Genomic DNA, 56,562 nt, shown 5'->3' on the forward strand with positions numbered 1-56,562 from the left:
GGGTGATCGCGCCGTCCACCACCACCGCCCGCGATGGCCTGGGCCCGCTGTTCAATACCAACGCCTGCCAGAACTGCCATATCAAGGACGGCCGTGGCCACCCGCCGCTGCCCGACGCGGCCAATGCGGTGTCGATGCTGGTGCGCCTGTCGATTCCCCTGTCTACCCAGGACCAGCCGCCCTACGCCAAGCTCATCGAGCAAGCCGGGGTGGTACCCGAGCCCGTCTACGGCGGGCAATTGCAAGACATGGCGGTGCCCGGCGTGCCGCCGGAAGGCAAGGTGCGCGTCGACTACACGCCGGTCAACGTCACCTTCAAGGACGGCACCGTCGTCGAGCTGCGCAAGCCCGACCTGCAAATCACCCAGCTCGGCTATGGCCCGATGCATCCAGATACACGCTTCTCCGCACGCATCGCCCCGCCGATGATCGGCCTGGGCCTGCTCGAAGCCATCAGCGACGCGGACATCCTGCGCAATACCGACCCGAAGACCGCCGACAAGGACGCCCTCGTCGGCCGCGCGAATCGGGTCTGGGATGACGCCGAGCAAAAAACCGTACTCGGGCGTTTTGGCTGGAAAGCCGGGCAACCCAACCTCAATCAACAAAATGTTCACGCGTTCTCTGGTGATATGGGCCTCACCACCTCCCTGAGACCCTTCGATGACTGCACCGACGCCCAAGTCGCCTGCAAACAGGCACCCAACGGCAATGGCCCCGATGGCGAGCCGGAAGTCAGCGACAACATCCTGCGCCTGGTGCTGTTCTATACGCGCAACCTGGCAGTGCCCGTGCGCCGCGACGTCGACACGCCGCAGGTGCTGGCCGGGAAAAACCTGTTCTACCAGGCCGGTTGCCAGGGTTGCCATAAACCGACGTTCACCACCGCTGCGAATGCCGCCGAACCCGAGTTGGCCAACCAGGTGATTCGCCCCTACAGCGACCTGCTGTTGCACGACATGGGGCCAGGCCTGGCCGACAACCGCACGGAATTCAAGGCCGGTGGCCGCGACTGGCGCACGCCGCCGTTGTGGGGCATCGGCCTGACGCAGACCGTCAGTGGCCATACCCAGTTCCTGCATGACGGCCGCGCCCGCAACCTGCTCGAAGCCGTGCTGTGGCACGGCGGCGAAGCACAAGCGGCGCAGCAGCATGTGTTGTCCTTCAATGCCGAGCAGCGCGCTGCGTTGCTGGCGTTCCTGAATTCTTTATAAGCTTCGCCCCAATTACAGAAGGGAGCTCGACATGTTCCGTCCCAAGTTGTTGTTCACCAGCCTGGCCGCCCTCGCCCTGGGCGCCTGCTCGCCACAAGACCCGCAAGCCGTGACCTCGGCGGCGATCGCCAAGCAGGTGATCCTGCCGACCTACAGCCGCTGGGTCGAAGCCGACCGTCAGTTGGCCGTCAGCGCCCTCGCCTACTGCCAGGGCAAGGAAAGCCTGGACACTGCCCGCGCCGACTTCCTCCACGCGCAAAAAGCCTGGGCCGAGTTGCAACCGCTGCTGATCGGCCCGCTGGCCGAGGGCAACCGCTCGTGGCAGGTGCAGTTCTGGCCGGACAAGAAGAACCTGGTGGGCCGCCAGGTCGAGCAACTGGTCGCCGCCCAGCCGCAGATCGACGGTGCCGCACTGGCCAAGTCCAGCGTGGTGGTGCAGGGCCTGTCGGCCTACGAATACATCCTCTACGACGCCAGGACCGACATCGCCGACGAGGCGCAGAAAGCCCGTTACTGCCCGCTGCTGGTGGCCATCGGTGAGCGCCAGAAAGCCCTGGCCGAAGAGATCCTGGCCAGTTGGAACAGCACCGACGGCATGCTCGCGCAGATGAGCAAGTTCCCGAACCAGCGCTACGCTGATTCCCACGAAGCCATCGCCGATCTGCTGCGCGTACAAGTGACCGCACTGGACACCCTGAAGAAAAAACTCGGCACGCCCATGGGCCGCCAGACCAAGGGCATCCCGCAGCCGTTCCAGGCCGATGCATGGCGTAGCCAGTCGTCCCTGCAAAGCCTGGAAGCCAGCCTCGCCGCCGCCCAGACCGTGTGGGTGGGCGTGGACAACAAGGGCCTGCGTGGTTTGCTGCCGGCGGATCAGAAGCCGTTGGCCGACAAGATCGACGCAGCCTATGCGGCCGCGCTGAAACTGTTCGCCAGCAACCAGCGTACCCTCAACGAACTGTTGAACGATGACGCCGGGCGCCAGCAGCTCAACGACATCTACGACAGCCTCAACGTCGTCCACCGCCTGCACGAAGGCGAGCTGGCCAAGGCGCTGGGGATTCAACTGGGCTTCAATGCCAACGACGGTGACTGATGATGCTCAGGCGACAGGCTTTGGCGATCGGCAGCGTGCTGCTCAGCGCACTCACGCTGGGTGGCTGGACGCTGTTCAAAGGGAAAGGCAAGCGCCCGCTGCTGCTGTCGGCCCGCGATGATGCAGACGGCAAGCACTATGCCGTGGGCTTTCAGCTGGACGGCAAGCAGGTGTTCGCCACCCAGGTCGGCCAGCGCTGCCACGACATCATCAACCACCCGACGCTGCCGATTGCGCTGTTTGTTGCCCGCCGCCCGGGCACCGAGAGTTACCTGATCGACCTGCGCGATGGCGCGCTGTTGCAAACCCTCACCTCGAACGCCAACCGCCACTTCTATGGCCATGCGGTCATCCACAAGAGCGGCGATTGGCTGTACGCCACCGAGAACGACACGTCCGATCCCGGCCGTGGCCTGCTCGGTGTGTACAAGTTCGAAGGCGAGCGCCTGGTGCACAGCGGCGAGATCTCCACCCATGGCATCGGCCCGCACCAGGTGTCGTGGATGCCCGACGGCGAAACCCTGGCGGTGGCCAACGGCGGCATTCGCACCGAAGCCGAAAGCCGCGTGGAGATGAACCTCAACGCGATGGAACCGAGCCTGGTGCTGATGCACCGTGACGGCACGCTGATCAGCAAGGAAACCCTCGGCCAGCAGATGAACAGCGTGCGCCATATGGGCATCGCCAGCGATGGCACCCTTCTCACCGGCCAGCAGTTCATGGGACCGTCCCAGGAGCGCTCCGAGTTGCTGGCGATCAAGCGCCCGGGCGAGCCGTTCATGGCGTTCCCGGTGGCCGATGAGCAGTTGCAGGCCATGGGGCATTACACCGCCAGCGTCGCCGTGCACAGCGAATTGCGCCTGGTGGCGTTGACCGCACCCCGTGGCAACCGCTTCTTTATCTGGGACATGGACACTGCCGAGCTGCGCCTGGATGGACCGCTGCCCGACTGCGCAGGCGTCGGTGCAGTGGCAGACGGGTTTGTCGTCACCTCGGGCCAAGGGCGTTGCCGCTACTACGATTGCCGCCAGAAACAGTTGGTCGCCAAACCGTTGGAATTGCCGGCAGGGCTCTGGGATAACCACCTGCATCTGATCTGAGCTGCGTAGATACCGCCTAGCCAACGCCGCGCCCCCGTAGCAGCCGCGTTGCGGATAAGGTTTGAAAGGCAAAAAAAAGGGCCTCGCATCGCAAGGCCCTTCTTCGGGGGTTTGAATCGTTTCAACTCTGCGGCCTCATCCCTTGGGACATCCCAAACATGAACAACAGCAACTCATGATCAGGCTTGACCGCCGCACTCGCCTTGGCGACCCGGGGCAGCAGGCATTGCCCGCCGCCTTGCACCGCACTGAGTACCTGTGTGCGAGGTTGCTCCCATGCGGCCAGGGCCAGGGCGGCAATGCCCATCGCCCCGACCAGGAACAGACCTCGTGCTATTTCTAGCTTCATCTGGTTAAACCCTTGATAGCGCTGCCAAACGCCGTTTCATAAAAGTAGCTGAGTTTTTCCCAGTCGGTGCTGTTCCACGACGAATGGCGACGCAGCTGCAACATGTCATGGGAGGCTGCCCGATAAGCGGTCAAGCGCTGGCGGCATTTCTCGAAGTCCAGCAGCGCCACTTCCACCTGGGCCGAGTCGCCCTCGCCCGTCACCCGCACGAAAATATGCTTGATGTACAGGCAACCGTGCTGCCAGCGTCCCTTGTGCATGCGGGCCAGGGTAGCGGCCAACGCCTTGAGCAAGCGCTCGTGCACCTGCTCGCCATACTGTTCGCGACCACCGGCGGCGTACCAGTTTTCAATTTCGTCGAAGCCGTCGAGGGCGGCGGTCACCAGCAGCGCCTTCCAGCGGTGCTCGGGGTCACGACGCGCCTCACAAAAGACCATTTCGGGCACGCGAACATCCAGCAGTCGCAGGCCCCTGAGGGCATCCCGCTCGCGCAGCACCGTGGGGCGTCCGAACGGGTGCAGCCAACTGCGGTAGATATGGCCCGTCTGGCGCTTGCTGTAGAGCAAACGGCCATTGGCGGTCATGACCCGCTGTACACCACTTTCACCGCCACGCCGGCGATTGGGCTCTTCGACCCATTCGCCTTGCTGACGCCAGAAATAATCGAAGCGTTCTTCGGGAGCTACGTGACTGCCTGCTACGCACTCAACTGCCATCCTGTTACCTCTTGCGCAATACATACACCCGCCACATGGCGTAGAGCGGTATGAAGTCCAGGGATTCCTGAACACGGAATCCGGCTTGCTCGAACTCTGATTCAACAGTAGCAGCCGGTAACACAAATCTGTTCTGGTAACCTTCCTGCTCACCTGTCTTGCGACGCTTTCCTTCCAGACGCTTGCGTTTCCAGGCTTTGAAATTGCCATCGACCCACAGCGAAATGATCACGCTGTCACGGGTAACCCGCTGAAACTCCCGCAGAATTGCCTGACGGTGCGCCGGATCACCGATGTGGTGGAGCAGGCGCATACAGAAAATGCTGTCGACCGAGTTATCCGGCAAATCGATATCGAAGGCAGATGTCTGCAAGGGCCGTACCCGTTTCACCACTTCTGCGGGCTGGGCGGCCATCGCGACCTTCAACATGGAGGCCGAATTGTCGGCGCCGATGATCACACGGTTGGGTTTTTCCGCCAGCAGCGGCCAGAAGCGCCCGGCGCCACACGGCAGGTCCAGCACCAGGCCTGGCTCGCCGGCCATCGCCAACGCGCCACGGGCCAGTTGCTCGTCGCGTTTGTGGGACAACCGGCGAGCCAGATTGTCCTGATGCTTGAGCAAATATTCGTGGGCGTGCTGGTCGTCGTACTTTTCGGAAAATTCGAGCTTGATCGGGGTAGGCATCAACGGATCTCCAGTTGCTGATGCCTACAACCTTAAGCAGCGTCCTGTGATCAACAGGTCAACCCCTTGTGAAAAACTTGTCCTGTCCAATCCCATACATTTCAAGACTTTACAGACACAAGCAATATCATGGGGCCATCTTCGCCGATTTACGGGGATCTCTGGCAGGATAACGGCAGGGGGAACGCTCAGGCGTTGACCTGACTCAACTGGACGTGAAAGCGACAGCCATTGGGCTCCATGGTGCTGAGGGTAACGCTCCAGCCCTGGTTCTCGCAGATGCGCTGGACCAGTGACAACCCCAACCCCAGGCCCTCACCGCGCTTCTCACTGCCGCGGACGAACGGCTCGAACATCGCTTCGCGCTTGTCTTCGGGAATGCCGACGCCGCTGTCTTCCACCACAAACCCGGTCGGCTCCAGGGTCAGCCGGATGAAGCCGCTTTCGGTGTAATGCAGGGCATTGCGCAACAGGTTGCCCATCACGGCATGCAGGAAGGTCGCGTTGTAGCGCGTATCCAGCGGGTCGCCCGGCTGGTAGATCAACTCCAGGCCCTTGTGCTCGATGGGCTCGCGCCAGATGCCGAGCAGATCATCAGCGACCTGGGACAGATTGGCCTTGGGTGACATGCTGCCGTCATCATGTTGAGCCCGGGCCAGCATCAGGAAGGTTTGTACCAGTTCGCGCATTTCTTCGCAGGCCCGGGCGATTCGCTCGACCTGGTTACGCCCACGCTGATCGATAGCCGGGTTTTCCAGCAACAATTCGCAGGAGCTGGCCAGGACCATCAAAGGCGTGCGCAGTTCGTGGCTGACATCGCTGGTGAACAACTGCTCACGGGACAATGCCTGGCGCAGGCGCCCCAGCGTGGCGTCGAAGGCCACCGCCAGCTCACCCACTTCGTCGGCTGCGTAGTCCGGGGCCAGGGGCGGCGCCAGGCCCAGCAACTGGTCGCGGTGCCGCACCTGGCGGGCCAGGCGCACCACCGGCGCCATCACTTTACGGGCCAGCACCCAGCCGAGGAATACCGCCAGCGCCAGGCTGAGCACGAAGCCCACCAGCACCACGGCAAACAGCACGCGCTCGCGCTCTTCGAAATCGCTTTGATCCTGCAGCAGCACATAGCGCCGACCGTCGACCACTTCGACCATGGCGTGGTACGACAGCGCCTCGCGAAACACCTCATGAAACCCTGGTTCCAGATGCCGCAGGTCCTTGGGCAATTCAAAATCCCCCGGGCCACCGCTGAAGTAAAACAGCTGGTCGGGCTCGGGCCGGTGCCGCCAGTCCTCGACGGTGTCCATCAGCAGCAGGCGCTGCAGGTCACCGCCCAAGCCTGCCGAGATCAACTTCTCTTCCACCAGGTGCACGGTGGCGACGATGCCCATGGCGAAGGCCCCCGCCACCAACGCACTCATCAAGGCAAAGGCGATGATGATCCGCTGGGCAAGGCTTTGCTTAAACTCCATCACGGCCCTCGGCCAGGCGGTAACCCACACCATGCACGGTTTGCAGCAACGGCTTGGCGAACGGCTTATCGATCACCTGGCGCAACTGGTGCACGTGGCTGCGCAGGCTGTCGCTGTCCGGGCAGTCATCGCCCCACAGCGCCTCTTCCAGCACTTCCCGACGCAGTACGTGGGGACTTTTCTGCATCAAGACCGCGAGCAGCTTGAGGCCGACCGGGTTGAGCTTGAGCAGGCGCCCTTCGCGGGTCACTTCCAGGGTATCGAGGTCGTAATTCAGATCGGCCACTTGCAGGGCACGGCGACCGCCGCCTTGGGCCCGGCGCAGCACCGCTTCGATGCGCGCGGCCAGTTCCGACAGGGCAAACGGTTTGAGCAAGTAATCGTCGGCACCGGACTTGAAGCCCTGCAGCCGGTCATCCAACTGGTCGCGGGCGGTCAGCATGATCACTGGCGTGTCGCGGCGCGCGTCTTCACGCAGGCGTTTGCACAGGGTGTAGCCATCGATGCCAGGCAGCATGATGTCGAGCACGATCAAGTCATAATGCTCGGTGGCGGCCAGGTGCAGACCCGACAAACCGTCCTGCGCACAGTCCACGGTGTAGCCTTTTAGCCCCAGGTAGTCGGCCAGGTTGGCCAGAATATCGCGGTTGTCTTCAACCAATAGAATTCGCATGGGCAGTGTCTCCGTACGCGGTAACGGCCGTGTTGGCTCGCGCAGCTTAAGGCCAAGTGTGGCTCAGGGATAGAGCGGAAAGGCGTGCCAATAAAGGTTTTCAACCGATTCAGCCTACCAACGAGTTTTTCACTATAGCTTCACAAACTGACTACAGTGTCAGGCAGAAGATCGCCCCCCATTGATATAAGGAACATGGACATGGGGTTTCTCAAGACGGCGCCAATGCGCTATCTGCTGTTGGTAACCGGTGCCTGGCTGGTTATTTTCCTGCTCACTCGCAGCGTGCTGCTCATCACTCATTTGGATGAAGTCGGCGGCAACCTGTTGCCGGTGTTTGGCGTGGGCCTGCTGTACGACCTGGGTTTCCTGGCCTATGCGGCACTGCCGCTGGGCCTGTATTTGCTGCTGTGCCCACCCGCGCTGTGGCGCCGTCGCGGTCACCGCTGGTTCCTGCAGGCCGTGCTCACCGTCAGCCTGTTCGCCATGCTGTTTACCTCGGTGGCCGAGTGGCTGTTCTGGGATGAATTCGGCGTGCGCTTCAACTTCATTGCCGTCGATTACCTGGTGTACTCCGACGAGGTGTTGAACAACCTGCTCGAGTCCTACCCGATCGGCAAACTGCTGAGCCTGCTCGCCATGCTGGCGATTGTCTTGAGCCTGGCCTTGCGCAAGCCGTTCAATGCGGCGATGAACGCCCCACTGCCGCCGATGCGTGGTCGTCTGGTGAATGCCCTGGCCCTGTTGGTGATTGCTGGCCTCAGCCTGCAACTGATCAGCCAGGACAGCCCGCGAGCCCAGGGCGGCAACGCCTACAAGAACGAACTGGCCAGCAATGGTCCGTATCAGTTTTTCGCCGCATTCCGTAACAACGAGCTGGATTACTCACAGTTCTACAAAAGCCTGCCGACCGAGGTTATCGCCAAGCAACTGCGTGCAGAACTCAGCGAACCCAACGCACGCTTTATCGGCCGGGACCCGCTGGATATTCGCCGTGCCATCAGCAACCCGGGCACGCCGCGCAAACCCAATGTCGTGCTGGTGACCATCGAAAGTTTCAGCGCCAAGTACATGGGCAGCAACGGCGACGAGCGCAACCTCACGCCTAACCTGGATGCGCTGCGTAAACAGAGCCTGTATTTCAATAATTTCTATGCCACCGGCACCCGCACCGACCGTGGCCTGGAGGCGATCACCCTGGCGATTCCACCCACGCCCGGGCGCTCGATCGTCAAGCGCATCGGTCGTGAAAGCGGCTTCGCCAGCCTGGGGCAACAGCTCACGGCCGTCGGTTACGACAGCGTGTTTGTGTACGGCGGGCGCGGGTACTTCGATAACATGAACGCGTTTTTCAGCGGCAACGGTTATCGCGTCGTGGACCAGAGCAGCGTGCCCGAGTCAGAAATCTCGTTCAAGAACGCCTGGGGCATGGCCGACGAGGACCTGTACAACCAAACCCTGAAACTGGCCGACACCGACTACGCCAAGCAGCAGCCCTTTTTGCTGCAACTGATGACCACCTCCAACCACCGCCCCTACACCTACCCGGATGGGCGTATCGACATCAAATCCGGGAATGGCCGCGACGGCGCGGTGAAATACACCGACCACGCCATCGGCCAATTCCTGGAAGCCGCCCGCCAAAAACCCTGGTTCGATAACACGATCTTCATCTTCGTCGCCGACCACACCGCCGGCAGCGCAGGCAAGGAAGACCTGCCCATCACCAACTACCAGATTCCGCTGTTCATCTATGCGCCCAAGCTGATCGACGCACGGGAAAGCGCACAACTGGCCAGCCAGATCGACCTGGCGCCCACGCTGCTGGGCCTGCTCAACCTGAGCTACGAATCCACCTTCTTTGGTCGCAACCTGTTGCAGGACAACCCACTGCCACCTCGGGTGGTGGTCGGCAACTACCAGCACCTGGGCCTGTTCGACGGCAAGGACCTGGCCATTCTCAGCCCACGCCTGGGCCTGCGCCGCCACGACCAGGCCCTGGGTGAGAGCCAGGAGTTGCGGGTCGGCAGCGATGACCCGTTGATCCAGCGGGCGATCACCTACTACCAGGCCGCCAGCTATGGCTTCAAACAACAGTTGCTGAGCTGGAGAGCGCCCAAGGAAGAGGCCCCGGCACTGAGCACGCGCTAACCAAAACGTCCCGTACAGGTCAGTACGGGACGTTTTTCACCAGGGTCCACCATGGGCACAACCCCCGCCGTCCCCGTCTCCAAACCTCTCAACCTATGGCTCTGCCTGGGCATCCCCGGCGGCGCTGCGCTCCTATTGCTGCTGCTGGAGCTGACCTCACTGGACATGGACCTCGCCAAGCTGTTCTACAACGGTGCGGAGGGCGGTTTCATCGGGCGTTACAGTTTCTTCCTCGAAGACATCCTGCATGATCGTGCCAAACAGTTGGTCATCCTGTTCTCGGTCCTGGCGATCCTGGGATTTGCCGGCACGTTTATTCTCCGACGGCTCAAACCCTATCGTCGTGAACTGGGCTGCCTGGTGCTGTCACTCGGGCTGGCGACCGCGTTTGTCGCTCCGCTGAAAACCATCACCGGCGTCCAGTGCCCGTGGAGCGTCCAGGAATTCGGCGGTCAGGAAACCTACAGCAAATTGCTGAGCCCTCGCCCGCCCACCGATAAACCCGGGCGCTGCTGGCCAGGCGGTCATGCCGCCACCGGGTTCGCCTTGTTTGCCCTGTTTTTTGCACTGCGTGACCGGCAGCCACGGATGGCGCGCAGCGCATTCATCTTCGCCGTCGGCTTGGGCAGCGTGTTTTCCGTCAGCCGCATGATGCAAGGCGCACACTTCTTTTCCCATAACGTGTGGACGGCAATTTTCTGCTGGCTGATCTGCCTGGGGCTGTATTGCCTGTTGCTGTACCGGCCCTCCACGCGCGCAACGCCCACCTGAAGCCAAAGACAGCGCCCACAAAAAAGCCCCGCCTGCATCACTGCAGGCGGGGCTTTTTCAGTACAGGGGTAAGGCTGGCTTACATCATGCCGCCCATGCCACCCATGCCGCCCATGTCTGGCATACCGCCGCCAGCCGAGCCTTCAGCCTTCGGCTTGTCAGCGATTGCAGCTTCGGTGGTCAGGATCAGACCACCGATGGAGGCTGCGGCCTGCAGCGCGGAACGAGTCACCTTGGTAGGGTCCAGGATGCCCATTTCGATCATGTCGCCGTAGACGCCAGTCGCAGCGTTGTAACCGTAGTTACCTTTGCCGTTCTTGACTTCGTTGACCACAACACTTGGCTCGTCGCCGGAGTTGGCAGCGATCTGGCGCAGCGGTGCTTCAACCGCACGACGCAGCACAGCGATACCGACGTTCTGGTCAGCGTTGTCGCCGGTCAGGTTGGTCAGGGCTTCCAGGGCACGGATCAGCGCAACGCCACCGCCAGGTACCACGCCTTCTTCGACGGCTGCGCGGGTTGCGTGCAGGGCGTCTTCAACGCGGGCTTTCTTCTCTTTCATTTCAACTTCGGAACCCGCGCCAACCTTGATCACTGCAACGCCGCCGGACAGTTTGGCCAGGCGCTCTTGCAGTTTTTCACGGTCGTAGTCCGAGGACGTCTCGGCAACCTGGGCACGGATCTGAGTGATGCGCGATTGGATGTCGCCGTCAACGCCAGCACCGTCAACGATGATGGTGTTTTCCTTGGAGATGGTCACGCGCTTGGCGCTACCCAGGTTTTCCAGGGTGGCGCTTTCCAGGCTCAGGCCGATCTCTTCGGAGATAACGGTACCGCCGGTCAGGACGGCGATGTCCTGCAGCATGGCCTTGCGACGGTCGCCGAAGCCTGGAGCCTTGACGGCTGCGACTTTAACGATGCCACGCATGTTGTTCACAACCAGGGTCGCCAGGGCTTCGCCTTCAACGTCTTCGGAAACGATCAGCAGTGGGCGGCCGGCTTTGGCAACGGCTTCCAGCACTGGCAGCATTTCGCGGATGTTGGAGATCTTCTTGTCGACCAGCAGGATCAGCGGGCTGTCCAGCTCGGCAACCATGGTTTCCGGCTTGTTGACGAAGTACGGGGACAGGTAGCCACGGTCGAACTGCATGCCTTCGACAACCGACAGTTCGTTTTCCAGGCCAGTGCCTTCTTCAACGGTGATCACGCCTTCTTTACCGACTTTTTCCATGGCTTCGGCAATGATGTCGCCGATGGAGCTGTCGGAGTTGGCGGAGATGGTGCCTACCTGGGCGATAGCCTTGGTGTCGGCGCAAGGCTTGGACAGGTTCTTCAGCTCAGCGACGATGGCGATGGTGGCCTTGTCGATGCCGCGCTTGAGGTCCATCGGGTTCATGCCGGCAGCAACGGCCTTGTAGCCTTCGTTGACGATCGCCTGAGCCAGAACGGTGGCGGTGGTGGTGCCGTCGCCTGCGTCATCGTTGGCACGGGAGGCAACGTCTTTGACCAGCTGCGCGCCCATGTTTTCGAAACGGTCTTCCAGTTCGATTTCTTTGGCGACGGAAACGCCGTCCTTGGTGATGGTCGGAGCGCCGAAGCTCTTCTCGATGATCACGTTACGGCCTTTCGGGCCCAGGGTCGCTTTTACTGCGTCAGCCAGGATGTTGACACCGGTGAGCATTTTCTTACGGGCGGAATCGCCGAATTTAACTTCTTTAGCAGCCATGATCGATATTCCTTAAATACTTTGTAGTAACGGGAAAATGAGCGGGGAAATCAGTCTTCCAGAACGGCGAGAATCTCGTTCTCAGCCATAACCAGCAGGTCTTCGCCGTCGACTTTCACAGTGTTGCTGCCGGAGTAAGGGCCAAATACAACCTTGTCACCGACTTTAACGGCCAGCGCACGTACGTCACCGTTTTCCAGAGTCTTGCCTGGGCCTGCAGCGACGATCACACCGTGGTTGGCTTTTTCAGCAGCCGAACCTGGCAGAACGATACCGCCAGCGGTTTTCTTTTCTTCTTCGCTGCGACGGATTACGACGCGGTCGTGCAGAGGACGAAGCTTGCTCATTGTCGATCTCTCCTAATTGTGTTTTTCATCGGCCGGTATCGATACCGGCGGGTTGTATTCCGGCAGTGCCGGTCGCGGTTCGCTGGGCGAAACACGGAAGTCTGTCCGGTGTCGCCACCAGAAACCTTGCGGTGACCGTTACATAAGGGCGCATAAGCTTATTACAAGGGGCCGGCGATGATTTTTTTTGCGTCTGCCAGCCTATAAAAGCAACACGGCACCCGAAGGTGCCGTGCCAGTGAAGCGGTTATTTGCTGTCGCGGTGTTCGAACTCGCCTTCGATCACATCGCCTTCTCGCCCCAACGGTTGGCGCGGAGCCGGGCCGCCACGGGGTTGCAGGTCGTCGGCGAACGCACGTTGGCGAAGAGCGGCCTCTTCGGCGCGCTGGCGCATCTTGCCCGCCAGCAATTTGCGGGTGAACGGCAGCAGCATCACCAGGCCCACTACGTCGCTGATAAAGCCGGGCAGGATCAACAGGCCGCCCGCCAACGCCATCATCAGGCCTTCGAGCATGGTCTGGGCCGGCAGTTCGCCGCGGTTCAGGCTCTCACGGGCGCGCAGCGCCGTGGCCAGGCCGGCGACACGCAGCACCAGGACGCCGAGCATCGAGCCGAGAATGATCAGCAACAGGGCCGGGAAAAACCCGATCGCACCGCTGACTTGAACGAATACGAACAGCTCCAACACCGGGAACAGCAGAAAGAGCAATAAAAAAGGGCGCATCAAAAGGTTCCTCAACGCAAGAATGCCTTGCCAGTCCACCTTAGATGACGTCGCCGTTTCGTGAATTCAAGCTTCAGCGGCGGCTTTTTTCGGCCAGACCTCAGCGTGGGCCAATGAAACCAGGGCTTCGCGTACTTGTGTCGGCGTGTTGCAAGATGCCGCAAACGGCAGCCAGTGCAAAGCCTGGCCGATGCGCAGGTGCAGGCCTTCGCTGTCGATGCCGGCCAATTGCGCAGGTTCGAAAGCAGGCAAGCCGGCCAACTCGACGTAGTGGGCAATGGCCTTGGTGTGGTCGCTGTTCATGTGCTCGATCATGCTGCGCTCGGCCTTGCCCGCGAAGGGGTTGGCCAGGGTCAATTGGTCGATCCAGTGAATCGCGCCAAACCCGCCGATATAACGGTGGCGCACCGGCTTGAGCACCCAGAAATCGAAATCGTGGGCCTGGTGGTAGTTGGCCGAATCGGGGAAGTAGCGGTAATAGCGCTCGGCCGCTGCTTCGATGGCGGCCGGGTCCTCGAGTTTCTCGGCTTCGGCCAGGTAGGTCAGGCGCCCCACGGCCTGCACGTCATCCGCTTCGCGCTCGCCGACCAGCAGCGAGCACTTGGGATCTTTTTGCAGGTTATGGGTGTGCTGGGCAATACGGCTGATCAGGATCAGCGGGCGGCCCTGCTCGTCGAGGCAATACGGCACGACCGAGCCGAACGGAAAGCCGGGCATGGCCTTGGAGAGTGTGGAGAGAGCCCCACGGTATTCCTTGAGCAACAGCTCTCGGGCGTTCTTGGCAACCTGCGCGCTCAACGTATGACTCCTCGGGTATTCAGCCGCCCATAGCGTATGGGAATGGATCTCAACACAAGGTAATCAATCTACGCGCCGGTTGCCAGGGCTCGATTACCAGGCGACGCCGAAGCCTGCGGTATAGCGGGTTTTGCTCAGGCTGCTTTCCGAATCGCCGCTGATCACGTCGCGCTCGGCCTTGAGGTTGAGCGATGCCCACTCTGTGACTTTATAGCGCAGGCCCATTTCCGCATCCAGGGAGTACTCGGCCGGGCCGTCGATAGGCTTGCCCACCTCGCCATTGGTGAAGAACTCAACGGTCTTGCCCACCAGGTAGCGGTTGTAGTTCCACTTCATGGCCAGGGAATAGAAGTTGTCCTTGCCGCCATCGGCGTACTCGTAATCGGTGCGGTTGACCAGCGAGCCGAGGGAGAATGCCCCCAGCTCGTCGTCCCAGAACTGGTAGCCCGGGCCGGTACCGACGGTACGTTGGCGCGCCAGGTCTTCAACCTTGTCGCGCTTGTAGGTCAGGCGCCCCTGCCAGAACCAGTGCTCGGTGATGAAGCGGTCCAGGTCATACTCCAGCGCCCAGTTGTCGGTGGTGGTGACGTCGTCCTGGAACTCGCGGTTGTATTCGCCCTGCCCGGTATGGCGCCATTGGCCATGGCGCGCGGTGGTCTTGAAGTCGATGTCGTAGTCGTTGGTGTCTTTTTCGGCGCGCTTGTAGTCCAGCGCCATGTCGACATTGCCCTTCCACACCAGGTCTTCGATCACCGGCTTGGGCTTGATGATCTGCTGGATACTTGCCAGCTCGACAGTCTTGGGCGCCTCGCCATTGGCCAGCACCACCTTGCCATCGTCCGCCGCCTGCAGGGACTTGGCCTTCTCGCCGGTGTAGGCGTCCTGCTTGACCAGCAACTCCTGGTCGCTCTCCAGGGTTTTCACCTGCTTCCAGTCCACCGGAATGGCGCCGGCGTAGTCGGTCTGGATCAGCAGCTTGCCACCGTCGAAGACCTTGATCTTGCCGGTCAGGCGGTCACCGTTTTTTAACCAGACGGTATCGGCCAGCAGGGGCGTGGAGGCACTGAAGACAGCGAGGCACAGCAGGGTTCTGGACAACATAAGCGGATGGGGAGCTCAAGGTTGGCGAAAAGGGGCGATTATCGTGTTAGATAGCTAGGACTGACTCAAGGATTTGTGTTGAGTTCAATTCTCAACAGCATACTTACAGACGTTTCTTACAAAAGACCGACGATCCCAACGGATATGCCCACAGTGAATCAGCCTGCCGATGCCCCACAAACCCCCGCCGAGATGCGCCGCACCGCGCTGTACCTGACCCTGGCGCAAGTCCCCGCCGGTTGCGTGGTGAGTTACGGCGAGCTGGCGCAACTGGCCGGGCTGGGGCGCGCCGCGCGCTGGGTGGGTCGTACCTTGAGCCAACTTCCCGAGGGCACCACATTGCCCTGGCATCGTGTGCTGGGTGCCGGTGGTCGGATAAGTCTGCCGGTGGGCAGCGCCTCGGGCGACGAGCAACGGGCACGCTTGCGCGATGAGGGCGTCACGGTGCGCAACAATCGCGTGGATATTCAGCGCCATGGCTGGCGCCCGGTAGAGCACAGCGGTTAGAGTGCGCGCTTTGTTTCCGTGAATCTGAGGCAGACTCCAGCCCATGCCCCGTAAAACCTGGCGCGCCGCGCTCGCCGCCTATGCCAGCCCCTCGACGTTAGTGCTGTTGTTGCTCGGCTTTGCCGCCGGCTTGCCTTACATGTTGGTGTTCTCGACGCTTTCGGTGTGGCTGCGTGAGGCCGGTGTGGCCCGCGAGACCATCGGCTATGCGAGCCTGATCGGTTTGGCGTATGCCTTCAAATGGGTCTGGTCGCCGCTGCTCGACCAATGGCGCCTGCCACTGCTCGGTAAACTCGGACGTCGTCGCTCCTGGCTGGTGCTTGCACAGTCGCTGGTGATCCTCGGATTGATCGGCATGGGGTTCTGCGACCCGCAGAAACACCTGTCCTGGCTGATCGCCATTGCCGTCGTGGTGGCCTTTGCTTCCGCCACCCAGGACATCGCGGTCGACGCCTATCGCCTGGAAATCGCCGACGACAGCCGCCAGGCCGCCCTGGCCGCCAGCTATATGTCCGGCTACCGCATCGCCGCCCTGCTGGCCACGGCCGGTGCGCTGTTCTTTGCCGAAGGCTTCGGCTCCACCGGCTTCAACTATAAGCACTCGGCCTGGACCGGTACCTATGTGCTGTTCGGCGTGCTGATGATCCCGGCGCTGCTGACCACGCTGTTCATGCGCGAACCGAATGTACCGCTGCGCACCCAGTTGCAGGCCGGGCGCTATAGCTTCGTGCATCAACTGGTGTCGGTGTTTGTGCTGATCGTGTTGCTGGTATCCGTACCGGCGATGTTCACCCAGTTGTTCAACACCGACTTCGCCAGCGTGCTGTTTCACGGCGTCAGCCTGTGGGACTTGCTGATGGACGACCGCGCGTTCCTGCGCGCCATTCTCTATATCATTCTCACCACGCTGTGCCTGTCGGCAATGGGCCGGCGGGGCCTGGCGCCGGTGCTCACGCCGGTCAACGACTTTATCCTGCGCTACCGCTGGCAGGCATTGCTGCTGCTGGGGCTGATCGCCACCTATCGTATGTCCGACACGGTGATGGGCGTGATGGCCAACGTGTTCTACATCGACCAGGGTTTTACCAAGGACCAGATCGCCGGGGTCAGCAAGATCTTCGGCCTGATCATGACCCTGCTCGGCGCCGGCATGGGCGGCCTGCTGATCGTGCGCTTCGGCATCCTGCCGATCCTGTTTATAGGCGGCGTGGCGTCGGCGGGGACCAACCTGCTGTTCGTGATGCTCGCCGACATGGGCCCCGACCTGCAGATGCTGATCTTCACCATCTCCCTGGATAACTTCAGCTCGGGCCTGGCCACGTCGGCATTTGTGGCGTACCTGTCGAGCCTGACCAACCTCAAGTTTTCCGCCACCCAATATGCGCTGCTCAGTTCGATCATGCTGTTGCTGCCGCGCCTGATCGGCGGGTACTCGGGGGTGATGGTGGAGAAGTTCGGGTACCACAACTTCTTCCTGATCACCTGCATGCTGGGCGTACCGACACTGCTGCTGATTGCGTTGCACTGGTATCAGGAAAATCGGCGGATGCGGTTGAATCCGCCGGTAGAGGACTGATTCTGGGGGCCCTTTAAAAGCCAGACCGCGGCGCCCCATCGCGAGCAAGCTCTGCGCCTACAGACAGCCCTGCATTCTGATGCCTGTACGGCGGCAGTTTGCGCCCGTACAATCCCAAGTCATTTCAAGTTCAAGCAACCGACAACGGCCTACCATGCGTACCAGTCAATATTTGCTCGCCACACAGAAAGAAACGCCTTCCGATGCGGTCGTGATCAGCCACCAGCTGATGCTGCGCGCCGGCATGATTCGCAAACTGGCCTCGGGCCTGTACACCTGGCTGCCCATGGGCTTGAAGGTGATGCGCAAGGTCGAAGCCATCGTTCGCGAAGAAATGAACGCCGCCGGCTCTCTCGAAGTGTTGATGCCGAGCACCCAACCGGCCGAGCTGTGGCAGGAATCCGGGCGCTGGGAAGAGTACGGCCCTGAGTTGCTGCGCTTCAAGGACCGTCATGGCCGCGACTTCTGCGCCGGCCCGACCCATGAAGAAGTGATCACCGACCTGATGCGCAACGAGTTGAGCAGCTATAAACAGTTGCCTCTGAACCTGTATCAGATCCAGACCAAATTCCGCGATGAAATCCGCCCACGCTTCGGTTTGATGCGCGGCCGCGAATTCATCATGAAGGACGCCTATTCGTTCCACGCCGACCAGGCATCGCTGCAGGTCACCTATGACCGCATGCACCAGGCCTACTGCAATGTGTTCACGCGCCTGGGCCTGAAGTTCCGGGCGGTTGAAGCGGACAATGGCTCCATCGGCGGTGCCGGCTCCCACGAATTCCACGTACTGGCCGAGTCCGGCGAAGACGATATCGCGTTCAGCAACGGTTCCGACTACGCGGCGAACATCGAGAAAGCCGAAGCCGTGCCACGGGAAACCTCCCGTCCAGCCCCGGCTGAAGAACTGCGCCTGGTGGATACGCCAGAGACCAAGACCATCGCGGCCCTGGTGGAGAAATTCAATCTGCCGATTGAAAAGACCATCAAGACCCTGATCGTGCATGCCGAAGAAGAAGGCAAGCTGATCGCCCTGGTGATCCGTGGCGACCACGAACTCAACGAAATCAAGGCCGCCCAGCAACCTGGCGTGGCCAGCCCGCTGGTCATGGCCAGCGATGCCGAACTGCGCGACGCCATCGGCGCCGGTGCCGGTTCCCTCGGCCCGCTGAACCTGCCGTTGCCGATCATCATCGACCGCTCGGTCGAGCTGATGAGCGACTTCGGTATCGGCGCGAACATCGACGACAAGCACTACTTCGGCGTGAACTGGGAGCGTGACCTGCCGGTGCCGACCGTTGCCGACCTGCGCAACGTGGTGGCCGGTGACCCAAGCCCGGACGGCAAGGGCACCCTGGAAATCAAGCGCGGCATCGAAGTCGGGCACATCTTCCAGCTGGGCAACAAGTACAGCAAGGCGATGAAGTGCGAAGTGCTGGGCGAGAACGGCAAGCCGATCACCCTCGACATGGGCTGCTACGGCATTGGCGTTTCCCGCGTGGTTGCCGCTGCCATCGAGCAGAACAACGACGAGAAAGGCATTATCTGGAGTGACGCCCTGGCGCCTTTCCAGGTGGCCCTGGTACCGCTGCGTTACGAAACCGAGCAAGTACGCGAAGCCACCGACAAACTGTATGCCGAACTCACGGCTGCTGGTTTTGAAGTGCTGCTGGATGACCGCGACAAGAAAACCAGCCCGGGCATCAAGTTCGCCGACATGGAGCTGATTGGCATTCCGCACCGGATCGTGGTCAGTGACCGCGGCCTGGCCGATGGCAATCTGGAATACAAGAGCCGGACCGAAGCCGAAGCCCAACCGTTGCCGGTGGCTGACGTGCTGTCTTTCCTCCAGGCGCGTATTCGTCGCTGAAAACCAGATCAAGAGAAGTCATGTTCAAGCGAAACACCAGAGCCCTGGGGGGCGCCGCCTTGTGCGGCGCCCTGCTGGTCAGCGGCTGCGCCAATCAGATGTCGCAACGCAGTGAGCACGAGGAGCGGGTCGAGCGTAAGTTGCTCGACCACAGCCTGCAGATCGATGTAGGCGAACCCAAAGTGCTGGAACTGCCGCAACGCCGGGTTCGCATTCACGAGCAAAAGACCTTTGAGGTCACCGAATTCGAAGTTACCCGTCGTTACGATCGCTACACGCCTTACCAGCCCTGGCGCAAACTCTATGAGATGCCCCTGGGTGCAGTGGCTTTGGTCGCGGGTGCGGGCGCCAACGTGGCGAACATCTTCGCCCTCGGCAACCTGCCTACCAGCATGACCCACGACTGGCTGACCTACGGCGTGGACGGTCTCAACCCGTTCATGAACGTGCAATCCCATGGGCGCGCGCAACAGAACCTGGCGGGTATCGATGAAGTCCAGCGCGACAAACGCGTGGAGTATTCGAGCCTGCCCTGGAGCGAGCGCCCGGTCCAGGTCACCGCCGGCAAACAGACCCATGAGCTGACCACCGACCGCAACGGCGTGCTGCGCCTGAACCTGTTGGACAGCCCGTTTGCCGAGCAGGACCTGAACCGCGTCACGACCTTGAAGATCAGCGTGGAAGATGGCCAGGACGACGTGCACTCGGACTCGACCCTGGCGATCAGCAGCACCCTGCGCGGCAAGTTGCTGGAAGCCCACGGCCTGATCTACGACGACCTGGAAGACGATGAAGTCAGCCAGTGGGTGCACCGGGTCAAGCGCCTGTCGGAGCTGGGCCTGGAGGAAGAAGCCAGCGAACTGGAACAAAGCCTGATCGAACTGACCCGCAATGATCCCGAGCTGCAGCAGGAATTCCTGCAGGCGTTGACCAAGGATGCAGGGCGGTTGGTGGCGGATCCCGGAGCACGCTGAGGCTTCGAAAACGCTGCAGATCCAAATGTGGGAGGGGGCTTGCTTCCTCCCACATTTTTTCCCGGCTTCTACCAGGAGAACTCTAACTGTTCGTTCCCGCCACTCAGGTCCAGCAGCCGCACCCCAATCCCCAACAACCGCACCGGTTTCCCACCGCGATTGAACGCCTGGGTCATCAACTGTTGATAACTCTCCAGATCCCGCGCCGCGCCCGCCTGCTCCAGCGTCGTCTGGGTAAAGTCATGGAACTTCACCTTAACGAACGGCTTGCCCGCCTTGTAGCTGCTGTCGATACGCGCCATGCGCCCTGCCAGGGTCTCCATCAACTCTGGAAGTTTCGCCAGGCAGCTTGAGAGATCCGGCAAATCCACATCGTAGGTATTTTCCACACTGATGGACTGCCGCCGGCTGTCGTTCTGCACCACACGTTCATCTATCCCACGGGCCAGGCTCCACAAGCGCTCGCCAAAGCTGCCGAACTCACGCACCAACGCCAACTTGTTCCATTCGCGCAATTGCAGGCAGTCTTCGATGCCCAGGCGCGCCAGCTTGTCTGCCGTCACCTTGCCCACGCCGTGCAACTTGCTTACCCGCAGTTGGGAGACAAAGTCCTCGACCTGATCCGGGGTGATGACAAACAGGCCGTTGGGCTTTTTCCAATCACTGGCGATCTTGGCCAAAAACTTATTCGGCGCCACGCCGGCGGACACAGTGATGTGCAATTGGTTGGAGACCCGGCGCCGAATGTCCTGGGCGATGCGTGTGGCGCTGCCGCCAAAGTGCGGGCTGTCGGAGACATCCAGGTAGGCCTCGTCCAGCGACAGGGGCTCGATCAGGTCGGTGTAGTCGCGAAAGATCGTCTGGATTTCCTTCGACGCCTCCTTATAGGCATCCATGCGCGGCTTGACGATGGTCAGGTCCGGGCAGAGCTTCAGGGCATGCCGCGACGACATGGCGGAACGCACCCCATACGCCCGCGCTTCGTAGTTGCATGTAGCGATCACGCCCCTTCGATCTGCCGATCCACCTACCGCCAGGGGCTTTTGCGCCAGGCTCGGGTCATCGCGCATCTCAATGGCGGCGTAGAAGCAATCACAGTCAACGTGGATGATTTTGCGCTGCGTCATAAGTAGAAAGGCGGGTGTAATCCAACGGGTGGCCAGTATCGCATCCACCCCTGTATATAGCACCAGTAGTTTGAATCTTCCGTCTGAGCGGTAGGAATTTTCCCAGATGAATTTATTTTCTCAATCGAAATTAGCACCTCAATAGAGCTGAAACCCCTGGCCCTTCTGGCCCGAACCCCTCAAACGACTCTGCATGGAGAGCTAACCGATTGAACCGCAAGCGCTTTTTTTCGATTCACCGGTTGACACACTGGTGATCCTCTGTAGAATGCCGACACACAGACGCGGGATGGAGCAGTCTGGTAGCTCGTCGGGCTCATAACCCGAAGGTCGTCGGTTCAAATCCGGCTCCCGCAACCAAACATCAAAAAAGGCTACTCGAAAGAGTGGCCTTTTTTGTTTTAGCGAGCGGGCTTGCCCCGCGCTGGACTGGCAAGCAGCCCCACACAAGATAGTGTGCACTTCACCACGGACTGCTCCGCAGCCCGGCGCGGGGCAAGCCCGCTCACTACAAAAAGCGTTTTCAATCGCGAACTTAGGTTACATGTCAGCTATTTCACACTTATTTGACCCATCGGCTCATTAACGGTTGACACCTCGCCATCTGGCTGTAGAATGCCGCCCACAGACGCGGGATGGAGCAGTCTGGTAGCTCGTCGGGCTCATAACCCGAAGGTCGTCGGTTCAAATCCGGCTCCCGCAACCAAACATCAAAAAAGGCTACTCGAAAGAGTGGCCTTTTTTGTATCCGATGAAAAAGTTCTTCTGAAACAATGGTATGGCATCTTTCATGAAACCGTACGCGGTTTGTTGAGTCCATCTCATTGCACGCTATGCTTACGCCTCTACGACCAATGGCCGCAGTCGCCGCACCCGGTGATCCGCGTTAATATTTGTAATTATTTTGTCCATAGGGATTGGTAACTTGGCTGGATACCTCCATCCTGTCGCGCACAATCCACGAGGTGATTGATGCGCGCCAACTCGTCTGAACCACAAGACACCGTCACAGCAGAACAACCTATCGCCCCCACCCGCTTGCGCTGGCTGGATCTGTTGAGCAAATACCGGCAACCCATCGGGCTGGCCGTGACCTTGTTGCTGTTCGCAATCGCCCTGATCGCCTGTCGGCACCTGCTATTGGAGCTGGATCTCTACGCCCTCCACGACTCGATCCTGGAAGTGCCCAAACCCGCGTTGCTCGGTGCGTTCGCCGCCGCCGTCGCCGGGTTCGTCATTCTGCTGGGCTATGAGTTTTCAGGCGCACGTTATGCCGGGGTGAACCTGCCTGCCAAGACCTTGGCCCTTGGCGGCTTTACTGCCTTTGCGATCGGCAATGCCATTGGTCTGTCAATGCTCTCGGGCGGCTCGGTACGCTACCGTTTATATGCACGCCACGGCATCGGGGCTTCGGAAGTCGCCCACATGACCGTGTTCGCCAGCCTGGCACTGGGCTGCGCCCTGCCCCCGCTGGCTGCATTGGCCACGTTGAGCAACTTGCCGGCAGCGTCGACCTACCTGCATTTGCCACAAACGGTGCTCGGCGGCGTTGCCGGTGCAGTGCTGTTACTGTCGGCCATGTTGTGCATCGGCATCTATCGCCGCCGCCTGCCGGAACAACCCTACCCGGACAACCTGCTGGTAAAGGCCGGGCGTCGAACCCTGCGTCTGCCCGGTCGCCGCCTGACATTCCTGCAACTGATCATCACCGCACTGGACGTTGCCGCCGCCGCTACCGTCCTTTATATGCTGCTGCCGGAAGCACCGCCTTTCGGCCCGTTCCTGCTGGTGTATCTGCTGGCGTTGGCCGCCGGTGTACTCAGCCATGTGCCAGGGGGCGTGGGCGTATTCGAAGCCATCCTGCTCGCCGCATTCGCCGACAAGCTCGGCGCCGCGCCCTTGGCCGCCGCCCTGCTGCTGTACCGAATGATCTACGTGGTCCTGCCGCTGCTGATCGCCTGTGTGTTCCTGCTGGTCAACGAGGCCCAGCGCCTGTTCCAGACTCAGCAAAGCCTGCGGGTAGCCTCGGGTTTGGCGGCGCCGGTGCTGGCCGTACTGGTTTTTTTGTCCGGCGTGGTCCTGCTGTTTTCCGGCGCCACGCCAGAAATCGACTCACGCCTGGAAAACATCGGCTTCCTGATTCCCCACCGCCTGATTGACGCCTCGCACTTCGGTGCCAGCCTGATCGGCGTGCTGTGCCTGTTGCTGGCCCAGGGCCTGCGTCGACGCCTGTCGGCTGCGTGGATGCTGACCATGGTGCTGCTGCTGGTGGGCGCCCTGCTCTCGCTGCTCAAGGGATTCGATTGGGAAGAAGCCAGCCTGATGACCATGACGGCGATACTGCTGGCGATCTTCCGCCGCTCGTTCTATCGCGCCAGCCGCCTGACCGAGCTGCCTTTCTCACCGCTGTACCTGGTAGCCAGCGTCTGTGTGCTGGGGGCTTCTATCTGGCTGCTGCTGTTCGCGTATCAAGATGTACCGTACAGCCATCAACTGTGGTGGCAGTTCACTCTCGACGCCAACGCCCCGCGCGGCCTGCGCTCGTTGCTGGGCGCCGCCGTGCTGCTGGTCATCGTCTCGCTGACCTGGCTGCTGCGCACCGCACGCCCGGTGATCCACCTGCCGACTCCCGAGGAGCTGGAACGCGCCAGCAAGATCCTGATGGCATCGTCGCAACCCGACGGCGGCCTGGCGCTGACCGGCGACAAGGCGCTGCTGTTCCATCCGAATGACGAAGCGTTCCTGATGTATGCCCGTCGCGGCCGCAGCCTGGTGGCCTTGTATGACCCGATCGGTCCGACCCAGCCCCGTGCCGAAATGATCTGGCAGTTCCGCGACCTGTGCGACATCCATCATGCACGCCCGGTGTTCTATCAGGTACGCGCCGAGAACCTGCCCTATTACATGGACATCGGCCTCACCGCGATCAAGCTGGGCGAAGAGGCGCGCGTCGACCTGAAACGCTTTGACCTGGAAGCCAAGGGCAAAGAGATGAAGGACCTGCGCTACACCTGGAACCGTGGCACCCGGGACGGCCTGTCCCTGGAGATCTTTGAACCCGGCACGGCACCGATGGATGAATTAAAAGTCATCTCGGACGCCTGGCTTACCGGTAAGAATGTGCGGGAAAAAGGCTTTTCCCTCGGACGCTTCAGCGACGACTACCTCAAGCACTTTCGTATCGCGATCATTCGCTTCGAAGGCCGCCCGGTGGCCTTCGCCAACCTGCTCGAGACCTACAACCACGACCTGGCCAGCCTCGACCTGATGCGCGCCCACCCGGATGCGCCCAAGTTGACCATGGAATTCATGATGGTCGGCCTGATTCAACACTATAAGAGTCACGGCTACGCCCGCTTCAGCCTCGGCATGGTGCCGTTGTCGGGCCTGCAACCGCGACGCGGCGCGCCACTGACCCAGCGCCTGGGCTCGATGGTGTTCCGTCGCGGCGAGCAACTGTATAACTTCCAAGGCTTGCGCCGCTTCAAAGACAAGTTCCAGCCTGACTGGGAACCCCGTTACATGGCCGTGCCCGCAGGACTTGACCCGCTGGTGGCACTGGCCGATACCGCCGCCCTGATCGCGGGCGGCTTGACTGGATTGGTGAAACGCTGATGATTCGACGCTCCTGGCGGTATGTATTGGCCTTTGTAGTGCTGCTCGCCCTGGTCCTGGGTGGCGGCTTTTGGTTCTGGAACCGCCCTGCCCCGCAGCCGACCCTGGAGCAACTGCCCCAGGCCGACGGCTCGGTGATGACCCGCGTGACCCCGGCCGGCACCCCGAAAGCCCGCGTCGCGGTGGCGGTGATGGCTGACGAAACACTGACCGATAGCCAGTTGATTACCCTGAGCCAGGGCGGCAAGGCGCAGATCGTCCAGGTGATCCTGCCAAAGGATGACTGCAAGCTGCAGGAACAAGCGCTGCAAAGCGCCCTGGGCCAGCTCAAGGGCCCCGCGACCCTGGTCAGCGGCATCGGCCCTGGCGCCGCCCTCGCCTGGCGCTGGCTGGCCACTCAGAGCGACGACAAGGCCAACGCCATCTCCGTCGGCTTCGCGTTGGTGCAGGAAGGGTGCAAGGACCCACTGCCGAAAACCGCCGCACACGGTAATTGGTTGGTGGCCTGGAACGACAACCCTGACGATGAAAGCGCCAGTTTCGTACGTGACACCCCGCGCGCCACCACCAGTATCAGCGACTACGACATTCACTATCCGCAAGTGCTGAACAACGAACTGCGCAAGCAACTGGTGGGTTCGGACAACGGCGGCCTGGCGATTCCCGTGGTGGAAGTGCCGGCTGGCCAGGCCAAGGACACCGTGACGCTGTTCCTTTCCGGGGATGGCGGCTGGCGTGACCTCGACCGCGACGTGGCCGGCGAAATGGCCAAGATCGGCTACCCGGTGGTCGGCATCGACACCCTGCGCTACTACTGGCAGCACAAGACCCCGGAACAAAGCGCCAAGGACCTCACCGAGCTGATGCAGCACTACCGGCAGAAATGGGGCACCAAGCGCTTCGTGCTGACCGGTTACTCCTTCGGCGCGGACGTCCTGCCGGCGATCTACAACCGCCTGCCGGAAAACGAACAACAGCGTGTGGACGTCATCATCCTGCTGGCCTTCGCCCGCACCGGCAGCTTTGAAATCGAAGTGGAAGGCTGGCTGGGCAACGCCGGCAAAGAAGCCGCGACCGGCCCGGAAATGGCCAAGCTGCCGGCTGACAAGGTGGTGTGCATCTACGGTGCCGAAGAAGTCGACGAGAGTGGCTGCACCGACAAGACCGCCGTGGGCGAGGCGGTGAAACTGCCGGGCGGGCATCACTTCGATGAGAACTACCCGGCACTGGCCAAGCGTCTGGTAGACATCATCGTGAAGCATCAGGCCAAGTCCGAGTAATTCCGGGCGGTACGCCAAACAAACTGTGGGAGGGGCTTGCCCCCGATAGCGGTAGGTCAGTCACAGCATTGTTGACTGACACTCAGCTATCGGGGCAACCCCCTCCCACAGTTTTTTGCGGCGTCGGTAAGATCTAGCGCGGCTCGATGTGGGCAATCATCAGTTGCACGGTTTCATTGCCACGAAACTCGTTCACATCCAGTTTGTAGGCCAACTCCACCCAACGTACGGTCGGGTTCGGCCAGACTTCCCGGTCGACGCCGAAGGCAATGCCATCGAGCTTCACCGACCCGCATTCGCTCTTGAGCACCACTTTCAGGTGCCGTTCCCCTACTACCCGCTGCTCGACCAGCTGGAACACGCCATGGAACAACGGTTCGGGAAAGTGCTGCCCCCACGGTCCGGCGTGGCGCAGTGCGCGCGCCAGCTCCAGGTGAAACTCTTCCACCGCCAGGGTACCGTCGGACAGCAGGCGCCCGGTGAGGTCTTCTTCGCGCAGCTGCCGACGCACTTCGGCGTCAAAGGCCTCGGCAAACAGTGGGAAATTTTCCTCGGGCAAGGTCAACCCCGCCGCCATGGCGTGGCCGCCGTATTTGGCGATCAGGTTGGGATGCTGGCTCGCAACCACCGCCAGGGCATCGCGGATGTGGAAGCCTTGCACAGAGCGCCCTGAGCCCTTGAGCAGCCCATCGCCTGCATCGGCGAAGGCAATGGTGGGGCGGAAATAGCGCTCCTTCATGCGCGACGCAAGAATGCCGATCACACCTTGGTGCCAGTCCGGATCAAACAGGCACAAGCCGTAGGGCATTGAGTCCACCGGCAAGTCCTTGAGCTGAGCCAGGGCTTCGCGCTGCATGCCCTGCTCGATGGATTTGCGGTCCTGGTTCATGCCGTCCAGTTGTGCGGCCATTTCCCGTGCCGCGGCGAAATCCGTAGTGAGCAGGCATTCGATGCCCAGGCTCATATCGTCCAGGCGCCCGGCGGCGTTCAAGCGTGGCCCGAGGATAAAGCCGAGGTCGGTGGAGGTGATGCGCGCCGCATCCCGCTTGGCCACTTCGAGGATCGCCTTGATCCCCGGCCGTGCGCGACCGGCACGAATACGCTCCAGGCCCTGATGCACGAGGATGCGGTTATTGGCGTCCAGGGGCACCACGTCGGCGACGCTGCCCAGGGCGACCAGGTCGAGCAGCTCGCCAATGTTGGGTTGAGGCTTGTTTTCATACCAGCCCAAACTGCGCAAACGCGCGCGCAGGGCCATCAGTACGTAGAAGATCACGCCCACGCCGGCCAGGGCCTTGCTCGGGAACTCACAGCCCGGCTGGTTCGGGTTGACGATGGCATCCGCCGCCGGCAGCTCATCCCCGGGCAAGTGGTGGTCGGTCACCAGCACCTTCAGCCCCGCCGCTTTTGCCGCCGCCACGCCTTCGACACTGGAGATGCCATTGTCCACGGTGATCAGCAACTGCGGCTCGCGCTGCAGGGCCACCGCGACGATTTCCGGGGTCAGGCCATAGCCGTATTCGAAGCGGTTGGGCACCAGGTAATCGACATGGGCCGCACCGAGCAAACGCAGGCCCAGGGTGCCTACGGTGCTGGCGGTGGCACCATCGGCGTCGAAGTCACCGACGATGAGGATGCGCTGGCGCTGCTCCAATGCCGTCACCAGCAAGTCCACCGCCGCGTCGATACCCTTGAGCTGCTGATAGGGAATCAACCGCGCCAGGCTCTTGTCCAGCTCGGCCTCGGACCGCACGCCACGTGCGGCGTAGAGACGGGTCAACAGCGGTGGCAATTCCCCCAGGAAGGGCAGGACGGCGGGCAACGGGCGGGGATCGATACGCATGGGTGACGGGAGCTTCTCTTTAATACAACGGTTAAACGACAACTCTGAAGGGAACACAGATCAAATGTGGGAGGGGGCAAGCCCCCTCCCACATTTTCAACCGCGTTCGCCGACCAGCCATTGCAGTTGCACTTCGTGCTGGCCACGGTCGTCGGTGACGAAGATCGTGCCTTCACTGATCATCACGTCCCACTTGATCACGCGGGGCATGTCCTTGGCCAGGACCTCCAGAATCTCCTGGGGCACTGCTGCGATGTGGACATTCTTCAGGGTGTTCGCCACCGGCACCACTTTGCCTTCCCAAACGCGCAAGCTGCCGTATGCCAGCAGGCTGGTACGCTCAGTGCGACGCGAGCACCAGGTCAGGCGGTCGGCATCCGGCTGGCCGACTTCAATCCAATGCAAAACCCGATCATCCAGGCTTTTTTCCCACAGGGCTGGCTCGTCTACATCTGACAGGCCACGACCGAACGCCAACTGTTCGTTGTAAAAAAGGGCGTAGGCCAGCAGGCGCACGGTCATGCGTTCTTCAGTTTCCGAGGGGTGGCGAGCGATGGTCTGCTTGACGCTCTCGTACACCGAACGGTCGAGGTCGGTGAGGTTGAGTTCGAATTTGTAGGTCGTGGACGGCTGGGCCATGAACGGGCTTCTAGAGACAGGGAAAGGCGGCCAGTCTAACCGATGGCGAGGTCATTCAACGAATCCTGCGCTGCATCATCCTTATCCCTGGGCTGCTCGCCTATGTTAAAAGGCTTCACACCACCGTTCCGCGCAGACAAGGATCCCCATGTCGTTTAATGCCAAACCGCTTGCCGGCCTGAAAGTCATCGAACTCGGCACCCTGATCGCCGGCCCCTTCGCCTCACGCATTTGTGCTGAATTCGGTGCCGAGGTGGTCAAGGTCGAGTCCCCGGACGGCGGCGACCCGTTGCGTAAGTGGCGCAAGCTGTACGAAGGCACCTCGTTGTGGTGGTTTGTGCAGGCGCGCAACAAAAAGTCCCTGACGTTGAACCTCAAGCACCCGGACGGGCTGGCGATTCTCAAGCAACTGCTGGCAGACGCCGACATCCTGATCGAAAACTTCCGCCCCGGCGTACTGGAGAAGCTTGGCCTGAGCTGGGAAACCCTGCATGGGCTGAACCCGAAACTGGTGATGGTGCGCCTCTCGGGTTTTGGCCAGACCGGACCGATGAAAGACCAGCCCGGGTTTGGTGCCGTGGGTGAGTCCATGGGTGGGCTGCGCTATATCACCGGTTTCGAAGATCGCCCGCCGGTGCGCACCGGAATCTCCATTGGCGACTCCATCGCCGCGCTGTGGGCGGTCATCGGCGCCTTGATGGCGCTGCGTCATCGCGAGGTTAACGGCGGTGTGGGCCAGGTGGTCGATGTGGCGCTGTATGAAGCCATCTTCGCCATGATGGAAAGCATGATCCCCGAGTTCGACGTATTCGGGTTTATTCGCGAACGTACCGGCAACATCATGCCCGGCATTACGCCGTCGTCGATCCACACCAGCGCGGACGGCAAGCACGTACAGATCGGTGCCAACGGTGATGCCATCTTCAAACGTTTCATGAGCGCCATCGGCCGGGAAGACCTGGCGAACGATCCACAATTGGCCAGCAATGACGGGCGCGACAGCCGTCGCGATGAACTCTATGGCGTGATTGATCGCTGGGTGAACTCGCTGCCGCTGGAGCAGGTGGTGGAGCAACTCAACAAGGCTGAAGTGCCCGCCAGCCGTATCTACAGTGCCGAGGACATGCTGGGCGACCCGCAATTCCTCGCGCGCGAGATGTTCCTCAAGGCCCGGCTTCCCGGCGGCAAGGACTTCAAGATGCCGGGCATCGTGCCCAAGCTGTCGGACACACCGGGCAGTTGCGAATGGGTGGGGCCGCAACTGGGTGAACACAACGGCGTGGTGCTGGGCGAGCTGGGATACGACGCCGCCGCCATTGTCCGCCTGCGTGAGCAAGGTGCAATCTGATGCCCCACGGCTGCAAACACTGGCTCATTGCGCTGTACCTGGCCGCCATGCTGGCCAGCGGCTGGTCCGTACCGGCGAGTGCAGAGGGCACGTTGATCTGGTTATTGCGCGACTTGCCGCCGCTGACCATCTTCGAAGGGCCAGGCAAAGGCCAGGGTGCCCTGGACCAGTTGCTGCCGATACTGATCGGACACTTGCCGGAGTATCGCCATCAGGTAATGCACGTCAATCGCGCGCGCGGCATGCAGATGCTGCGCGAGCCCACGCTCACCTGCGATCCATCCTTGCTGTGGACGGCCGAGCGGGCCAGGTACATCGTATTTTCCAGGCAGGCGTTTGTGGTCGCCAGTAATGGCATCACGATCCGGCGCAGCCAACAGGGCGCCCTGGCGGCGTTTATCGTAGACGGCCAGTTCGACCTGCAGGCCTTCTTCGACGCCCATGAGGCAAGGGTCGGCGCGATCGCGGAACGCAGCTACGGCGCCGTTATCGATGAGCGACTGAAACAGGCCGACACACACAAACTCGCACTGCACTACGGCAACGATGCCCTTGGCAGCTTGCTGCAGATGCAGCGCCTGGGCCGGCTGGAGGCGGTGCTGGGCTATTGGCCGGAAATCCGCTACCACGCGATGCAACAGGGGATCGCAGCCGACGACCTCAGCTTCTACCCCATCAAGGGCACAGCGCCTTACCAGCGCACGCATATCGGCTGCTCGGATACACCTGAGGGGCGCGAGGCCATGGAACGGATCAACCAGGTCCTGCTCAGCCTCCCGCTGGAACACGTACAGCAGTCCTACGCTGCCTGGCTGGACCCTGCCATGCGTGAACACTACCTGCGAGACAACCCGAGCTTTTTCCAGGACTCGCCAGCGCCGTGACAAATCCCAGGCAAAAAGAAACCCCGAAGAGTGGGGAGACACTTCGGGGTTAAACGTGGCCTACAAAGACCAGTACAACAAGGCACAAACACCGGAGCACAATGTTTGCTCTTGCTGTTACGAAATCTGACCGGCCATGACGTGGGAAGTTTCCATCTATAAACAATTCTTCATGCAACGGCAGCGCTGCGGGTCTGGGCGGCATTGCGCAAGGCCGCGATGACCGAGGGTTCCAGGCGTCCTTCAGCGATCTTGAGGTCACGCAGCAGGCAATCCACCACATCCACCAATAGGCGCTTATCGAGCAATTGCGCCCGGTCGACTTCACGCTCGACCATGATCGCACCGGCGGGGTTCTTTACGGTTACCAGGCACTCGTCCTGCACACCTGCGGTGGTCAATGTCACCTGATAAGGGCTCAGTGCTTCTTCGAGCAATAGGCTGATACTTTCCATCTCGATCACCACTCAATAGTTCGCAAACATTCTTGTAAACGGGAGCTGCATCTATCCTAAGTGACTGGTTGTGACGTAGGAAAGTTCGCTTTTTCGTTTATGCGGGGTTGTCGGGGGATGACGTTTCCAGCATGCGCTTGCAACATGACAGGCAAAAAACGGCGGCACATAAATGCTTACGCAATGGGCTGCTGTTTTGGGCTCCCCCTGCCGCGCAGGCCATGGGTGAATCCTATACTCGATGAGCGCTGATCACGGTGCCACGTGGGTAAAGCGTATGCCAAAGGCCCTTATTGCGAAGGAGGAATGCGATGGTGGAAAACGATGAGCGACTGGCGACGATGGAGAAAATGCATGCCGATGTAAGGCGCATCTACGCAGAAATATCACGCATGCAGGCTGAGCAAGACAAGCTCAGATCGGAATCCCTGAAAATAAACTGTGAAACTTTCTGGTACCCCATGGGCGTAGCAATGGCCGTGGTCGCAACGATTGCTTCGATTACTGGAGTAGCGATTAAGTTGCTCTTGTAACCGGCACGCCGTCGGGCCTGCCAGAAACAAAAAACGCCGCTGACCCAAGGAAGGGAAAGCGGCGTTTTTGTCTGGGTGACCTGCCTTACAAAGGCTTGCCACGATTGCCATGCTGGCTGACAAACGCCTGCATCGCCTTCAAGTCATTCGGCAGCACCGTGCAGCGCTCTTCACGCTCGAACAGGTCGGTCAGATGCACCGGCAGTTCCAGCGCCTTGCCGACACCCGCCTTCTCCACCGCTTCCGGGAATTTCACTGGATGGGCGGTGCCGAGGATCACCATCGGGATATCCAGGCTGCGACGGCATTCGCGGGCGGCCTTGACCCCAATGGCGGTGTGCGGGTCGAGCAACTCGCCGGTCTGGGCGTAGACCTCGGCGATGGTTTCACAGGTCTGCGCGTCATCCACGGCCAGGGAGTCGAACAGCTTGCGGGTTTCGGTCCAGCGCTCTTCATCAACGCTGAAACCGCCGCCGCTCTTGAAGGTGTCCATCAAACCGGCGATGGCTGCGCCGTTGCGACCGTGCATGTCGAACAGCAGGCGTTCGAAGTTCGACGACACCATGATGTCCATGGACGGCGACAGGGTGGCGTGCAGGGTTTCCTTGACGTACTGGTTGCCGCTCATGAAGCGGTGCAGGATGTCGTTGCGGTTGGTGGCGACGATCAACTGGTTGATCGGCAGCCCCATGTTACGGGCCAGGTAGCCGGCGAAGATGTCGCCGAAATTGCCGGTCGGCACCGAGAACGATACCGAGCGCGCCGGGCCGCCCAACTGCAGCGAGGCGTGGAAGTAGTAGACGATCTGGGCCATGATCCGCGCCCAGTTGATCGAGTTCACCGCCACCAGGCGTGTGCCTTTGAGGAAGCCCTGGTCGGCGAAGCTGTTCTTGACCATTTCCTGGCAGTCATCGAAGTTGCCTTCGATGGCGATGTTATGGATGTTCTCACCGAAGATGGTGGTCATCTGGCGGCGCTGTACTTCCGACACACGCTTGTGCGGGTGCAGGATGAAGATGTCGACGTTTTCGCAGTGCTTGCAGCCTTCGATGGCGGCCGAACCGGTATCACCGGAGGTGGCGCCGATGATCACCACGCGCTCGCCGCGCTTCTCCAGCACGTAGTCCAGCAGACGACCCAGCAGTTGCAGGGCGAAGTCCTTGAACGCCAGGGTCGGGCCATGGAACAGCTCGAGCACCCATTCGTTGCCGTTGAGCTGGCGCAGAGGCGCGATGGCGCTGTGGGAAAACACGCCGTAGGTCTCTTCCAGAATCTTTTTGAAATCAGCATCGGGGATGCTGCCGGTGACGAATGGGCGCATCACCCGGAACGCCAGCTCGTGGTACGGCAGGCCGGCCCACGAAGCGATTTCTTCCTGGGTAAAGCGTGGCAGGTTTTCCGGCACGTACAGGCCGCCGTCGGTGGCAAGGCCTGCCAGCAAGACGTCTTCGAAATTCAGGGCCGGTGCCTGGCCGCGGGTGCTGATGTAACGCATGACTGGCTCCTCTAAAACATTCTCGAACAGAGGCCGCCGCACACACGGGGCCTCTGGAACAGATCGGTTAGTTCAGGTGTTCGACGCGAATCCGCACCACCGGGCCCACGACGCCTTGCAAGGCTTCCAGCGCGGTGATGGCATCGTTGATGTGCTGCTCGAGCACCCGGTGGGTCAGCAGGATCATCGGCACCTGGCCGTTCTGCTCCTCGACTTCCTTCTGCATGATCGACTCGATGTTGATACCGCGCTCCGACAGGATACTGGCCACCTGGGCCAACACGCCCGGGTGATCCTTGGCCTGGATGCGCAGGTAGTAGGCGCTTTCGCAGGCCTCGATCGGCAGGATCGGGTGGGCCGACAGCGAATCCGGCTGGAAGGCCAGGTGCGGCACGCGGTTTTCCGGGTCGCTGGTCATGGCGCGAACCACGTCCACCAGGTCGGCGATCACCGACGAAGCGGTCGGCTCCATGCCGGCACCGGCGCCGTAGAACAGGGTGGACCCGGCAGCGTCACCGTTGACCATCACGGCGTTCATCACGCCATTGACGTTGGCGATCAGGCGGTCGGCCGGGATCAGCGTCGGGTGCACACGCAACTCGATACCCGCCGGGGTGCTGCGCGCGACACCGAGGTGCTTGATGCGGTAGCCCAGGGCTTCGGCGTAGTTCACGTCGGCAGTGGTCAGCTTGGTGATGCCTTCGGTGTAGGCCTTGTCGAACTGCAGCGGGATACCAAAGGCGATGGACGCCAGGATGGTCAGCTTGTGCGCCGCGTCGATGCCTTCCACGTCGAATGTCGGGTCGGCTTCGGCGTACCCCAGGGCCTGGGCTTCGGCCAGTACGTCTTCGAAGGTACGGCCCTTCTCGCGCATTTCGGTGAGGATGAAGTTACCGGTGCCGTTGATGATGCCAGCCACCCAGTTGATGCGGTTGGCGGACAGGCCTTCACGGATCGCCTTGATCACCGGGATACCGCCGGCAACCGCGGCCTCGAACGCCACGATCACGCCCTTCTCGCGGGCCTTGGCGAAGATCTCGTTGCCGTGTACAGCGATCAGCGCCTTGTTGGCGGTGACCACGTGCTTGCCGTTTTCGATCGCCTTGAGCACCAGCTCACGAGCCACGGTGTAACCGCCCACCAGCTCGATGACGATATCGATTTCAGGGTTGGTGGCCACGGCGAAGACATCGTTGGTAATCGCAATACCGGTCGTTTGGAACTGAGGCTTTGGCGAACGCGTGGCAATTTGCGCCACTTCAATCCCGCGCCCTGCACGGCGGGAAATTTCTTCAGCATTACGCTGAAGTACGTTGAAGGTGCCGCCACCGACGGTCCCTAACCCACAGATGCCTACTTTGACCGGTTTCACTGAAGAACTCCCCATGAAACGGCCGACGCTAGGTCGGCCGTGGAAAACAGCCGCACAACTGCGGCTTTCAATTAATGGCCCGTCGACTTATCCACAGGCCATGATCGTCAAAGGTTCGACGATGCTGGTTTATTTGGCACCCAGCGCCAGTTTGGCAACTTGTGGTGCCGGCTGGTAGCCCGGAATCACCTGGCCGTCAGCCAAAACGATGGCCGGTGTACCGTTGACGCCGATGGACTGGCCCAGGGCAAATTGCTTCGACACCGGGTTGGCGCACTTGGCGGCCTTGATTTCCTTGCCATCGACCATCTTGTCCATGGCCGCTTTCTTATCGGCCGAGCACCATACGGCCTGCAACTGCTCGTCGCCCGGCGAACCCAGGCCCTGGCGCGGGAACGCTACGTAGCGGACTTCCACACCCAGCTTGTTCAGCGCAGGCACTTCGGCATGCAACTTATGGCAGTACGGGCACGTGGTGTCGGTAAACACGGTGATATGGGTCTTGGTCTCGCCGATGGCCGGGTAAACCACGGTTTCAGCCACCGGGATGCCGTTGATCAGCTTGGACACGCCCAGGCGCTCGGCTTTCTCGGTCAGGTTGACCGGCTTGCCGTCCTTGAGCTGGAACAGGTAGCCCTGGACGATGTACTGACCGTCTGCACTGGCGTACAGCACGCGGCTGCCCTTGAGCTTGACTTCATACAGGCCGGCCATCGGGCTGGCACTGATGCTTTCGATTGGGGTATCGAGCTGCAGGTTGGCCAGGCTCTTGCGGATGGTCTGCTCGGCAGCGTCATCGGCGACGGCAAAGGTGGAAACCAACGCAATGGCTGCGGCGGCAATAATCTGGGTCAAGCGCATGGAAACTCCTGAAGGCAGATGCAGGGACGGGTGCAGGCGCGCCAATACGGAAACACGAGTGCGGGCGGTCCCCTTTGCTAACCGGCAAAGCCTACCACAGTTGGGCCGCAGGGCAGCCCGTGGCGGCATAAATTGGCGCTTTTCAGCCTCGCGGGTGGTGCTTGGCATGCATATCCTGCAAGCGCGCACGCGCCACATGGGTGTAGATCTGGGTGGTGGATAAGTCGCTGTGCCCGAGCAGCATTTGCACCACGCGCAAATCCGCACCGTGGTTAAGCAAATGGGTGGCGAATGCATGGCGCAAGGTGTGGGGCGACAGGCTCTTGCCGATCCCCGCGACCTTGGCCTGGTGTTTGATGCGATGCCAGAACGTCTGGCGGGTCATCTGTTCGCCACGCTGGCTGGGAAACAGCACATCGCTGGGCCGCCCGCCCAGCAGCTCGCTGCGAGCATCGCGCATATAGCGCTCGACCCACACAATCGCCTCCTCCCCCATCGGCACCAGCCGTTCCTTGCTGCCCTTGCCCATTACCCGCAGCACCCCCTGGCGCAGATTGACTTGCTCCAGGGTCAGGCTGATCAGCTCCGTGACCCGCAGGCCACAGGCATACAACACTTCCAGCATGGCGCGGTCACGCTGGCCGATGGCTTCGCTGAGGTCGGGCGCAGCGAGCAAGGCATCGACGTCGGCTTCCGACAGGGATTTGGGCAAGGGCCTGCCCAGTTGCGGCATATCGATTTGCAGGGTCGGATCGAGGGCGATCAGTTTTTCCCTCAGCAAATAACGATAAAACCCACGCACACCGGAGAGAAATCGTGCAGTGGAACGGGGCTTGTAATTCTGTTCCAGGCGCCAGGCCAGATGATCGAGGATCAGCTCGCGACCGGCATTGATCAGTTCCAGGTTTTTTTCCTGCAGCCAGCCGTTGAACAGCGCCAGGTCGCTGCGGTAGGCCTGGCGGGTGTTATCTGACAGGCCTTTCTCCAGCCATAGGGCATCGAGGAAACGGTCGATCAGGGGGTGGTCGATGGCAGGCATAGGGACTCGAACAGAAAAGTGGCGGAATCAGGTAGATCCTATCCCGGACCTCAAATCGCGGGCACAAAAAAGCAGCCCGTAGGCTGCTTTTTTCTGCATCGGGAAGCTGGACTTAAGCCAGTTTTTCCTTGATGCGAGCTGCTTTACCGGACAGGTCACGCAGGTAGTACAGCTTGGCTTTACGTACGTCACCGCGACGCTTGACGGCCATGCTGTCGATTTGCGGGCTGTAGGTCTGGAAAGTACGCTCTACGCCAACACCGTTGGAGATTTTACGAACAGTGAAAGCACTGTTCACACCACGGTTACGCTTGGCGATTACCACGCCTTCGAACGCTTGCAGACGCGAACGGTCGCCTTCCTTCACTTTCACCTGAACGACAATGGTGTCGCCCGGGGCAAAGGTAGGGATCTCTTTGGTCATCTGCTCTGCTTCGAGTGCAAGGATGATTTTGTTAGTCATGCTGTGCTCCTAAGGTAAGTCAATGGACCTACCATCGATACGTTGTTAACTATCGTCCCGCGCGAGGATGTATTCCTCGAGCAGCTTCTTCTCTTCTCCAGAAAGCGAGCGGCTTTCCAGAAGATCGGCGCGTCGTTCATAGGTCCGACCAAGGGACTGCTGTAAACGCCAACGCCGGATGTGTGCGTGATTGCCACTTAGCAATACGTCGGGAACACGCTGATCCGCATACACCTCCGGTCGGGTGTAGTGCGGGCAATCCAGCAAACCGTCCGTGAAGGAATCTTCCTCCGCGGAGTCCGCATGCCCTAAAGCTCCAGGCAGCAGTCGTGTAACCGCATCTATCAGGACCATCGCCGGCAGCTCGCCGCCAGACAGGACATAGTCCCCAATCGACCACTCTTCATCGACATGAGCTTCAATAAACCGCTCGTCAATGCCTTCATAGCGACCGGCAATCAGGATCAGTGCTTCCTCATTCGCCAGTTCGCGGACCCCAGCCTGCTTCAGCTGACGGCCTTGAGGGGACAGGTAAATTACCTTCGCCTTCTCCCCGGCGGCTGCCTTGGCCTGAACCAACGCATCTTCCAGGGGCTTGATCTTCATCACCATGCCCGGGCCACCGCCAAATGGGCGATCGTCCACAGTGTGATGTCGATCCGTCGTGTAGTCTCGCGGGTTCCAACAGGTGAGCTGCAACAGCCCCTGCTTCACCGCCCGACTGGTGATGCCGTACTCGCTGATGGCGGAGAACATCTCGGGAAACAAACTGATCACTTCAATGCGCAAATTAGCCACGCTTAGAAGTCCGCGTCCCATTCCACCTTCATCTCGCCCGCCGCCAGGTCAACAGCCAACACGCATTGCTCGGTATAGGGCAACAGGCGTTCGCGATCATCCAGGCTGCCAGCGCAAGGCTTGACCACCATTACATCATTGGCGCCGGTTTCCAGAAGATGATCGATTTTCCCGAACAATTGCCCGAGTTGATCAATAACCTTCAGACCTTCCAGCTGGTACCAGTAGTACTCGCCGTCGGTCAATTCAGGGAACAGGTTGCGCGGCACGCAGATCTCATAACCGGCCAGAAGACGAGCTTCTTCACGATCATCAAGACCCTTGAGCTTCGCGACCAGGAACTTATCGCTCCCGCGTCCACTGACCAGCTCGACCTGTTTCACACTACCTTCGCGCTTGAGCGTCCAGGTCTTGTACTGCAACAGGTTTTCAGTCGGATCAGTAAAGGAATACACCTTCACTTCGCCGCGAACGCCATGAACAGAATAAATCTTGCCGATAACGATCAAATCATCAGCAACAGTTGGCGTCGCGTTCATATTGCTCAGGCTGCGGCCTTAGCCGAGTCCTTCAACAACTTGGCAACACGCTCAGACGGTTGTGCACCAACGCTCAGCCAGTAGGCTACGCGCTCTTGGTTCACGGACAGGCGGACTTCTTGACCACGAGCGATCGGGTTGAAGAAACCTACTTGTTCCTTGTGAGAGCCGTCACGTGGGTTGCGGCTGTCAGTTACGGTCAAGTGGTAAAACGGGCGCTTTTTGGAGCCGCCAAGGGCAAGACGGATTGTTAGCATGTGAACATCGTTCCTGTAGTCGGTGCTGCAAATCTAAATGCACAGCGGGCATAGGTGCCCGAAAGGCCGCATATTCTAAGGAATATCCGGACTTTTGCAAATGTCTTTTTCTGGCGCCTATCAGCGTGCCATTCAGATCTGCTAGAGAGCCGTCGGTTAAAACGGCAGGTCAGCCCCCGCCAACGGCGGGTTTGCTGGAGATCCCACATCCCTGTGGGTCGGAGCAGGAGTGAACTCCCGCTCGAATACTTTACATTTTCGGCATGCCGCCGCCGGGCAACATACCGCCCATGCCGCGCATCATCTTGGCCATTCCGCCCTTGGCGGAGAATTTCTTCATCATCTTCTGCATCTGCTTGTGCTGCTTGATCAAGCGCCCGATGTCCTGCACCTGGGTGCCGGAACCCATGGCGATCCGACGCTTGCGCGAACCGCTGATCAGCTCAGGGTCGCGGCGCTCGGCCGGGGTCATGGAGTTGATGATGGCTTCCATCTGCTTGAACTGCTTCTCTGCCGCGCCCTGGGCATTGCCCATTTGCGCCAGGTTCACGCCGCCGATGTTCGGCAGCTTGTCCATCAGGCCGCCGAGGCCGCCCATGTTCTTCATTTGTTGCAGCTGGTCGCGGAAGTCTTCGAGGTCGAAGCCTTTGCCCTTCTTCAACTTTTTCGCAAGCTTATCGGCTTTGTCCTTGTCGAGCGTCGCTTCGGCCTGCTCGATCAGGCTGAGCACGTCACCCATGCCGAGGATACGCGAGGCGATACGCTCAGGGTGGAACGGCTCGAGCGCTTCGCTCTTCTCGCCCATACCGATGAACTTGATCGGCTTGCCGGTGATGGCACGCACCGACAGCGCGGCACCGCCACGGGCGTCGCCGTCGACCTTGGTGAGGATCACGCCGGTCAGCGGCAGCGCGTCGCCGAAGGCCTTGGCGGTGTTGGCCGCATCCTGGCCGGTCATGGCATCGACCACGAACAGCGTCTCGACCGGGTTGATCGCGGCATGCAGCGCCTTGATCTCGCCCATCATCTCTTCATCGATGTGCAGGCGACCGGCGGTATCGACGATGACCACGTCGATGAACTTGAGCCTTGCTTCTTTAATAGCAGCGTTGGCGATGTCGACCGGCTTCTGGCTCAGGTCGGACGGGAAGAAGGTCACGCCCACTTCGCCCGCGAGCATTTCCAGCTGCTTGATGGCCGCCGGACGGTACACGTCGGCCGACACCACCATCACGGACTTCTTCTTGCGCTCTTTAAGGAAGCGCGCCAGCTTGCCGGCGGTGGTGGTCTTGCCCGCACCTTGCAGACCGGCCATCAGCACGACGGCCGGTGGCACGGCACTGAGGTTCAAATCTTCGTTGGCCGCGCCCATCAGGCTTTCGAGTTCGGCCTGGACGATCTTCACAAAGGCCTGGCCCGGGGTCAGGCTGCGGGACACTTCAGTGCCGACCGCGCGCTCCTTGACCGAGTTGACGAAGTCCTTGACCACAGGCAAGGCGACGTCGGCTTCCAGCAACGCCATGCGCACTTCGCGCAGGGTGTCTTTAATATTGTCCTCGGTCAGCTTGGCCTTGCCGGTTACATGGCGCAGCGTCTGCGAGAGACGGTCAGTCAGGTTTTCAAACATGCGCGATCCTTTCAGGCCCTATTCATCGAAATGCATTGGTAGACCGAGGTAATGGCGGCCCAGGCTGTGGTAAATCGCTATTAAACACAGCGTTCGGCGAGCCTGCGGCGTGGGCTGGTCGCGGATTATAGCGAAGACTGCGCCCATGCACACCCGCTGTCTGGCCCTGGAGTCTTTCGTGGAGCGCAGGTGTGTGCCAAACTCAGCGCCTTTCGGGCTTGTCTATCAGGATTTATGCTCCCCTTGTCACCCAGTTTGCTACCCAGCCTCGCCGCCGCCATCTTGTATGCCGCTGCGACCCTCTATCAGGGCTCTCGTCTGGCCCAAGGCGCCAAGGCGGACAAACGCCTGCTGGTCGGCCTTGGCGTCCTCGCCCTGCTGGCCCATGCCGCGAGCCTGTTCACCCACCTGATGACGCCGGTTGGCCTGGGCCTGGACTTCTTCAGCGCCGCCAGCCTGATCGCCGCGGCGGTGATTGCGCTGACGCTGATGGCCTGTTATCGGATTCCTGTCGAGAACCTGCTGGTCCTGCTCTTCCCATTGGGCGTACTGACGGTGCTGCTCGCGCAGTTCGCCCCCACCGGCACGGTGCAGGTGATCGATGAAGAGCCAGGCATCCTCGCTCATATCCTGCTGTCGATCCTGGCCTACGGCATGTTCACCATCGCGGTGTTCCAGGCCTTGCTCCTGCTGTTGCAGGACCACCAGCTCAAGCACAAGCACCCTTCCGGACTGATCAAGAACTTCCCGCCGCTGCAAACCATGGAAAGCCTGCTGTTCGGTTTCCTGTGGGCCGGCTGGACGCTGCTGTCGCTGTCGCTGATTTCCGGTTGGCTGTTCGTCGAAAACCTGTTTGCCCAGCACCTGGTGCACAAGACCCTGCTGGCGTGCCTGGCCTGGGTGGTGTTCAGCGTATTGCTGTGGGGCCGCAACCGCCTTGGCTGGCGCGGGCACAAGGCGATTCGCTGGACCCTGGCCGGTTTCTGCCTGCTGATGCTGGCCTATTTCGGCAGCAAGCTGGTTCGCGAATACATCCTGCATATCTGACGGGCAGCCAAAATGGACAACTTGCCCCTGGGGCCGATGCTCGCGGTAATCGCCTTGCTGGTGTTATGGGCGGCGCTGTTTACCGCCATCGAAGCCGCACAACAACACCTGCTGGCCTTGCGCCCCGGTACGCGCCAGGGCGACAAGGCTGCCGCCCGCCTGAGTTTCCCGCGCCACAGCCTGATCCTGTGCAACAGCCTGTGCCGTGCGGCCGTGGTCATCCTCTGCACCCTGCTGGCGATTTATGCCTGGGCACAGAACGGCCCGTGGCTCGGCTGGCTGATCTCCTGCGCCGTCCTGCTGATCCTGGCCGACTACCTGCCCCGCGCCCTGGCAACCCGGCATCCGCAAGCGGTGCTGGGCTTCGGCAACACGCTGCTGGGCGTGCCATTGAAAATCCTCTATCCCGCCGCCTGGCTGCTCAATGGCATCAGCCTGTTGCTGCTGCGCCCGTTTGCCCGCAAGCCCGGCGTGGTGAAAAACAGCGACGAGCCACAGCCCGACCACGACGATGAACCGCAACCCGAGGCCGACGACAGTCGTACCCCTGGCATGCCGGGCATCCACGCCCTGGACAACATCACCGTCAATGACATCCTGGTGCCCCGCAGCGAAGTGGACGGTATCAACCTGGATGACTCGATCGAAGAAATCATCGAGCAACTGCGCACCTCCCCGCGCACTCGCCTGCCGGTGTTCCACAGTGACATCAACCAGGTCGAGGCCGTACTGAACACCCGGCTGATCCAGCATCTGCTGCCGGACGCCAGCCTGACCAAGGAAGCCTTGCTCGAGGCCTCCTACGAACCCTACTTCGTCCCGGAAAGCACGCCCCTGCAACTGCAATTGCTGAACTTCCACAAGCAGCAGCGGCGCCTGGGCATGGTGGTGGATGAATACGGCGAAGTCCTGGGTATCGTCACCCTGGAAGATATTCTCGAAGAAATCGTCGGCGAATTCGAAAACGAGCAAAGTGCGGACAACCCGCATATCGAAGCGCAGCCCGATGGCCGCTATATCATCGACGGCGCCGCGTCGATCCGCGAATTGAACAAGAGCCTGGGCTGGCACCTGCCCAGCGACGGCCCCAAGACCCTCAACGGCCTGGTCACCGAGGCCCTGGAAACCATTCCGGATTGCGCGGTGTGCCTGAAGATCGGCCGCTACCGCCTGGAAATCCTCGAGACCGAGGATAACCGCGTCAGCAAGGTGCTGATCTGGCATACCAGCCACATGCCTGTGGCCGCATGACTTCCTGATAAACCGCAATCCAGTCACTTGTTGTAATTCCAAACCCCTTCCTATAATCCCTGCGGCTTACCCAAGCCCCCGCCCGACCGCGTGCTACCCGCACTCAGCGTGTCCAGGCACCGCTTTACCATGTCCGACCGGTGTTCGCTCCCATCCCGAGCCGCCCCGCGCACAACCCTGATCCAAGGGTGTTCGACCCAATAATAATCCGCGTCCAAACGCGCAATGACCGTCAGGGATACCGCCATGAGCACCACCTATAACGAGGCCGCGACCGCCGCCCCGACCAACTCGACCGCACGTGTCGCCACCGCGAGCATCGTCGGCACCGCCATCGAGTTCTACGACTTCTATATCTATGCCACGGCTGCCGCGCTGGTGATCGGGCCGGTGTTCTTTCCGCAGACTTCCGGTACCGCGCAGATGCTGGCGTCGTTCCTGACCTTCGGTATCGCCTTTATCGCCCGCCCTCTGGGCTCGGCGCTGTTCGGCCACTTCGGCGACCGCATCGGCCGCAAGTCGACCCTGGTGGCCTCGCTGCTGCTGATGGGCGTGTGCACCACGCTGATCGGCCTGCTGCCCGGTTATGACAGCATCGGTGCCTGGGCACCTATCCTGTTGTGTGTGCTGCGCTTCGGCCAAGGCCTGGGGCTAGGCGGGGAATGGGGCGGTGCAGCGTTGCTGGCCACCGAGAACGCACCGAAAGGCAAGCGCGCCTGGTTCGGCATGTTCCCGCAACTGGGCCCATCGATCGGGTTCCTGGCGGCCAACGGCTTGTTCCTGATCCTGGCGATGAGCCTGAATGACGAGCAGTTCCGCAGTTGGGGTTGGCGCATCCCGTTCATCCTCAGCGCAGCCTTGGTGATGGTCGGCCTGTATGCGCGCCTGAAGCTGCATGAAACCCCGGTGTTCGCCAATGCCGTGGCGAAGGAAGCCCCGGTGAAAGTGCCGCTGGTGGAGCTGTTCAGCCAGCATTGGTTGCCGGTCCTGCTGGGCGCCGCGTCGATGGTGGTGTGCTACGCGCTGTTCTACATCACCACGGCCTTTTCCCTGAGCTACGGCGTTTCGACCCTGGGCTACAGCCGCGAGACGTTCCTGGGGTTGCTGTGCTTTGCAGTGCTGTTCATGGGCCTGGCCACACCGTTGGCGGCCTTGGCCAGTGATCGCTACGGGCGCAAACCGGTGCTGATCGTCGGCGCGGTCCTGGCGATTCTGTCGGGCTTCACCATGGAGCCATTGCTGACCCACGGTTCGACCTGGGCCGTAGCGCTGTTTTTGGCCCTGGAGCTGTTCCTGATGGGGGTGACCTTCGCGCCGATGGGTGCGCTGTTGCCGGAATTGTTCCCGACCCGCGTGCGTTATACCGGGGCTTCGGCGGCGTATAACCTGGGTGGGATCGTGGGTGCTTCGGCCGCACCGTTCTTCGCAACCAAGCTGGTGGCGATGGGTGGGCTGAGTTATGTCGGTGGGTATGTGTCGGCGGCGGCGTTGCTCAGCTTGATTGCGGTGCTGTGCCTGAAAGAGACGCGGGATAATGATTTGAACAGGGTTGCCGGATAAACAGCTATCGGGGCAGGCCCCCTCCCACATTCGAGTGTGGGAGGGGGCTTGCTCCCGATGCTTTTAGAGCTCTACCACAACCGCTTGGGAAGCACGGGTCGCCTTGGCACGAGCCGCTTCAATCGACTCATCCCGCGCCAACGCCACGCCCATGCGGCGCTGGCCATTCACTTCCGGCTTGCCAAACAGACGCAACGCCGTGTCCGGCTCACTCAAGGCCGCGCCGAGGTTGGCGAATGCGGTCTGGGTCGACTGCCCTTCCACCAGAATCACCGCCGAAGCCGAAGGCCCGAACTGACGGATCAACGGGATCGGCAGGCCGAGGATGGCGCGCGCATGCAGGGCAAACTGTGACAGGTCCTGGGAAATCAGGGTCACCAGGCCGGTGTCATGGGGGCGCGGCGACACTTCGCTGAACCACACCTGATCGCCTTTGATGAACAGCTCCACGCCAAACAGGCCACGACCGCCCAACGCCTCGGTCACTGCCTTGGCCACGCGCTCGGACTCGGCCAGGGCAACCGGGCTCATGGCTTGCGGCTGCCAGGATTCCTGGTAGTCGCCCTTCTCCTGACGGTGGCCGACCGGCGCGCAGAAGGTGGTGCCGCCGATGTGACGCACGGTCAGCAGGGTGATTTCGTAGTCGAAGTCGATAAAGCCTTCGATGATCACCCGGCCTTTACCGGCACGCCCGCCTTCCTGGGCGTAGTCCCAGGCTTTCTGCACGTCGTCGACGCTGCGCAGCAGGCTCTGGCCCTTGCCCGACGAGCTCATCACCGGCTTGACCACGCAGGGGAAGCCCAGGTCCTGGACGGCCTTGCTGTAGTCTTCGAAGGTGTCGGCGAAGTGGTACGGCGAGGTCGGCAGGTCCAGCTCTTCGGCGGCCAGGCGACGGATGCCCTCACGGTTCATGGTCAGCGACGTGGCGCGGGCGGTCGGGATCACCGTGAAGCCTTCGGCCTCCAGCTCCACCAGGGTGGCGGTGGCGATGGCTTCGATTTCCGGCACGATGAAGTGCGGTTTTTCCGCTTCGATCACCGCACGCAGGGCGGCACCGTCGAGCATGTTGATCACATGGCTGCGATGGGCAACCTGCATGGCCGGCGCGTTGGCGTAGCGATCCACGGCAATCACTTCAACGCCCAGGCGTTGCAGTTCAATCACCACTTCCTTGCCCAGCTCACCGCAGCCACACAGCAAAACGCGGGTCGCGGTTGGCGACAATGGAGTTCCGATTCGGGTCATCTCAGGTCCTCAGGGGAGCGGATCATGGGGAGAAAGGCCGGCATTTTACATGAACTGTAAAAATTGGCCTCAGTTGGCGACGGCCCGCTTGCGGATGCGCCAGGCCATGATCAGCCACACCACCGTGACCCCGGCGAACTTCGACGCCAAGGCAATGCCCACCACGGCAGGGGTGAGCGCACCGATCAGGCCGAAGAAGATAAAGGTATCAAGGGGAATGCTCAGCGCCGAACTTATCCACAGGCGGTCGTGGAGCGGGCGCTTGGTGATGCTGAACACCAGCCAGTCGATGCACTCGGACACCGCGAATGCCGTGGCGCTGGCCAGGGCGATGGAGGGATCGGAGGTGATATACGACAATGCCAGCGCCGCCAGCATGGCGATGATCGCCCCATGGCCGAAGCGGGTCTGCACCATGTCGCGCAGGATAAACACCAGGCCGCCCCAAGCCGACCAGATGACGTCCAGGTGCGGGGCGGTGGAGAAGGCGAAGTTGATCAGCACGACGCTGCTGATGTAGGCGATCAGGAAGAGCATGGGGCGAGGGACCTGTGAACAAGGGGCACAGGGTACTTCACATTTGGAAATATGTCGTCTGGGCGGACCTCATCGGGGGCAAGCCCCCTCCCACACTTAACCGCGTTTAATCTGTAGGAATGCGGTCAAAATGTGGGAGGGGGCTTGCCCCCGATGGCGATCCATCAGGCTCCGGATTTACCAGAAGCCATAAACACCAACCCACCCGCCACCGCCCGCTCATGACACAAACCCAACACCACCCGGCGCTCGGCGTTGTCCATGCGGCTCCAACGCGTAATCTCATCCACGGTGCGCTGGCAGCCGGTGCAGATATCGTCATCATCCAGCGCACAAATACTCACGCAGGGCGAGGCAACAGGTCGTTCAACTGCACTCATTCTTCCTGCTCTGCCAGATCCCGCGCGTAACGCTGGGCATTATGCACATAGTGCGCAGCGCTGGCTTCCAGCATCCGCTTCTGTGCGTCGGTCAATTCACGCACCACTTTGCCCGGCGAGCCCATCACCAGGGAACCATCGGGGATTTCCTTGCCTTCACCGATCAACGAGTTGGCGCCGATGATGCAGTGCTTGCCGATCTTGGCGCCGTTGAGGATCACCGCATTGATACCGATCAGGCTGTAATCGTCGACCGTGCAGCCATGCAGCATGGCGTTATGGCCGATGGTCACGCCAGTGCCCAGGGTCAGCGGGTAGCCCATGTCGGTGTGCATCACGCTGCCGTCCTGCACGTTGCTGTTCTTGCCGATCAGGATCAGCTCGTTGTCGCCACGCAGCACCGCGTTGAACCAGACATTGGCGCCCTCCTCCAGCTTGACCTTGCCCACCAGCGTGGCATTCGGCGCCACCCAGCTGTGCGGATGGGTCTCGACGCGGGCATCGCCCAGACGGTATTTCATGCTGTTCCCTCACGGCTGGCCGTTCAAACGACGGCTTAGGTATTGATGAAGCTCTTGGGCGGCTGGTGCAGGCTGATCTGGGCGTCGTCATAAAGCAGGTTGATCAACTCGACGATCATGATTGCCGTCAGGCCCCAGATCTTGTATTCGCCGAAGCGATAACTGGGCACGTACCAACTGCGGCCCTGGTAATCGATGCGGTGGGTATGTTCGCGCGGGTCCTGTCGGAAAAAATCCAAAGGCACGCTGAAGACGGCGGCAATCTCGGCATCGTTGGCCAGGTATTCGACGTAGTCGGGGATCACCCCCACATAGGGCGTGACCCGGATGCCGTGCAGGGAGATCAACGGACTCAGCGGGCCGATGACCTCCACCAGGCCGGGGGGCAGGCCGATTTCTTCTTCGGCTTCACGCAGGGCGGTGAAGATCAGGTCCGGGTCTTCGGGGTCGCGGCGCCCGCCGGGAAAGGCCACTTCGCCACCATGGGTCGACAGGCCGCTGGCGCGCAGGGTCAGGATCAGCTCAGGTTCGTCACTGCGGGTAATCGGCACCAGCACCGCGGCCTCGGGGAAACGCCCGTCGGTTTCCAGCGTGTGGGGGGTGTGATTGCTTACCCGGCGAAGTAGCTCGTCCAGCATGAGTCATCTCGGTCTGTTGGCTACCTTGCATCATGCACCAAAGCCGCCGGGCGCCCAACCCCAAAACCCGGAGCATGTCGCTAAACGACAACTTGCAGGGCCCTGCCAGCCAAGCCAAGATAGACGCACTTTCCAGGAACCCCAGCATGAATTTCTGCAGCCAGTGCGGTAAACCGGTTACCCAGCGCATTCCCGAAGGCGACGCCCGCCTGCGTTTCGTGTGTGATCACTGCTCGACCATTCACTATCAGAACCCCAATATCGTCGCCGGCACCCTGCCGGTATGGGGCGATAAAGTGCTGCTGTGCCGCCGCGCCATCGAGCCGCGCCTGGGTTACTGGACCCTGCCCGCAGGCTTCATGGAGAACGGCGAGACCGTGGAACAGGCCGCCATGCGCGAAACCCTGGAAGAGGCCTGCGCCCGGGTGCGCAACCTGAGCCTCTACACCCTGATCGATGTGCCGCACATCAGCCAGGTGCATATCTTCTACCGCGCCGAACTGGTCGACCTGGACTTCGCCGCAGGCCCCGAAAGCCTCGAAGTGCAGCTGTTCGACGAGGCGGACATCCCTTGGTCCGAGCTGGCTTTCCGCACGGTCGGGCGTACCCTAGAATACTTTTTCGCTGACCGCCGCCAGCAGTCGTTCCCGGTGCGCAGCGAAGCCGTGCCACCTCTTTCCAAGCCCGCCCAATAACCATTCGGCAGCTCGTCGCCACAGGGATACCGTTTTAATGCGTTGGTTGCTTGCTCTGATCTGCCTGTCGTTCGCCACGCTTTCGCCGGCCTCTACCGTGGAAACCCTGGGCGGCAAGACGGTCGAAAAAGTCCTGGTGCTCAAGTCCGCCCACCAATTGCAGTTGATCAACGACGGCAAGCCCCTCAAGACCTATCGGATTTCCCTGGGCAAGAACCCCAAGGGCCACAAGCTGATCGAGGGCGACCGCCGCACGCCGGAAGGCCTGTACTGGATCGACTGGCGCAAGACCAGCGACCGCTACTACCTGTCCATGCACATCTCCTACCCGAATATCAGCGATGCCGCCCGCGCCCGCCGCGAAGGGGTGAAGCCCGGCAGCATGATCATGATCCACGGCACGCCCGACACCGAAGAGTACCCGGAGCAGTGGTTCCACACCCTGGACTGGACCGACGGCTGCATCGGCATGCGCAACGTCGACATGCGCGAAGTCTGGAACCTGGTCAAGGACGGCACGCTGATCGAGATCCGCCCGTAAATCTTCGACCGTTCGTAATTTAATTAAAAATATTTCCCTCCCCCTCCCACGCCTGCCGGTGAATACCAGTTCACCGCGCAGGCTGCGCATTTCTGCGCGCGATAAAGACCTCTCTAATACCACTTGATACCAGGCACCATTAAGGCGCCCTGAAACCGGTACTTGCACCGTTTTAGCGGCATTGACATGGTATTTAAGTGGTATTAGCTTCCGGCCAATACCGGGCGACAACACTCCAATAACCGCATCGGAAACTTCATAGATGAACCCCATCCTGACGCTGCGTCCCGACGACAAGCAATCCACGCCGCTGTACCTGCAATTGGCCCGCAACCTCGAAGCGGCGATCCATGCCGGCCAGTGGAAATCCGAACAGGCCCTGCCCTCGGAGCGCGCCCTCAGCGAACAGCTGAGCATTTCGCGGGTCACCGCCCGTAAAGCGTTGGAAGTGTTATTCGCCCAAGGCCTGATCCGCCGCAGCCAGGGCTCCGGCACCTTTATCACGCCACGCCTGGAACAGCCGCTGTCGCGCTTGTCGGGGTTCAGCGAGATGTTGCGCCTCAAGGGCTTTGTGCCCAGCTCCCAATGGCTCGAGCGCGAGATCACCCCGCCGACCCACGAAGAACTGATCCGCCTGTGCCTGTCGCCGACCGACAAGGTGGCGCGTCTCAAACGCCTGCGTAAGGCCGATGACACCGTGATGGCCATCGAGATGACCGCCATGCCCGCCTCGGTACTGCCGCAGCCGCAAGCCATCGGCCATTCGCTGTACGAATACCTGGAAGGCATCGGCAAACCTATCGTTCGCGCCCTGCAACACATCCAGGCGATCAACGCCTCGAACGAATTCGCCCGGCTGGTGGGTATCGCCCCCGGCACCGCCATGCTGCTGATGACCCGGGTCGGCTACACCGCCGACAACACGCCGATCGAAATCACCGACACCTACTGCCGCAACGACTACTACGACTTTGTCGCAGAGCTTCGCCGTTATGACTTTGCCGCCGAGTTGCGGCCTTAGAGAACTGCCCATGTCCGAAGACAATATCCTCACGCCCCACGGCTGGATGCGCGGCCGCCTGGTGCACCAGCACGGCAAGGTCATCGCCATCGAGGGCGAACCTTGCGACCCGGCTGAAAACGACTTGCCCTACCTGCTGCCGGGTTTTATCGACCTGCACGTCCACGGCGGCGGCGGTAAAGACATCATGGAAGGCGCCGACGCGTTCGAGACCATCACCCGCACCCATGTGCGTTTTGGTACGACGTCGCTGTTGGCCACCACCATGACCGCGCCGGTGGACGAAATCTCCAGCGTGCTCGGCCAACTCGGGCGCTTCTGCGAGCAGCGTCCTACGGGCAGCGCCCGGGTACTCGGCGTGCACCTGGAAGGCCCCTACATCAACCCGGGAAAACTCGGCGCGCAGCCCAACTTCGCCCACACCGCCTTGATGGCCGAAGTCGAAGCCTACCTGCGCCTGGCGCCGATCCGGGTGATCACCATCGCCCCGGAAATCGCCGGCCACGACGCCCTGATCCGCGCCCTCAGCGAACGCGGCGTGCGCATGCAGATCGGCCACACCCTGGGCAGCTATGAAGAAGGCGTCGCCGCCCTCGCCGCCGGCGCCACCAGCTTCACCCATTTGTACAACGCCATGAGCCCGTTGCATCACCGCGAACCCGGCATCGTCGGCGCGGCACTGGCCCACGCCAAGTACGCCGAGCTGATCCCGGACCTGCTCCACGTGCACCCCGGCGCCATGCGCGTGGCCCTGCGCGCGATCCCGTGCCTGTACTGCGTCACCGACTCCACCGCCGCCGCCGGCATGCCCGACGGCGAGTACAAGCTGGGCAGCCACACCGTGACCAAATGCCTGGGCGGCGTGCGCCTGGCCGACGGCACCCTGGCCGGCAGCACCCTGACCATGGATCAGGCGCTGCGCAACCTGGTGAAGATCGGCCTGCCCATCAGCGAAGCCTCACAACGTCTGTCGCAATTTCCGGCGGACTACCTGGGCCTGGAACAACGCGGTCGCCTGCAACCCGGCAGCTTTGCCGACTGCGTGCGCCTGGACCGCTCCCTGCACCTCACCGACGTCATGGTCGAAGGAGAAACCATTGTCTTCAAAAATGCTTGAAGAGGCCTTGGCCTCCGGTGACGCCGTCGCGGCGCAACTGCAACGCCTGGGCCCACGGCTGGAAGAAGTCGCCGGCCGCCTGCGCCGCCAGCCGCCGCAAGTGGCGATGACCATTGCGCGGGGCAGCTCGGACCACGCCGCCAGCTACTTCGCCTACCTGGCCATGCAGCATGTCGGCATCCCGGTGGCGTCGTTGCCGATGTCGGTGGTGACCTTGTTGCAAGCACCCATGAAAGTCAGCGGCCAGGTAGCGTTCGGTTTCTCCCAGTCGGGGCAGAGCCCGGACCTGGTCAACAGCCTGCGCCTGTTGCGCAAGCGTGGCGCCTTGAGCATCTCGCTGGTCAACGCCGAAGACTCGCCGCTGGAAGCCGCCTGCGAATTCCATGTGCCCCTGTGCGCCGGGCCGGAACTCAGCGTGGCCGCGACCAAGAGCTTTATCGCCACCCTCAGCGCCAGCGCGCTGTTGATCGGCCACTGGAACCAGGAGCCCGACTTGCTGCAAGCCTGCCAGGCCCTGCCCGAAGGCCTGCGTGAAGCCGCCAGGCAGGACTGGACCCACGCAATCGAGGCGCTGCGCGGCTGCCAGCAACTCATGGTGATCGGCCGGGGCGCCGGTTTTGCCATCGCCCAGGAAGCGGCGCTCAAGCTCAAGGAAACCTCGGCGATCCAGGCCGAAGCCTTCAGCAGCGCCGAGGTGCGCCACGGGCCGATGGCCTTGATCGGCGCGGACTACCCGCTGCTGGTCTTCGCACCACGGGGTGCCGAGCAAGCCGGCCTGTTGAGCCTGGCCGCCGATATGCGCCAACGCGGTGCCCGCGTGCTGCTCGCAGCACCGGACGATATCGCCGAACGCGACCTGACCCTGAGCCGCGCCGAACACCCGAGCCTGGACCCGATCCTGGCGATCCAGAGTTTCTATGTCATGGCGGCCGGCCTGTCCGTCGCCCGAGGCCTGGACCCGGACCAGCCGCGCCACCTGAGCAAAGTTACCCGCACTCACTGAGTCGCGCTTTCCTGATGAGTACCGTGCCCATGCCCAACAACAATAATGAACTGACCCTCAACGCCCCCCTCAGCGGGCCGTTACTGGCCCTGGGCAACGTGCCTGACGACGTGTTCGCCAGCGGCGCCCTGGGCGACGGCATGGCTATCGACCCGCTCAACGATTGCCTGCATGCGCCGTGCGATGGTGTGGTCATCCATGTCGCCCGCACCGGCCACGCCTTGACGATACGCGCCGACAACGGCGCCGAAGTGTTGCTGCACATCGGCATCGACACGGTCGAATTGAACGGCGAAGGGTTTGCCCTGCTGGTCAAGAACGGCGCCCGGGTCAGCAATGGCCAGGCGCTGGTGCGCTTTGACCTGGACCGTATCGCCCGCCAGTGCAAAAGCCTGGTCAGCCTGATCATCCTCACCAATGGCGAACACTTTGAACTGCGCCCGCTGGCCGCGAAAACCGTCAGGCTGGGCGACCCCCTGGTGCAGGTTGTGCCGCGTGCGAACGCAGCGCAGCAAGCGGCGGTGGATAACGCCGTCGCCGAAGCCAGCGCCAGCGTGCGCGTGACTCACCGTGGCGGCCTGCACGCGCGGCCGGCGGCGTTGATCCGCAAGACCGCCCAGGGTTTCAGCAGCCAGGCGCAGGTGCACTTCGGCGCCAGGTCGGCCGCCTGCGACAGCCTGATTGGCCTGATGGGGCTGGGCATTGGCGAAGGCGACGAGGTGCGCGTGAGCTGTCGCGGCAAGGACGCCGAGGCCGCGCTGCAGGCGCTGGTCGCGGCCTTGTCCGCCGCCGTCAAGGCAGAACACCACGCACCGGTCGTCGCCATGCCGCGCCGGGCAACGACGGAAGTTGATGTGTTGCAGGGCGTGTGCGCGGCACCGGGCCTGGTCTGCGGGCCGTTGTTTCGGCTGGCCGGTATCGAGTTGCCGTCGGACCCCGGCCATCACGTCACTGACGAACAACTGCAACGCCTGGACGCAGCCCTGGAGCAGGTGCGCGGTGAAATCCGCAGCACCCTGGACCAGGCGCGCCAACGCAAGGCCGTCGAAGAAGAAGAGATCTTCGCCGCCCACCTGGCCCTGCTCGAAGACCCCGCCCTGCTGGAAGCCGCCGCCGACGCCATCGAACACGGCAGCGCCGCGACCCACGCCTGGCGCGATGCGATCCAGGCGCAGTGCGCGGTATTGCTGGCCCTGGGCAAGCCGCTGTTCGCCGAACGCGCCAACGACCTGCGCGACCTGCAGCAACGGGTCCTGCGCGCACTGTTGGGTGAAGCCTGGCATTTCGAATTGCCTGCGGGAGCGATTGTCAGCGCCCATGAACTGACTCCTTCGGATTTGCTGCACCTGAGTGCGCAACAGGCTGCCGGGATCTGCATGGCCGAAGGCGGCGCCACGTCCCATGTCGCCATCCTGGCACGGGGCAAAGGCTTGCCATGTGTCGTCGCGTTGGGCGCTGAGGTACTCGATGTGCCGCACGGCCAGCGCGTGGTGCTCGACGCCGGCAACGGCCGCCTGGAACTGGCCCCCAGCGAGGCGCGTCATGCCGAAGTCCACCGGATCCGCGACGCGCAGACACTGCGTCGTCGGCAGCAACAGGCCCAGGCCCAACAACCGGCGCAAACCCGCGATGGCGTGAACATCGAAGTGGCCGCCAATGTCGCCTCCAGCGCCGAGGCCCAGGTGGCCTTTGAAAACGGCGCCGACGGCGTCGGCCTGCTGCGCACCGAGTTCCTCTTCGTCGACCGCCGCACCGCGCCAGATGAACAGGAACAATGCCACGCTTATCAAGCCGTGCTGGACGCCATGGGCGACAAGTCGGTGATCATCCGCACCATCGATGTCGGTGGCGACAAGCAGCTCGACTACCTGCCGCTGCCCGCCGAAGCCAACCCGGTGTTGGGCCTGCGCGGCATCCGCATGGCCCAGGTACGTCCAGAACTGCTCGACCAGCAACTGCGGGCGCTGCTGCAAGTCTCCCCGTTGGCGCGCTGCCGCATCCTGCTGCCGATGGTCAGCGAAGTCGACGAACTGCTGCAGATTCGCCAGCGCCTGGATGAGTTGAGTGCAGAGCTGGAACTGAGCCAACGCCCCGAGCTGGGGGTGATGATCGAAGTGCCCGCTGCGGCGCTGATGGCCGAACAATTGGCCGAGCACGCGGACTTCCTGTCCATCGGCACCAACGACCTGTCCCAGTACACCCTGGCCATGGACCGCGACCATGCGGGCCTCGCCGCGCGTGTCGATGCCCTGCACCCGGCGCTGTTGCGGCTGATCGCCCAGACCTGCGCCGGCGCGGCGAAACACGGACGTTGGGTCGGCGTGTGCGGCGCCCTGGCGTCCGACCCGTTGGCCACGCCGGTGTTGATCGGCCTGGGAGTCAGCGAACTGTCGGTGAGCCCGCCGCAGATCGCAGAAATCAAGGACCGCGTCCGTCACCTGGACGCGGCGCAATGCCGGCAACTGAGCCTTGGCCTGCTTGACCTGAGCAGCGCCAGGGCGGTTCGCCAAGCCTGTCAACACCACTGGCCGCTGAGCTGACAACAACAAGAAAAAGGAGACCCGCCATGCACCAATTACTCATCGAAGGCCTGCAACGCCTGGGCCGCGCGCTGATGCTGCCCATCGCCATCCTGCCGATTGCCGGCCTGCTGCTGCGATTGGGTGACACCGACCTGTTGAACATCGCGGTGATGCACGACGCCGGGCAGGCGATTTTCGCCAACCTGGCACTGATCTTCGCCATCGGCATCGCCGTGGGCTTTGCCCGTGACAATAACGGCACGGCGGGACTGGCCGGGGCGATTGGTTACCTGGTGATGATCTCCACCCTCAAGGTGATGGACAGCAGCATCAACATGGGCATGCTCGCCGGTATCGCCAGCGGCCTGATGGCCGGTGCGCTGTATAACCGCTTCAAGGACATCAAGCTGCCGGAATACCTGGCGTTCTTCGGCGGGCGGCGGTTTGTGCCGATTGTCACCGGGTTCTCGGCCGTTGCATTGGGAGTGATCTTTGGCCTGATCTGGCCGCCGATCCAGCACGGTATCAACAGCTTCGGCGTATTGCTGATGGAGAGCGGCAGCTTCGGCGCGTTCGTATTTGGCGTGTTCAACCGCCTGCTGATCGTCACCGGTTTGCACCATATCCTCAACAATATGGCGTGGTTTGTGTTCGGTACCTTCACCGACCCCGTCACCGGTGCCGTCGTCACCGGCGACCTGACCCGCTATTTTGCCGGCGACCCCAAAGGCGGCCAGTTCATGACCGGCATGTTCCCGGTGATGCTGTTCGGCCTGCCCGCCGCCTGCCTGGCGATGTACCGCAACGCCCTGCCGGAGCGGCGCAAGGTGATGGGCGGGATTTTCCTGTCGATGGCCCTGACGTCGTTCCTCACCGGGGTGACCGAGCCGATCGAATTCGCCTTCATGTTCCTCGCGCCGTTCCTGTACCTGATCCATGCACTGCTCACCGGCCTGTCGATGGCGGTGACCAATCTGCTGAATATCCACCTGGGCTTTACCTTCTCCGGTGGGTTTATCGACATGGTGCTGGGCTGGGGCAAATCCACCAATGGCTGGCTGGTAGTCCCGGTGGGCCTGGCATACGCGGCGATCTACTACAGCGTGTTCAGCTACTGCATCCGCCGCTTCAACCTGAAGACCCCGGGCCGTGAGGATATCCAGGTGGCACAGGCTGAAGCGATGACTGATAACCAGCGCGCCACGGCTTATATCCGGGCCTTGGGCGGTGCGGCCAATTTGCTCAGTGTGGGCGCCTGCACCACGCGCCTGCGGTTGGACATGGTCGACCGCAACAAGGCCATGGATGCCGAGTTGAAAGCCCTGGGCGCCATGGCCGTGGTTCGCCCCGGCAATGGCGGCAGTTTGCAGGTGGTGGTCGGGCCGCTGGCGGACAGCATTGCCGATGAGATTCGGTTGGCGATGCCAGGGTTTGCGGCCCTCGCTCCCGTAATGCCTGCGCCTGTGGATAAGCCGGCTGCGGTGAATGTGCAGGAAGCCGAACAATGGCTGGCCGCACTGGGCGGTCGAGGCAATGTGCGCCAGCTGGAAGCGGTGGCGATGACCCGGCTGCGAGTGGAGTTGGGCGATGATTCGGTGGTGTCCGAAGCGCAACTGACGGCGTTGGGTTGCCAGGGTGTGAGCCAGCTGGATAGCGGGGTCTGGCACCTAGTGATGGGTGACCAGGCGTCGGGGTTGGGAGAAGCATTGGAGCGCTTGGTTGGTGGTCGTGAGGTAGGCGCCGGGGTATAGAACTGCGGTGACAGTACTGGCCAATCGCGAGCAAGCCCGCTCCCACATTTTGATCGTATTGCCAAGTCGGGCACCGATCAAAATGTGGGAGCGGGCTTGCTCGCGAATGGGCCTCATCGGCGCCGCATTACTGCTGCGCAGGCACCTCGGATAAATCCAGCACTCGATCCACCATCAACTGGATCCCCTCCACCATCCGATGAATCCCCAGCACCGCATCACGCTGCGAGCCGTCGATATCAAACGCCAGATGGGCCGCCAGCGCCTGCACGGACGCCAGGTCCTGGGATGCATTGGCAAGCAAGGTTTCGCTGTTCAGATGGGGAAGTACGGTGAAGAGTTGGTCGGTGGGTTGAGAGGCGGATGGGGGATTTTGACTGTCTTTGATCATGGTAAACCTCTGGTGTGAAGTAAGCGCTACCAGCATCACTTGCAGTTGATGGGTGGCAGCTGTGTGCAGGCCTGCAAGACCGAGAATCACCAGTAAATCTCGGTAGACCCGAAGGTCTCCCGCACACAGCCACCATAGGATGACCATGAAAAAGCGCCGCAATTATAAAGGCGCTTGTGACTAACTGGTGAGGTTTCGGCGGGCTTGCAGTCCCGGTCGCTGAATAAGCAGCGACTGGCGAAGGTTAGTGAGGTGAGTTCCTAGGGACAACCTGAAAGGGTTGTAGGAAACATGCAGGTCGCAGTCGGGTAGATTCATTC

Annotated in this window: 53 protein-coding genes and 2 tRNA genes (1 of these 55 only partly in view); 26 read left to right on the forward strand and 29 right to left on the reverse strand. The window is 61.6% G+C overall.

Features of this window, described 5'->3' with window-relative positions; translation table 11 throughout:
* The 3 genes in view from FX984_RS13335 to FX984_RS13345 are tightly spaced (at most 31 nt apart) and all read left to right on the forward strand, a layout consistent with a single transcriptional unit that may run on beyond the window.
* Positions 1–1,214 carry the 3' portion of a di-heme oxidoreductase family protein gene (locus FX984_RS13335; protein ID WP_146477284.1) on the forward strand. 226 nt of this gene lie to the left of the window's left edge, so the window shows 1,214 of its 1,440 coding nt (coding positions 227–1,440); the start codon falls outside the window, past its left edge; it ends in the stop codon at positions 1,212–1,214.
* 31 nt (positions 1,215–1,245) lie between these two features.
* Entirely contained in the window at positions 1,246–2,310 is a 1,065-nt protein-coding gene (locus tag FX984_RS13340; protein ID WP_027605488.1) for an imelysin family protein, read from the forward strand.
* Positions 2,311–2,312: 2 nt separating this feature from the next.
* On the forward strand, positions 2,313–3,410 hold the full coding sequence (locus tag FX984_RS13345) for a DUF1513 domain-containing protein (protein ID WP_027605487.1): 1,098 nt from the start codon (positions 2,313–2,315) through the stop codon (positions 3,408–3,410).
* A 121-nt stretch (positions 3,411–3,531) separates the two neighbouring features.
* Here the strand turns inward: FX984_RS13345 and FX984_RS13350 are convergent, their stop codons facing one another.
* The 5 genes from FX984_RS13350 to colR all read right to left on the reverse strand — a co-directional run bounded on the left by FX984_RS13350 (position 3,532) and on the right by colR (position 7,302).
* Positions 3,532–3,759, reverse strand: a complete 228-nt coding sequence (locus FX984_RS13350) for a hypothetical protein (protein WP_027605486.1) — start codon at positions 3,757–3,759, stop codon at positions 3,532–3,534.
* On the reverse strand, positions 3,756–4,475 hold the full coding sequence (locus FX984_RS13355) for a lipopolysaccharide kinase InaA family protein (RefSeq protein WP_092358364.1): 720 nt from the start codon (positions 4,473–4,475) through the stop codon (positions 3,756–3,758). The genes FX984_RS13350 and FX984_RS13355 overlap by 4 nt, the downstream gene beginning before the upstream one ends.
* Positions 4,476–4,479: 4 nt before the next feature.
* Entirely contained in the window at positions 4,480–5,160 is a 681-nt protein-coding gene (locus FX984_RS13360) for a class I SAM-dependent methyltransferase (RefSeq protein WP_027605484.1), read from the reverse strand.
* Positions 5,161–5,348: 188 nt separating this feature from the next.
* Positions 5,349–6,629: a sensor histidine kinase gene (locus FX984_RS13365; RefSeq protein ID WP_027605483.1), complete on the reverse strand. Its 1,281-nt coding sequence runs from the start codon at positions 6,627–6,629 to the stop codon at positions 5,349–5,351.
* Positions 6,619–7,302, reverse strand: a complete 684-nt coding sequence (colR, locus tag FX984_RS13370) for a two-component system response regulator ColR (RefSeq protein WP_027605482.1) — start codon at positions 7,300–7,302, stop codon at positions 6,619–6,621. The genes FX984_RS13365 and colR overlap by 11 nt, the downstream gene beginning before the upstream one ends.
* Before the next feature lie 201 nt (positions 7,303–7,503).
* Here colR and FX984_RS13375 point away from each other — a divergent pair, with 201 nt between their 5' ends.
* Positions 7,504–9,453 carry an LTA synthase family protein gene (locus FX984_RS13375; protein WP_146477282.1) on the forward strand — a complete coding sequence of 650 codons (1,950 nt, stop codon included), beginning with the start codon at positions 7,504–7,506 and terminating at the stop codon, positions 9,451–9,453.
* Positions 9,454–9,504: 51 nt separating this feature from the next.
* Positions 9,505–10,224 (forward strand): phosphatase PAP2 family protein, encoded by a 720-nt coding sequence (locus tag FX984_RS13380; RefSeq protein ID WP_092358359.1) that lies wholly within the window; start codon positions 9,505–9,507, stop codon positions 10,222–10,224.
* A 79-nt stretch (positions 10,225–10,303) separates the two neighbouring features.
* Here the strand turns inward: FX984_RS13380 and groL are convergent, their stop codons facing one another.
* The 5 genes from groL to FX984_RS13405 form a co-directional block, all read right to left on the reverse strand.
* Complete coding sequence (gene groL / locus FX984_RS13385; protein ID WP_027605479.1) at positions 10,304–11,950, reverse strand: chaperonin GroEL; 1,647 nt, start codon at positions 11,948–11,950, stop codon at positions 10,304–10,306.
* Positions 11,951–12,000: 50 nt separating this feature from the next.
* Positions 12,001–12,297 carry a co-chaperone GroES gene (locus FX984_RS13390; RefSeq protein WP_003175874.1) on the reverse strand — a complete coding sequence of 99 codons (297 nt, stop codon included), beginning with the start codon at positions 12,295–12,297 and terminating at the stop codon, positions 12,001–12,003.
* A gap of 247 nt (positions 12,298–12,544) precedes the next feature.
* Positions 12,545–13,021 carry an FxsA family protein gene (locus tag FX984_RS13395; protein WP_027605478.1) on the reverse strand — a complete coding sequence of 159 codons (477 nt, stop codon included), beginning with the start codon at positions 13,019–13,021 and terminating at the stop codon, positions 12,545–12,547.
* Positions 13,022–13,087: 66 nt separating this feature from the next.
* Entirely contained in the window at positions 13,088–13,819 is a 732-nt protein-coding gene (locus tag FX984_RS13400) for a HugZ family pyridoxamine 5'-phosphate oxidase (RefSeq protein ID WP_027605477.1), read from the reverse strand.
* Positions 13,820–13,912: 93 nt separating this feature from the next.
* Positions 13,913–14,920 carry a DUF481 domain-containing protein gene (locus FX984_RS13405; RefSeq protein ID WP_027605476.1) on the reverse strand — a complete coding sequence of 336 codons (1,008 nt, stop codon included), beginning with the start codon at positions 14,918–14,920 and terminating at the stop codon, positions 13,913–13,915.
* Between the two features lie 144 nt (positions 14,921–15,064).
* Between FX984_RS13405 and FX984_RS13410 the strand changes: the two genes are divergently transcribed.
* From FX984_RS13410 to FX984_RS13425, 4 genes are all read left to right on the forward strand, one after another.
* The gene (locus FX984_RS13410; RefSeq protein WP_043293512.1) at positions 15,065–15,427 is read left to right on the forward strand and encodes an MGMT family protein; all 363 of its coding nucleotides are present in this window, start codon (positions 15,065–15,067) and stop codon (positions 15,425–15,427) included.
* Positions 15,428–15,470: 43 nt separating this feature from the next.
* A complete protein-coding gene (locus FX984_RS13415; protein WP_027605474.1) occupies positions 15,471–17,003 on the forward strand; it encodes an AmpG family muropeptide MFS transporter in 1,533 nt (510 codons plus the stop codon).
* Between the two features lie 154 nt (positions 17,004–17,157).
* Entirely contained in the window at positions 17,158–18,873 is a 1,716-nt protein-coding gene (locus tag FX984_RS13420; protein ID WP_027605473.1) for a proline--tRNA ligase, read from the forward strand.
* Positions 18,874–18,893: 20 nt separating this feature from the next.
* Positions 18,894–19,847, forward strand: a complete 954-nt coding sequence (locus tag FX984_RS13425; protein WP_065925011.1) for a hypothetical protein — start codon at positions 18,894–18,896, stop codon at positions 19,845–19,847.
* A gap of 68 nt (positions 19,848–19,915) precedes the next feature.
* Here FX984_RS13425 and dinB read toward each other — a convergent pair whose 3' ends face one another.
* Positions 19,916–20,974, reverse strand: coding sequence for a DNA polymerase IV (dinB, locus tag FX984_RS13430; protein WP_027605471.1), 1,059 nt, complete (start codon positions 20,972–20,974; stop codon positions 19,916–19,918).
* Between the two features lie 283 nt (positions 20,975–21,257).
* On the opposite strand from dinB, the gene FX984_RS13435 reads away from it, so the two are divergent.
* From FX984_RS13435 to FX984_RS13450, 4 genes are all read left to right on the forward strand, one after another.
* Positions 21,258–21,334: transfer RNA gene (locus tag FX984_RS13435), tRNA-Met, on the forward strand.
* A 269-nt stretch (positions 21,335–21,603) separates the two neighbouring features.
* Positions 21,604–21,680 (forward strand) — tRNA-Met (locus FX984_RS13440).
* 266 nt (positions 21,681–21,946) lie between these two features.
* Positions 21,947–24,589 (forward strand): bifunctional lysylphosphatidylglycerol flippase/synthetase MprF, encoded by a 2,643-nt coding sequence (mprF, locus tag FX984_RS13445; RefSeq protein WP_065925010.1) that lies wholly within the window; start codon positions 21,947–21,949, stop codon positions 24,587–24,589.
* On the forward strand, positions 24,589–25,869 hold the full coding sequence (locus FX984_RS13450) for a virulence factor family protein (protein WP_027605469.1): 1,281 nt from the start codon (positions 24,589–24,591) through the stop codon (positions 25,867–25,869). Before mprF ends, FX984_RS13450 begins: the two co-directional genes overlap by 1 nt.
* Before the next feature lie 133 nt (positions 25,870–26,002).
* Here the strand turns inward: FX984_RS13450 and recJ are convergent, their stop codons facing one another.
* Together recJ and FX984_RS13460 are read right to left on the reverse strand one after the other, a co-directional pair.
* The gene (gene recJ, locus FX984_RS13455) at positions 26,003–27,712 is read right to left on the reverse strand and encodes a single-stranded-DNA-specific exonuclease RecJ (protein ID WP_027605468.1); all 1,710 of its coding nucleotides are present in this window, start codon (positions 27,710–27,712) and stop codon (positions 26,003–26,005) included.
* Positions 27,713–27,808: 96 nt separating this feature from the next.
* Entirely contained in the window at positions 27,809–28,351 is a 543-nt protein-coding gene (locus FX984_RS13460; RefSeq protein ID WP_027605467.1) for a YaeQ family protein, read from the reverse strand.
* Between the two features lie 148 nt (positions 28,352–28,499).
* Between FX984_RS13460 and FX984_RS13465 the strand changes: the two genes are divergently transcribed.
* Both FX984_RS13465 and FX984_RS13470 read left to right on the forward strand, forming a co-directional pair.
* Complete coding sequence (locus FX984_RS13465) at positions 28,500–29,699, forward strand: CaiB/BaiF CoA transferase family protein (protein WP_027605466.1); 1,200 nt, start codon at positions 28,500–28,502, stop codon at positions 29,697–29,699.
* A complete protein-coding gene (locus tag FX984_RS13470) occupies positions 29,699–30,583 on the forward strand; it encodes a TIGR02285 family protein (protein ID WP_027605465.1) in 885 nt (294 codons plus the stop codon). Before FX984_RS13465 ends, FX984_RS13470 begins: the two co-directional genes overlap by 1 nt.
* 170 nt (positions 30,584–30,753) lie before the next feature.
* Here FX984_RS13470 and FX984_RS13475 read toward each other — a convergent pair whose 3' ends face one another.
* Positions 30,754–31,038, reverse strand: coding sequence for a DUF3509 domain-containing protein (locus FX984_RS13475; protein ID WP_027605464.1), 285 nt, complete (start codon positions 31,036–31,038; stop codon positions 30,754–30,756).
* A gap of 311 nt (positions 31,039–31,349) precedes the next feature.
* On the opposite strand from FX984_RS13475, the gene FX984_RS13480 reads away from it, so the two are divergent.
* A complete protein-coding gene (locus tag FX984_RS13480; RefSeq protein ID WP_027605463.1) occupies positions 31,350–31,571 on the forward strand; it encodes a hypothetical protein in 222 nt (73 codons plus the stop codon).
* 85 nt (positions 31,572–31,656) lie between these two features.
* Here FX984_RS13480 and thrC read toward each other — a convergent pair whose 3' ends face one another.
* The 9 genes from thrC to ffh form a co-directional block, all read right to left on the reverse strand.
* Positions 31,657–33,066 carry a threonine synthase gene (gene thrC / locus FX984_RS13485; RefSeq protein WP_027605462.1) on the reverse strand — a complete coding sequence of 470 codons (1,410 nt, stop codon included), beginning with the start codon at positions 33,064–33,066 and terminating at the stop codon, positions 31,657–31,659.
* Positions 33,067–33,133: 67 nt separating this feature from the next.
* The gene (locus FX984_RS13490) at positions 33,134–34,438 is read right to left on the reverse strand and encodes a homoserine dehydrogenase (RefSeq protein WP_027605461.1); all 1,305 of its coding nucleotides are present in this window, start codon (positions 34,436–34,438) and stop codon (positions 33,134–33,136) included.
* A 129-nt stretch (positions 34,439–34,567) separates the two neighbouring features.
* Positions 34,568–35,299: a thioredoxin fold domain-containing protein gene (locus FX984_RS13495; protein WP_027605460.1), complete on the reverse strand. Its 732-nt coding sequence runs from the start codon at positions 35,297–35,299 to the stop codon at positions 34,568–34,570.
* A gap of 142 nt (positions 35,300–35,441) precedes the next feature.
* Positions 35,442–36,338: a site-specific tyrosine recombinase XerD gene (gene xerD / locus FX984_RS13500; protein ID WP_098478828.1), complete on the reverse strand. Its 897-nt coding sequence runs from the start codon at positions 36,336–36,338 to the stop codon at positions 35,442–35,444.
* 112 nt (positions 36,339–36,450) lie between these two features.
* Positions 36,451–36,801 carry a 50S ribosomal protein L19 gene (gene rplS, locus FX984_RS13505; RefSeq protein ID WP_003175895.1) on the reverse strand — a complete coding sequence of 117 codons (351 nt, stop codon included), beginning with the start codon at positions 36,799–36,801 and terminating at the stop codon, positions 36,451–36,453.
* A 45-nt stretch (positions 36,802–36,846) separates the two neighbouring features.
* Positions 36,847–37,620, reverse strand: a complete 774-nt coding sequence (trmD, locus tag FX984_RS13510; protein ID WP_016977714.1) for a tRNA (guanosine(37)-N1)-methyltransferase TrmD — start codon at positions 37,618–37,620, stop codon at positions 36,847–36,849.
* Complete coding sequence (gene rimM / locus FX984_RS13515) at positions 37,602–38,138, reverse strand: ribosome maturation factor RimM (protein ID WP_027605457.1); 537 nt, start codon at positions 38,136–38,138, stop codon at positions 37,602–37,604. The genes trmD and rimM overlap by 19 nt, the downstream gene beginning before the upstream one ends.
* Before the next feature lie 5 nt (positions 38,139–38,143).
* Positions 38,144–38,395: a 30S ribosomal protein S16 gene (gene rpsP / locus FX984_RS13520; RefSeq protein ID WP_003238923.1), complete on the reverse strand. Its 252-nt coding sequence runs from the start codon at positions 38,393–38,395 to the stop codon at positions 38,144–38,146.
* 250 nt (positions 38,396–38,645) lie between these two features.
* The gene (ffh, locus tag FX984_RS13525) at positions 38,646–40,022 is read right to left on the reverse strand and encodes a signal recognition particle protein (RefSeq protein ID WP_003175900.1); all 1,377 of its coding nucleotides are present in this window, start codon (positions 40,020–40,022) and stop codon (positions 38,646–38,648) included.
* A 234-nt stretch (positions 40,023–40,256) separates the two neighbouring features.
* Between ffh and FX984_RS13530 the strand changes: the two genes are divergently transcribed.
* The 3 genes from FX984_RS13530 (at position 40,257) to FX984_RS13540 (ending at position 43,880) form a co-directional block, all read left to right on the forward strand.
* Entirely contained in the window at positions 40,257–41,069 is an 813-nt protein-coding gene (locus FX984_RS13530) for a cytochrome C assembly family protein (RefSeq protein WP_065939219.1), read from the forward strand.
* A gap of 12 nt (positions 41,070–41,081) precedes the next feature.
* Complete coding sequence (locus FX984_RS13535; RefSeq protein ID WP_027605455.1) at positions 41,082–42,320, forward strand: transporter associated domain-containing protein; 1,239 nt, start codon at positions 41,082–41,084, stop codon at positions 42,318–42,320.
* Between the two features lie 246 nt (positions 42,321–42,566).
* Positions 42,567–43,880, forward strand: a complete 1,314-nt coding sequence (locus FX984_RS13540; protein ID WP_092358350.1) for an MFS transporter — start codon at positions 42,567–42,569, stop codon at positions 43,878–43,880.
* A 63-nt stretch (positions 43,881–43,943) separates the two neighbouring features.
* Here FX984_RS13540 and purT read toward each other — a convergent pair whose 3' ends face one another.
* The 5 genes from purT to FX984_RS13565 form a co-directional block, all read right to left on the reverse strand.
* Positions 43,944–45,125 (reverse strand): formate-dependent phosphoribosylglycinamide formyltransferase, encoded by a 1,182-nt coding sequence (gene purT / locus FX984_RS13545; protein ID WP_146477280.1) that lies wholly within the window; start codon positions 45,123–45,125, stop codon positions 43,944–43,946.
* A 69-nt stretch (positions 45,126–45,194) separates the two neighbouring features.
* Complete coding sequence (locus FX984_RS13550) at positions 45,195–45,662, reverse strand: VUT family protein (RefSeq protein ID WP_146477278.1); 468 nt, start codon at positions 45,660–45,662, stop codon at positions 45,195–45,197.
* Between the two features lie 164 nt (positions 45,663–45,826).
* Entirely contained in the window at positions 45,827–46,042 is a 216-nt protein-coding gene (locus tag FX984_RS13555) for a DUF1289 domain-containing protein (RefSeq protein ID WP_027605451.1), read from the reverse strand.
* Positions 46,039–46,563, reverse strand: coding sequence for a gamma carbonic anhydrase family protein (locus FX984_RS13560; RefSeq protein WP_027605450.1), 525 nt, complete (start codon positions 46,561–46,563; stop codon positions 46,039–46,041). Before FX984_RS13560 ends, FX984_RS13555 begins: the two co-directional genes overlap by 4 nt.
* Before the next feature lie 35 nt (positions 46,564–46,598).
* A complete protein-coding gene (locus tag FX984_RS13565; protein ID WP_015885706.1) occupies positions 46,599–47,201 on the reverse strand; it encodes a CoA pyrophosphatase in 603 nt (200 codons plus the stop codon).
* 146 nt (positions 47,202–47,347) lie between these two features.
* On the opposite strand from FX984_RS13565, the gene FX984_RS13570 reads away from it, so the two are divergent.
* The 7 genes from FX984_RS13570 to nagE all read left to right on the forward strand — a co-directional run bounded on the left by FX984_RS13570 (position 47,348) and on the right by nagE (position 55,851).
* Positions 47,348–47,896 (forward strand): NUDIX hydrolase, encoded by a 549-nt coding sequence (locus FX984_RS13570; protein WP_027605449.1) that lies wholly within the window; start codon positions 47,348–47,350, stop codon positions 47,894–47,896.
* Positions 47,897–47,933: 37 nt separating this feature from the next.
* The gene (locus FX984_RS13575; protein WP_027605448.1) at positions 47,934–48,437 is read left to right on the forward strand and encodes a L,D-transpeptidase family protein; all 504 of its coding nucleotides are present in this window, start codon (positions 47,934–47,936) and stop codon (positions 48,435–48,437) included.
* 262 nt (positions 48,438–48,699) lie between these two features.
* Positions 48,700–49,458: a GntR family transcriptional regulator gene (locus FX984_RS13580; RefSeq protein ID WP_146477276.1), complete on the forward strand. Its 759-nt coding sequence runs from the start codon at positions 48,700–48,702 to the stop codon at positions 49,456–49,458.
* Between the two features lie 10 nt (positions 49,459–49,468).
* Positions 49,469–50,575, forward strand: a complete 1,107-nt coding sequence (gene nagA, locus FX984_RS13585) for an N-acetylglucosamine-6-phosphate deacetylase (protein WP_027605446.1) — start codon at positions 49,469–49,471, stop codon at positions 50,573–50,575.
* Positions 50,568–51,578: an SIS domain-containing protein gene (locus FX984_RS13590; protein ID WP_043293508.1), complete on the forward strand. Its 1,011-nt coding sequence runs from the start codon at positions 50,568–50,570 to the stop codon at positions 51,576–51,578. Before nagA ends, FX984_RS13590 begins: the two co-directional genes overlap by 8 nt.
* 29 nt (positions 51,579–51,607) lie before the next feature.
* Positions 51,608–54,118, forward strand: coding sequence for a phosphoenolpyruvate--protein phosphotransferase (gene ptsP / locus FX984_RS13595; RefSeq protein ID WP_146477273.1), 2,511 nt, complete (start codon positions 51,608–51,610; stop codon positions 54,116–54,118).
* 26 nt (positions 54,119–54,144) lie between these two features.
* Positions 54,145–55,851 carry an N-acetylglucosamine-specific PTS transporter subunit IIBC gene (gene nagE, locus FX984_RS13600; protein WP_146477271.1) on the forward strand — a complete coding sequence of 569 codons (1,707 nt, stop codon included), beginning with the start codon at positions 54,145–54,147 and terminating at the stop codon, positions 55,849–55,851.
* Positions 55,852–55,978: 127 nt separating this feature from the next.
* Here nagE and FX984_RS13605 read toward each other — a convergent pair whose 3' ends face one another.
* Positions 55,979–56,242, reverse strand: coding sequence for a DUF6124 family protein (locus tag FX984_RS13605; RefSeq protein WP_092358342.1), 264 nt, complete (start codon positions 56,240–56,242; stop codon positions 55,979–55,981).
* Positions 56,243–56,562 lie beyond the last annotated feature (320 nt).

This window comes from Pseudomonas marginalis, assembly GCF_008692035.1.
GTDB classification, from domain to species: Bacteria; Pseudomonadota; Gammaproteobacteria; order Pseudomonadales; family Pseudomonadaceae; genus Aquipseudomonas; species Aquipseudomonas marginalis.

Excerpts from the sequence above, each read along its gene's own strand:
- FX984_RS13340 (WP_027605488.1), top strand. The coding sequence starts at position 1,246 with ATGTTCCGTCCCAAGTTGTTGTTCACCAGCCTGGCCGCCCTCGCCCTG.
- FX984_RS13345 (WP_027605487.1), top strand. The coding sequence starts at position 2,313 with ATGCTCAGGCGACAGGCTTTGGCGATCGGCAGCGTGCTGCTCAGCGCA.
- FX984_RS13350 (WP_027605486.1), bottom strand. The coding sequence starts at position 3,759 with ATGAAGCTAGAAATAGCACGAGGTCTGTTCCTGGTCGGGGCGATGGGC.
- FX984_RS13355 (WP_092358364.1), bottom strand. The coding sequence starts at position 4,475 with ATGGCAGTTGAGTGCGTAGCAGGCAGTCACGTAGCTCCCGAAGAACGC.
- FX984_RS13360 (WP_027605484.1), bottom strand. The coding sequence starts at position 5,160 with ATGCCTACCCCGATCAAGCTCGAATTTTCCGAAAAGTACGACGACCAG.
- FX984_RS13365 (WP_027605483.1), bottom strand. The coding sequence starts at position 6,629 with ATGGAGTTTAAGCAAAGCCTTGCCCAGCGGATCATCATCGCCTTTGCC.
- colR (WP_027605482.1), bottom strand. The coding sequence starts at position 7,302 with ATGCGAATTCTATTGGTTGAAGACAACCGCGATATTCTGGCCAACCTG.
- FX984_RS13375 (WP_146477282.1), top strand. The coding sequence starts at position 7,504 with ATGGGGTTTCTCAAGACGGCGCCAATGCGCTATCTGCTGTTGGTAACC.
- FX984_RS13380 (WP_092358359.1), top strand. The coding sequence starts at position 9,505 with ATGGGCACAACCCCCGCCGTCCCCGTCTCCAAACCTCTCAACCTATGG.
- groL (WP_027605479.1), bottom strand. The coding sequence starts at position 11,950 with ATGGCTGCTAAAGAAGTTAAATTCGGCGATTCCGCCCGTAAGAAAATG.
- FX984_RS13390 (WP_003175874.1), bottom strand. The coding sequence starts at position 12,297 with ATGAGCAAGCTTCGTCCTCTGCACGACCGCGTCGTAATCCGTCGCAGC.
- FX984_RS13395 (WP_027605478.1), bottom strand. The coding sequence starts at position 13,021 with ATGCGCCCTTTTTTATTGCTCTTTCTGCTGTTCCCGGTGTTGGAGCTG.
- FX984_RS13405 (WP_027605476.1), bottom strand. The coding sequence starts at position 14,920 with ATGTTGTCCAGAACCCTGCTGTGCCTCGCTGTCTTCAGTGCCTCCACG.
- FX984_RS13410 (WP_043293512.1), top strand. The coding sequence starts at position 15,065 with ATGCCCACAGTGAATCAGCCTGCCGATGCCCCACAAACCCCCGCCGAG.
- FX984_RS13415 (WP_027605474.1), top strand. The coding sequence starts at position 15,471 with ATGCCCCGTAAAACCTGGCGCGCCGCGCTCGCCGCCTATGCCAGCCCC.
- FX984_RS13420 (WP_027605473.1), top strand. The coding sequence starts at position 17,158 with ATGCGTACCAGTCAATATTTGCTCGCCACACAGAAAGAAACGCCTTCC.
- FX984_RS13425 (WP_065925011.1), top strand. The coding sequence starts at position 18,894 with ATGTTCAAGCGAAACACCAGAGCCCTGGGGGGCGCCGCCTTGTGCGGC.
- dinB (WP_027605471.1), bottom strand. The coding sequence starts at position 20,974 with ATGACGCAGCGCAAAATCATCCACGTTGACTGTGATTGCTTCTACGCC.
- mprF (WP_065925010.1), top strand. The coding sequence starts at position 21,947 with ATGCGCGCCAACTCGTCTGAACCACAAGACACCGTCACAGCAGAACAA.
- FX984_RS13450 (WP_027605469.1), top strand. The coding sequence starts at position 24,589 with ATGATTCGACGCTCCTGGCGGTATGTATTGGCCTTTGTAGTGCTGCTC.
- recJ (WP_027605468.1), bottom strand. The coding sequence starts at position 27,712 with ATGCGTATCGATCCCCGCCCGTTGCCCGCCGTCCTGCCCTTCCTGGGG.
- FX984_RS13460 (WP_027605467.1), bottom strand. The coding sequence starts at position 28,351 with ATGGCCCAGCCGTCCACGACCTACAAATTCGAACTCAACCTCACCGAC.
- FX984_RS13465 (WP_027605466.1), top strand. The coding sequence starts at position 28,500 with ATGTCGTTTAATGCCAAACCGCTTGCCGGCCTGAAAGTCATCGAACTC.
- FX984_RS13470 (WP_027605465.1), top strand. The coding sequence starts at position 29,699 with ATGCCCCACGGCTGCAAACACTGGCTCATTGCGCTGTACCTGGCCGCC.
- FX984_RS13475 (WP_027605464.1), bottom strand. The coding sequence starts at position 31,038 with ATGGAAAGTATCAGCCTATTGCTCGAAGAAGCACTGAGCCCTTATCAG.
- FX984_RS13480 (WP_027605463.1), top strand. The coding sequence starts at position 31,350 with ATGGTGGAAAACGATGAGCGACTGGCGACGATGGAGAAAATGCATGCC.
- thrC (WP_027605462.1), bottom strand. The coding sequence starts at position 33,066 with ATGCGTTACATCAGCACCCGCGGCCAGGCACCGGCCCTGAATTTCGAA.
- FX984_RS13495 (WP_027605460.1), bottom strand. The coding sequence starts at position 35,299 with ATGCGCTTGACCCAGATTATTGCCGCCGCAGCCATTGCGTTGGTTTCC.
- xerD (WP_098478828.1), bottom strand. The coding sequence starts at position 36,338 with ATGCCTGCCATCGACCACCCCCTGATCGACCGTTTCCTCGATGCCCTA.
- rplS (WP_003175895.1), bottom strand. The coding sequence starts at position 36,801 with ATGACTAACAAAATCATCCTTGCACTCGAAGCAGAGCAGATGACCAAA.
- trmD (WP_016977714.1), bottom strand. The coding sequence starts at position 37,620 with ATGGGACGCGGACTTCTAAGCGTGGCTAATTTGCGCATTGAAGTGATC.
- rimM (WP_027605457.1), bottom strand. The coding sequence starts at position 38,138 with ATGAACGCGACGCCAACTGTTGCTGATGATTTGATCGTTATCGGCAAG.
- rpsP (WP_003238923.1), bottom strand. The coding sequence starts at position 38,395 with ATGCTAACAATCCGTCTTGCCCTTGGCGGCTCCAAAAAGCGCCCGTTT.
- ffh (WP_003175900.1), bottom strand. The coding sequence starts at position 40,022 with ATGTTTGAAAACCTGACTGACCGTCTCTCGCAGACGCTGCGCCATGTA.
- FX984_RS13530 (WP_065939219.1), top strand. The coding sequence starts at position 40,257 with ATGCTCCCCTTGTCACCCAGTTTGCTACCCAGCCTCGCCGCCGCCATC.
- FX984_RS13535 (WP_027605455.1), top strand. The coding sequence starts at position 41,082 with ATGGACAACTTGCCCCTGGGGCCGATGCTCGCGGTAATCGCCTTGCTG.
- FX984_RS13540 (WP_092358350.1), top strand. The coding sequence starts at position 42,567 with ATGAGCACCACCTATAACGAGGCCGCGACCGCCGCCCCGACCAACTCG.
- purT (WP_146477280.1), bottom strand. The coding sequence starts at position 45,125 with ATGACCCGAATCGGAACTCCATTGTCGCCAACCGCGACCCGCGTTTTG.
- FX984_RS13550 (WP_146477278.1), bottom strand. The coding sequence starts at position 45,662 with ATGCTCTTCCTGATCGCCTACATCAGCAGCGTCGTGCTGATCAACTTC.
- FX984_RS13555 (WP_027605451.1), bottom strand. The coding sequence starts at position 46,042 with ATGAGTGCAGTTGAACGACCTGTTGCCTCGCCCTGCGTGAGTATTTGT.
- FX984_RS13560 (WP_027605450.1), bottom strand. The coding sequence starts at position 46,563 with ATGAAATACCGTCTGGGCGATGCCCGCGTCGAGACCCATCCGCACAGC.
- FX984_RS13565 (WP_015885706.1), bottom strand. The coding sequence starts at position 47,201 with ATGCTGGACGAGCTACTTCGCCGGGTAAGCAATCACACCCCCCACACG.
- FX984_RS13570 (WP_027605449.1), top strand. The coding sequence starts at position 47,348 with ATGAATTTCTGCAGCCAGTGCGGTAAACCGGTTACCCAGCGCATTCCC.
- FX984_RS13575 (WP_027605448.1), top strand. The coding sequence starts at position 47,934 with ATGCGTTGGTTGCTTGCTCTGATCTGCCTGTCGTTCGCCACGCTTTCG.
- FX984_RS13580 (WP_146477276.1), top strand. The coding sequence starts at position 48,700 with ATGAACCCCATCCTGACGCTGCGTCCCGACGACAAGCAATCCACGCCG.
- nagA (WP_027605446.1), top strand. The coding sequence starts at position 49,469 with ATGTCCGAAGACAATATCCTCACGCCCCACGGCTGGATGCGCGGCCGC.
- FX984_RS13590 (WP_043293508.1), top strand. The coding sequence starts at position 50,568 with ATGCTTGAAGAGGCCTTGGCCTCCGGTGACGCCGTCGCGGCGCAACTG.
- ptsP (WP_146477273.1), top strand. The coding sequence starts at position 51,608 with ATGCCCAACAACAATAATGAACTGACCCTCAACGCCCCCCTCAGCGGG.
- nagE (WP_146477271.1), top strand. The coding sequence starts at position 54,145 with ATGCACCAATTACTCATCGAAGGCCTGCAACGCCTGGGCCGCGCGCTG.
- FX984_RS13605 (WP_092358342.1), bottom strand. The coding sequence starts at position 56,242 with ATGATCAAAGACAGTCAAAATCCCCCATCCGCCTCTCAACCCACCGAC.